This is a genomic window from Acinetobacter sp. Res13-Abat-PEC15-P4-01, assembly GCF_015676285.1.
GTDB lineage: Bacteria > Pseudomonadota > Gammaproteobacteria > Pseudomonadales > Moraxellaceae > Acinetobacter > Acinetobacter nematophilus.
The window spans coordinates 1-56,451 of sequence record NZ_JADAIN010000043.1; the positions used below are offsets into that span (position 1 = coordinate 1).

The window sequence follows — 56,451 nt, forward strand, 5'->3', positions numbered from 1 at the left end:
TAAATTATTAAACCATATTGCAAAATAGTTATTTAATTCGCTCATTTATTGTCTATTCTTTTGGCAAAAAAATGACAAATATAACTCTATGAGCAAATGCTGAAAAAATTATGATCATGAATAATATTTTTACTTTATATAATGCCAAGTCTTTTGTTAGGAACTCCATGCATGTTCGATCTGCCCCTTAAGAAAATTCTTCGTTTTTTGAATAACATGTTATTAGGTTTGACAGCTGTCGGGACCTTTGCTTTGGCAAGCCCGACTCATGCAGCTTCGAATACTGCAGAATATGTTGACTATTTAAAAATCGTACAAGAAGAACGTGCTTGGGCAGGACTAAGTTCTAAAACATTGCGTGTGGGTGATGTGGTCTGGTCGTACAGCGAAGGTGGAGCCAAAGATAAACCGACTGTTTTATTGATTCATGGTCTTGCCAGTAGCCGAGACACTTGGAACGACATTGCACGTTCATTAACTCCTTTCTATCATGTGGTTATCCCTGATTTACCATCTGCCGGCAGTACACAGGTTCCAGCAAATTTTGATTTATCCGTTCCCAATGTTACGGAACAGCTTCGACGCTTTATTGAAGCAGCACACATTCAAGATAACCTGAATATTGCAGGTCATTCATTGGGCGGAACTATCGCCATGTTCTACGCATCTCAATATCCTTTTGACACCAAAAGCTTATTCCTGATGAGTACTGGAGGTATTTTTAAATCAACCAATACCAATTACTTAAAAAATCCAATCTACCTGAAACAGTTGCTGATCACTCAGAAAGGTGATCTGGATTTTGTCATGAAAAAAGTTATGTTCAATCCACCATTTACCGCCAGTGTCATTAAGGAAGAACAAGAAAAACTATTTATTGCAAAATCACAGGATACAGCAAAAATCATCAATCAAATTGATGCCCTCAATCGATTGTATACCCCTGCAACATTCACCACCATGCTAAAAAATATTGAAGCACCTACATTAATTTTATGGGGTCAGCAAGATCAGATCGTCAACGCTGATGTTGCCAATGAATTAAAATCCGTATTAAAACGACCTGAAACACCAGTAATTTTAGCTCGTGTTGGTCATATGCCATTATTGGAAGCGCCAGAACGGGTTGCAGACCACTATTTAAGTTTTTTAAATAAAGTACAACCCCTGCAAAATCCATTGTCTGAGCCTAAACATACACAAATCGAGTTCAAAAAATGAAACATCCGCTCATTGAACAATTGATCGACGCTCAGTTGGTATTTTTAGATCAGACTTTTTCTCAACCTGAGACCATAAAATCTGAATTTACAGCGTTTTATCATTGGTTTAGAAAACAGCCTTTAAAAGAAATCTGGTCATTCCCGCAGATCAACGACTTATTATATAAGCAGGTTTTAGCGACAACGGCGAGTGATTTCCTGATTGAACAGATTACTGAACATATCCGTTTTGCTTTGATTCATCCAAGCAATGACGAAACCTTGATTGAAGATATTATCCCTGTGACTACAATTGATAAAATCGCCCAATATGTTGCGAGCAAATCAGGTCATCGCCAAGCGTTGATTAAACGTATTGTCAACAACCCTGCGTTTTCGAGTATGCTGACTCAGTTGATTCATCATTCTATTCAAGACTATATTGATAATTCAGTCATGAATAAAAAAGTTCCCGGTGTCGGGCGTTTTATGAAGATGGGTAAATCCGTCTTAGAGTCTGTCACGGATACGAATTTAGATGATACTGTTAAGCATTATTTGCAAAAAAATATCATCAAAATCAGCCAACTCAGTGAACAAGTAATTAATCAACAGTTTGATGACAACAAGCTTTATCATTTTCAAGCCAATCTCTGGCATAAGATTAAAAAAGTACCGATTGGTGTACTTCGTCAGTATGTAGAGGTTAATGACTTAACTAAAACAGTCGGTATGGGACATGAGATTTGGGAACATATTCGCCAAACTGACTATTTAAAGAAACAAGTTCATGATGGCATATTGACTTGGTATGTCCGAAACCAAGAGCGTTCGTTTGATTTAATTTTGTCAGACATCAATATCAATGAAGCATTGATTCAACATGAATTACAGGCTTTACTCGAACCGGTGATCCAAAAGATGATTTCATCGACGCATTTAAAAAATCGTGCACGGATCTATTTAGAGCAGTTCTACTATTCCGATGAGACTTTAAATATTTTAAAACTAGAAAAAGGCGCTTAAAGCGCCTTCTTTTCGCTCAATCTCATGAGATATTAGAATTTATAAATTAAACCTAGATTGTAACGGCGACCATCCAATACATAATTATAAGTTGCAGTATCGATCGTTTTATCAAATAAATTATAAATTCCTGCATTGAACTGCAATACATTCGAAGGTTTATAGTTTAATCCGACATCCACCATTGCATAAGCAGGTTTACCATTATTCATCGATGTACGGCTTAAATAGTCAGACGTTTTACTTCTGACGTTTAAGCGACTCCACATCCCCACTTGATCATTGGTTTGCCAATCTATAGTGGTATTGAACATATGTTTAGGCATTTCATTTAATGGTTTACCTTTAAATGCCCCACTCTTCTGTTCAGTATCGGTAAAAGTATAGTTCGTTGCCCATCGAACATCTGGGGTCATTGTCCAGGCAAAAGTTGCTTCAATACCTCGCATATTTGCTTTATCGACATTTATCCGTTGACTGACAAAGTCAAAATTTTGCCCCAGCCAAGGACAATTCATACTTCCAGAGTCGCCTTGGCAAGTACGGATTTCGGTAATTTTATCTTTGAATTCACTACTGAATACCGTGAAGCCTGCATCTAAATTATCATTATTGTCCCAATTGATTGATGCTTCATAGTTTACACTGGTTTCTGGTTTTAAGTCTGGGTTACCCACAATCATGCCATTCGACTGACCACCACCTGTTGCTTGCCCCCATCCTGCGACAGTGGCACGTAATGCTGGTGTTTTATAGCCGGTAGACACACCACCTTTGATAATCCAGTTATCATTCAGTGTCCATACACCATATACTTTCGGACTGAAATGATCACCGAATTTTTCATCTTTATCGTAGCGTAATGATGCAGTGACAGTGAATGGATCTATAATATTCCATGCATCCTCAGCGAACAGCGCCCAACTATAACGGTCTAAATTTGTTAATTTTGTTCCACCCACACTCAATTGGTTTCCAAAATCTTCAAGCTCTTCTTTTAAATAACTTCCTCCAAAACTCAAAGCATGAGAACCCAAATTGATTTGGTTTAAGGTATTAAAGGTTGTATTGATGGCTTCCATGCGACGTGAAGGATTGTCGTTTTCTTCACGCTGAATATAAGAATGGGTTTTTAAATCACCAATTTCACCACGATGAGTCAAACTATATTCGGTGCGGTAATAATCCGTATATGAATCAGTCGGAAGCTTGCCATTTCGTCCTGGCACATTGGCAATGGTTTTACCGACAGTCTGATCACGATTCTGGATAGATCGTTGATACTCTAAATCAATGGTATGTTCAGCGTTTGGTGTCAAACTCAGTGTTGCACCACCTGCACGTATACGTTGTTTATTATATCCACCGATAATTTCATCTTCATTGCGTTGCGAGAATGTTCCATTGGCTTTCAATCCCAATAAATTACGGATCAAAGGTCCAGAAACATATAGGTTTGCCTGATGAATATCCCCGGAATCCCTATTTTCTTGAAGCGTTGTATCTAATTTAACTGAACTGGTCCATGTATCTGCAACCTTTTTGGTAATAATGTTGATGACACCTCCCATCGCATCGGAACCGTATAGACCCGACATTGGACCACGAATGACCTCAATGCGTTCAATACTTTCAATACTCGGCATCCACCCTTGCTCAATACCTGAGTTATCACTATTCGGTCGAACTGAACGCGTATTTACTTTTTTACCATCAATCAGGATAACCGTATAAGCACTTCCCATCCCACGAATACTAATATCACTTGAACTTCCTCCACCTGTGACCACAACGCCCGGCACATCTTTTAATGCATCTGTGATATCTCGATATGCTTTTTTATTAATATCTTCCTGGCTTAAGACTGAGATAGATGCAGCAGCTTGTTTTACTTCTTGTTCAAAACCACTTGCGGTGACCACTATCGTTTCAAGTTTTGCCGCTTCCGTTGACTGATTTTGTGCCTTATTTGAAGTTTGTTGTGAGTTAGCTGCATATGCAGTGCCCATCATAAAGGTAACAATGGAGAGAGATAACGCAGATTGGATGATACGGTGAGTCGACATAAGGTATTCCAAAGAGGCTAAGAATGAATAGAAAATGGAGATTGAGATACAATGTGTAATATATGCACCACAGTATTATAAACAATATTAAGAATTATTCTCATTTTTATTATCCGTTTGATTATTTTTTGTTCTTTTCATCTATTTTTTAAGCTTTATTTAAGATTATCCATCAACAAAAAAAATATAAAAATAGTTAAGCAATAAAGTTTTCCCATAAAAAAAACCTCCGACAAAATCGGAGGTTTTGAAATCATTTCGAATCACATCAATCTGTAAATGGAGCTGATTATTTGAAATAAGCACCTTCGGTTTGACTGTGATCAGTTTGGTCCACCACCCGACCTAATTCAGGAATATGCTGTTTCAATGTGGTTTCAACGCCTTGTTTCAGTGTGACATCAATTGCTGAACAACCTTGGCAGCCCCCCCCAAATTTTAACACTGCTGTCAAACCATGTTCTTCATCTTCGACAACTTCAACCAAAGCACAGTTACCGCCATGACCTGCAAGCCCAGGATTAATCTCGGCCTGAAGAATGTAGGTGATTCTTTCTTCAATAGATGCATCTGGACCAACACGTGGCACTTTAGAGTTTGGTGCACGGAAGGTCAATTGACCACCAAAGCGATCTTTATTGTAATCAATCACAGCATCTTTAAGATAAGGAATAGAAGGCGTATCAATAAATGCCGGAAAATCTGCGTAATCCTGTTTGTAGTCTGTTGGAGTAACTTCATCAGGCGCACTATATGCCATACAACATTCAGCACGTGGAGTACCTGGATTTTCAACAAATACACGAACGCCAATTCCTGGAGTATTCTGCTTATCCAAAAGCTCTTTTAAATACTCCTGCGCATTTGGAGTAATCAATAAATTTGGAATTTCTTCTGCAACTGCAGTATTGGTGTTCTCAGTCGACATAACTCTATCCTCAAGCTGAAGTCGGTATTTTAACTGAAGATGAGGCTGAATAACTAAAAATCAACTAAAATTGTCGGAATTAAATTAAAAAGATGTAAAAACATAAGATATTCAAAATTCGAAATAAAAATTTATCTCTTTGCATATAAATTGCCTGAAAATTTATATAAAACCATGAATTTCATTGGATATGAATGATTCAAACCAAAGCACTTATATGAAGAATCAGGCTGTTTAACTATAGCATCCGTCACAATCCATTGATTTCAGACTAAAGATGAGCATTCTTTAACTCAATGCCTTATAGATAATCTGTTTGTTGATCACATTCGATCAACCTATAGGCTCAGATTTGACATTACAATCGGACAACCAATTGAGCTACATTTTGTCAGATTATGCCATCCGATTCCTGAATTTGGCATGGATAATGTATACATCTGTATATTAATGATGAAGTAAAACGAGATATTTTGCATGTCCAGTTCAAATGATGGTTTACAATTCACGGTTCATCCCGAAACCCAAAAAAGCAGTAGCTCACAAGCAGGCAAAGAAATTATTGCTGAGGCTTTGTCATTGGTTGACAATATCAATGCACAAAAGGTGTTGGATGAAAAAAACTGGCGCAAAAATTATCCCATTTATTTTAAAGCATTGGTAGAAAACGGCATTCAATCCGCACACAACGCCATCACTATCGCTCGACAAGGCTTGCATAAAGCACAACATAGTTTTGACTTTTTTAGAGATGGACAACGCTATGCTTTAAAAGATGTGATGTCCGTTCCCCTCTTGGACAAGATCCAAACCATCACGATTAAGGGACAGTCAAAAGCACAACCTGAATGGTTTGTTCCTTATCATGGGCAAAAACTTGCTGGTGAAGCCTTAGTCAAGCAAATCCAGACATGGCAAGAAACAGGCATTATTGAAGCCAGTCATGCAGATGCATTAAGAGAAGTCATTGCGCATCCGGAATGGTTTGATTTGTCAGACCGTACTCTGGTTTTATTTGGCGCCGCCTCTGAGGCAGGTCCTTTAACATGGTTAGCTCAATGGAAAGCCAATATTGTGGCAGTCGATTTACCCAATGAGCGTGTTTGGGGGAAAATTCTTGATATTATTCAAAATGGTAACGCCACCCTATATGCACCCAGCTTACAACAAATCAATGACAGTAACGATCTGAACGAACTCAAAACAAAGCTTGGCGCAAATTTACTGACTCAAATTCCAGAAATTACACAGTGGTTATGTGAAAATCCGCATAAGTTGGACTTGGCTTCTATTGCATATCTTGATGGTGAAAAGCATGTGCGTGTCTCAATCGCAATGGACAGTATCATGAGTCATGTCAGTGAACAAAAGACGGACTCATCATTGATGTATATGTGTACACCAACTGACGTCTATGCTGTACCCAAGGTAGTCATTGAAGGTTCAACTGAAAAGTTCAAGCAACGATCAAAATTTGAAACAATACTCAGCCAAAGTATCTCAATGCTTTCTCTAAAACAGTTTTTTAAAAATAATGATCAACATTTGATACATTCTGAAAACGGAAAAGCTTATGGCATTGCAGACTGTCTAGTGGTTGAACAAGGTCCGAACTATGCCTTGGCAAAACGTATTCAGCAGTGGCGCGCTACACTTGCACGGCATCAAGGACAACATGTCAGTATCAACATTGCCCCTTCTACCACGACTCACTCTGTCACTAAAAATCCATTACTTAAAGCCGCGTTCAATGGTGCAAGTTTATTCGATGTTGAAGCATTTAGCCCAGAAACCACCAATTCAATCATGGCGGCATTATGGGTTCATGATCTAAAAAATCCAAATTCGATAGCCAATCCGGAAACACACATGGAACACCCATTAGAGTTGATGATGGAAGGTGCGAATCATGGTGGTTTATGGCGTGTTGCCTACCTTGCCCGTACCGCGCTTCCTTTTGCAGCAATTTATGGCTTTGCTACAGATAAACTTCCAATCCAAAAGCTTTTAGGGAAAACCAAAAAGTAGCCTATCACCTTTTAAAAGTTTTCAGGCAATGCCCATTTATTTATCATAAATGGGCATTTCTTTAAAATATAAAAATCTTTCACTGTTCAAAGCGTTGATCACACGACTATGGTGTTTACAAGCTGAGCTGACGTGGTTTGAATAAATTTGATCAATTCAATGCTTAAAAAATATGTTATACAAAGTTAGACGATAGCGTCATTTTTAAACAATTGACAGTTTTCTAACGATCGTTTAAAAACAAATAAGACAACCCATGCGAGAACAATAACATGTCAAATTCACAAGGAAAAGTTAGCCGGGAAATCCGTAATCATATTTTCTTGATCGGTCTAGATCGTGTTGATAAGCGTAATGCTTTTGATAGCCATATGATTCATGATCTATCACTTGCACTCACAGAATATGAAAACAATCCTGAACTTCGCTGCGCAGTGATTTTTGCGCATGGGGATCATTTTACAGCAGGTTTAGATTTGGTTGAGTTACAACCCAAATTAGAAGACGGTGTTTTTAGTTTTACTGATGATATCGTTAATCCTTGGGGAACTGTCGGTCGTCAAAGAACCAAACCCTTGATTATTGCGGTACAAGGTTATTGCTATACCGCAGGGATTGAATTGATGTTGAACGCCGATCTTGTCATTGCCAATGAAAACACCCAGTTTACGCAGATCGAGGTGCAACGTGGTATCTTGCCATTCGGTGGTGCAACTGTACGTTTCATACAAGCTGCAGGTTGGGTAAAAGCCATGAAATATGTACTCACAGGTGATTTGTTCTATGCACAGACCGCCTATGAAATGAATTTGGTCACCGAAGTCGTTGAAGGCAACAATCAACTGATTCGTGCATTGGAACTGGCTGAACGTATTGCCAGTGCGGCACCACTCGCTGTTCAAGCAGCACTGCATTCAGCCCATCAGGCCTTTTTACACAGTCCTGAGGTTGCATTTGGCAATTTACAAAATCTGCTTAGTCCCCTACTCCGATCTGAAGATGCACAAGAAGGCGTAAGGGCGATGATTGAACGTCGTGCTCCACAGTTCAAGGGAAAATAAATCACTATTTTAAAATTTAGAAATGCAAAAACTGTAGCCAGTCTTTTGAAAAAACGACAGTAAACATAGTTTCCTGGTCAAGAAAATCAATATGATAAATATATTATTTGTTGAGATGAAGCTTTCAATGCCACGCTTCACATCTAAAGCTTAAATCGTTTTGTGTAGGCGATGCCTCACTTTTCAGAGATGAGAAGTGACAAAAATCCTTGCTTAAGTAAAGCTTTTAAAAATTCATTAAAAAAGAATAGTTTGAATCAATATTTAAGCTATTTTTACTCTAGAGATGAGATGATGCCAAATTTAAACCACCTTGCAAAAATGCAGACCTCGAATAAAAATGGTTTTCAATGCCAGTCCGTTACATTTCAAGCTTTGGATGGTTATACACTTGTTGGCACTCTATACACGCCAACCATCCATCCGATTAAAGCCAATTTATTGATTTCCAGTGCAACAGGTGTTCCACAGGCATTTTACCGTCGATTCTCTGAATATGCCTCGCAATTAGGCTATCAAGTACTTTGCTTTGATTACCGTGGTGTAGACAGGTCGGCGCCCCGACAGCTAAAAGGGTTTAAAATGTCTTATCTGGACTGGGGAAAATTGGATCTCGCAGGTGCAATTGAGTACTTTTTTAAAGCCGATACAGCTTTATTTTTAGTTGGACATTCCTACGGGGGGCAAGCGCTTGGGCTGACGCCCAATCATGACAAAGTCACCGCAATGTTTTGTTTTGGTACAGGTGCAGGATGGCATGGCTATATGCCGTTGAAAGAAAAAATTAAAGTCCAAGTAATTTGGAATATCGTGTTTCCGCCAATGGTCGCCATCGCAGGGTATTTACCTTGGAGTAAGCTGAAGATGGGAACCGATCTTCCGAAAGGTGTCTATCAACAATGGCGTAAATGGTGTAAAAATCCAACTTATTTTTTTGCTGATCCTGAACAACAGGTATTACATGACCTATATGCACAAGTCAAAACACCCATTTATGCTGTCGCAGCTTTGGACGATGATTGGGCTTTACCGAATTCTCGCTATGCTTTTATGCAGCATTACAAAAATGCACCCATGCATTTTATCAATATTTCAGCAGACGAGTTTGGACTTCAACACATAGGACATATGGGATATTTTCGTAAAGGTTCAGAACAGATTTGGGATAAAATGTTAGATACTTTCGAAAGTTTAATACCACGTTCGCCATAAATGCTGAGCCATATATATCTAAGTATCTTCAAGGTAAGTTATGCGTCCTCAAAAACTCTCTCCTGAACAAATACTCAACATCTGTGCTTTACAATTTAAGGCACATGGTTATGCAGGAACAAGTATGGACATGTTGGCTCAGGCATGCGGACTGAGTAAAGCCGCTTTTTATTATTATTACCCAAACAAAGAAGCTTTATTGATGCATGTTTTAGAACAGACACATCAATTTCTAAACCACTCTTTATTTAAGCTTGAGGATTTTAATGTCATTGATGCCTCCACCCAGTTTCAGACCATACATGAAAAAGCTGTGCTTTTTTTTAGTTATGAAATAAAAGGCTGTCTCATAGGCATACTTTCATTAGAAGCCAATGATATATCCAAAGCTGTGCTACAAAAGATTCGCACGATTTTTCAGGATTGGCAGCATGTTTTATATCAATTATTTAAGCAGAAACTCAATGAACCAGATGCTCTAAATGCAGCCAAAATAAGTGTGGCAGATTATGAAGGCGCAATTTTAATGTACCGTCTCAATCAGGATATATTCTATTTAGATCAAGTCAAAAAACGTATTCTGCAACAACTATGAAATATTTTGCCTTGTCTTTAGCCCAATATAATTTTAGTGATTCAAACGATGAAATATTTAACCCGCTTAATTTTTTATATCTTTCTTTCAACCAGTATCTGTAGCATCGCTTATGCAAAATGCAGCCAGAGCGATCAACAGTAGAGCTATCGCTGCATGGAACAGCAGCTTAAAACAGATAAGGCAGAAATGAATAAAATCTACCAACGAGTTTACCAACAGTACGATGCTCAAAATAAAGTATTGTTGGAAAAATCACAAAAAGCTTGGCTCAACTATCGAAATACACAATGCACTGAACTTACTGGAAGCTTATATTATGGTGCAATGGGCTTAGCCTCAGGTTTTGCACATTTAGACTGTGAAATCAATACAACACAATACCGACTTAAAGAATTGACCAGTTTATTGGAAGATCAATAACGATCTTTGAACTCGGCTTTATGTTCTATGCCCTGATGATCGACATGGGCATAGAATACACCGTAACGTCCGACATAATATTCAAGTGACTGGTCATGATAATTCCAAAAAATAGACCATTCACCAAAGTCAAATGAACCCACTTGACTTTGTGTATTCATTGGCATCTTACTCAATACCTCATGCTGGATATGCCCCGCTTGAGAAAAATCTTTGGTCTGCAAAGCTTGCTCAAAAAATAATTGTGCTGCGGCATCAAATAGACGTTGGTCTTCATCGGTAATTTGCGATTCTTCTACACGCTCAAGTTCGGTTATAGAGGGGGGGTGCGCTTCTTGGACGTCTAACGGAGTCGCTAAAACGGTACTGGTCTTTTGACGCTCTTCATCAATCATTTGCTTAATTAACTTGGTTTTTTCAGGCAAATCATTCTCTTCAGATGGATTTTTGATTAATCTAGATAATTCCTGTCGTTGTTGTTCAAAAGCCGCATTGATTTTATGTTTGGCAACCAAACGCCATAACACATAGAGTGTAATTAAAATGAGTAAAACAATGATTAATTTCAACATAGACTCATCTCAAACATAAAATACAGCTTCGTTCAGACTTATTTGCCAAGTTTAAAGCCAGATATTTTGATTATTTTTAGTGATAAACTTTTTAAATTGTATAACGATCAAAATCATCAGGTCAGCTTTAAACGTAACAATTTCTTTCTTTAAAATGTTTAATCGGCTGTTGTTTGAAATAACTTTAAGTTTCCGCCTGAAAACTCAAGCCCTTTGTTTGGAATCTTCTTTAAAGTAATGGGTTTTCCTACATTTTTATAAATCGGCTTATCACCATCAAGTTCTTTTAAATCAATTTTTTGAATGTATATTTGATTGTTTCGATTATAGAGTTTTACTCCCCCTTCATCTGATGCCATATAATGAACTTTTAGATGATGAATATGTTGTAAGTCTTCTACCCAGACTATTATTAAATCCCCACCACGCTCATACATACCATCAAAATAAACCGTATCTGCATCGATTTTTTCTGCTTTCAATCCAACATAACCAATTGCATCAACATGATCATCGACAAAATAGACGGATTTTTTGCCGTTAAACTGTAATCCATACGCTGAATAATATTGTTCTTTATTTTGCTTTTTAGTTTGGCATGAATAGCTCTTTAATCCGACTTTTTCTGAATGTAACTGATAAGTTTGTGTTGTAAATATTTCGCTCTCATCTTGGGTGCATTCCTTAGAGAGCTTGGTTTGCACAGTTAATTGTTCAAAAGGTTTGGCGTGGATTTGTGCCGTTGTCACTAAACCACACATCAGTAAAAAGGATGGGAATGATGGTATTTTCATGTCGACTTTCTGTATTTTTTAGAATAAAGGATGATTACTTCCGTATCTTAGCAAAGAAATGATGGATTCAGCCATTATTGTATCAATATTTAAATCATACAACATCCTATCGAAATAGGATGCTTTAAATTAACCTGAATCCTATATAGAAATCTTGATAAAACATGATATTCGGAAGCGTCATCCGCAACTCTTTGAGGCAGGACTGCTTTTTAAAATGTATTGTTTCTGAGACCAATTAAATGTGCTGCTGGTGGTTGACGAGTTTTGCGATGACAGCGATGCCGCTGCGCAAGAGGGTTGCCTGTATGGAGCTTTGCTCTCCTCCTGAAATTGGGTGAAAACTCAGTAAGAATCAGCACAGTTTTATTGTCTTTCAACATGTTAAAGATGTGGTTGCATCGAACTCAGGTTAAATTAACTATTGTAAGGTCTTTAACTGTGCTAAGCGTTGCTGTTCCTGCAATTGTTGCTCAAATTCTATTTGACCTTTTGCAACATAGTTCTGTAGCCCATTCGGGTCAATAAATGCATTTTGATCGCCTGCTTTCAGTCTGACCAATTTCTGTTTCATATTGAATCGATCGGCTTTATTTGCCAAAAAAATATCCGCATGAATCGCATTTAAAGTTTGAAATGTTTGGCGCATGTCTGGAACGATCTGAGGATAATTTTTGTTATTCAATAAATGATATCCTCCCGTAAATAAACTATCGGCATAAACAACTTTATAATTTTTAAAATGATAATGAATCTCGGTTGTCCAAGAGGTTGCACCAGGTAAATGACCTGGGGTGGCATGTGCAGTAAATACTTGACTACCCAGTTTCAACTGTTCGCCATCTTTGAAAATCAGGTCTGCTTTTACAGAAGGAAATGGCAATTGATTTCCCAAAGCAAAGTCAGTTCTGGCGCCATTTGCGAGCATTTCAGCATTGTCTGCACTCGCAATCAGTTTTGCCCCGCTCCATTGTTTTAATTTGGCAAAACCACCTGCTTGATCCAAACGCGCATGACTATTCAATAAATACTTAACATCTGTAATTTTAAAACCCAGTTTTTCAATACTATTTTTGATCTGTACTGCAGATTGATCAATTCCACTATCAATCAAAACCAAGCCTGCCCCTGTATCAAATAAAATTGAAGATAGATTGTCCGTACCAACATAATAAATGTGATGAAAAATTTCAAAGGGCTCAATCGGAGCATTCCACAGCTCAAACAGACTCATCGGTGGGGCTTCAGTCAGTGCTTGTTGCGAATTTAACGTTGCAGCTTGGGTAAATTGCATACTCATTGCCATTAACGAAACAACGATTGATTTGATCAGGCGCATATAAGCGATCCATGCGGATAAAGAGTCGCTATACTTTCTCAAATCCTGATATTATTCAAACTTTAACTGGTTAAAAAACAGCTAAATACATTATCAATTGTAAAAAACCTTTACAGCTTTATCTCAATGTTTTGCTGGTGAATTCAAGATTTTACCGGCAATCCGATTGCTGGTATCAATCGCAAATTGATCCACGTAGCGACTATAAAAATTGGCCGCGATTAAAGTCATACCAATTGCACTTAGACCGGAAACCAGCACAGATGCCGAATAATTCCAATGCCAAGTTAGAAATAAGTTAAACAGAGGAATACAGACTAAATACAACATCAACAAATGCAGTAAATAGATAGAAAAAGATAATTTTCCGAGCCAAACCAAAATAGGATGATCTAAATGCCGCGATAAGAGAGGGCTCATCAATACACTGTAAACAATCAAGATTCCCGCCATAAAATTGCAATAATCATACGTTTTTTCCCCTAAAATATGCTGTAGTCCAACATAGGCCGTACTGGTATTATGCGCCCCGGCAAAGTATAGACCGATCAGCAGCATGATGATTGCTACCGGGTTGGGTAATGTTTTTGCATATAGATAGATATATATTCCGATAATAAAGCTTGATATTCCAAAACTAAATCCCTGTCCACGCCACATAAATGCAAGACAGGGAATCAGGAGTGAAGCCAACCAGAATGCGATTTTTTTATAGTGATAGAGATAGAGTAAAAAGAATAAGACAAAAGATCCCATCAACTCGATGGTCATGGTCCATAATACCCAATTGATATCACTTTCTGAAAACAAAAACGCGCCAATCGTTCCTTCATAGAGTGCATGGGTAAAACTAAAGTTTTGTACTGTAAAAGCGTGTAGCCATGCACCTACATGACTGCCGTCGATATGAATGATTTTAAAGACAGACCAGATCAATAGACATGATGTCAGGGCAGGAATCATTAAACGTGGATAACGCTTAATCATCATATTTTTTATTTTTGAATGAAACTGTTGAGGACTCTTTAAAATCGCGTAACTCAAAACATATCCACTCAGCACAAAAAATACAAAAACAGCAGCATCGCCCGAATATAAAAATCCAAATGGCAAATGATGGACATGATATACCCACTTGAGATCAGTTGTTTCCTGAGGATCAAAATGGTGTAGATATGGAAAAAAACTCATGGCAAGATGAGAAAACACCACAGCTAAACAGGCTAAGCCTCGGATGCTTTCTGCCGAATTTATTTTTGCGGACATCTATTTTTCCCTATGAAAACAAAAGCCCCAACATGTGGGACTTTTATTGACTCAACCCTTAGTCAATGTATGTAATACGACCATCTGCATCATGGTGAACTGTTGCTACTTTTTGCTGACGTGCATGAATCAGTGCATCAGCATGCAAGTTAAAATAATCCGCATATTCTTGGGTAGACTTTGCTTCTGCTTCTTTCTTTGTCTTAGCAGGCACAAAGTTACTCCACAACCACAATGAAATCGCACAAGCAATTAAAGCAAACAACCCACTTTCTAAGGCTTTCGCAAAAGCATTAAAAAAGTAATGTACCAATTGTGGCTTTTCTAGAGACAGATAGCCAATCAAAATAACAATAGGTCTCCAAAGCAACAACCAAAATGCCCATAACATGGCGGTGATTGTTGTTGAAAAATAACGGCGATGCCACGGTAATTGTTTACGTACATCGATAATCAAAGATTCTGTTTTCATTTTCATATCTCAAAAGCACTGTATTGGCTTAAGTCATTCAACCTCTTAGTCATCTTGTCGCATTCCACGGTCTGGACTCACCCAACGTGCTCGTTTACTCTCACCACGTAAAAGAACTTTGGGAAATGCCACAATACTTGCCGTTACGGTAATCAACCAAAATACAAAAGGATACCAAATCATCCAATAATAGTTTTTTGCCAAACTTGACTCATAACGACTGTCCATCCATTTGCTGATTGCAAACTGTAATAAACAGGTCGTACCGAGCAGAATGCCTGTCCCCATCGGTAATAAGGGTGAACTCATTGCCGGGAAACCTGCGTATGGGAGAACCAAATGCAATATCCAGAAAATCACCATAATCAACATTAAATATGACCAAACCAGCGTTAGAATCAACTCAATAATCAAAGGCCATAAAAAATTCAGTTTCGGTTTGAATAATACATCTATATTCTTAATTAAAACTTGCGCACCACCCATCGCCCAACGTAAACGTTGTTTCCATAAACCATTAAAGGTTTCAGGCATCAAAATCCACACCAATGCATTGGGTTCAAATTTGACATCCCAACCTGCCCGATGCAATTTCCAGGTCACATCAATATCTTCGGTCAACATATTCGGTGACCAGTATCCGACTTCATGCACTGCACTTTTACGAAAAGCAGTAATTACCCCCGACACAGTAAACAGGCGCCCAAAAGTTCGTTGCGCACGTTTAATCATCCCGACAATCGAAGAAAACTCACCCACTTGGATTCGCCCAAGCAAGGTTGAACGGGTACGGATACGCGGATTACCTGTAACAGCGGCAACAGTTGGATTGTTCAAGAAATGACGAATCATCCATTGTGCAGCATGAGGATCAAGCAAAGCATCGCCATCGATCCCGATCAAAAACTCAGCCTCTGTCAGCAAACTTCCTGCTTGTAAAGCCATCGCTTTACCTTGGTTCTCTGCCAAATGAACAACACGCAGTTTGTCATACTTCAAAGCCAATTCATTGAGAATCTCGGCAGTATTGTCAGAGCTTCCGTCATTGATTGCAATGACTTCGAAATTGGGATAATTCAATTTCAATGCATGACTGATCGTTTCATCCGCATTATCCTGTTCGTTAAAACAAGGAACAAGCACTGCAACTAAAGGATATTCTTCTAAAGCTGCCGGTTGAGTATATGGAGGCTCTTTACGCTCTTTCCAATAGAAAATTAAAGCACCAATCATCCATAGATATGACATAAACAATGGATAATAGAAGATAAAATTTAATAAAGACTGCCACAGGTGCTGGATTGCGCTCATATCAAACCTTAAGGAACCAATCGTTGTGGTTTAGAATCAAATACTTTACGCATCTCAGCTGTATTTGGATGATCTTCAATCGGATCATCTGGATAATAGCCCACATGCATCACACCTTGTTGATACAAGGACTGAATCGTTTGGGTAATTTCCGACGTCGGAATTTTCTGATTATTGCGCCAGTTGACTGCCTGCAACTCAAAAATGGTCTTTTTGATTCCGTTTGGTTGCTTCTTCACGCGCTGCACTAAATCCTTATAGAATTTTGTTGCATCAGGAGCCTGCTCCATATAAGGCATCGCCATGATTGCAGTGAAGTCATAGTTTTTAAGTGACTGCTCTAGAGACTGTGCATACCAGTTTTCAGAATATGCAGACAGCGCAACCTGCGCATACAGGTTACGTGCTGTCAGTAAAAATGGCTGGTAATAACGAGCTTTCTGTGCCAAATCCATTGCAAAACTGTCAATTGTTTTGGTTTTAAAATCGGTCCATTTTTGCAATTTTGCATCATCATTACGAATTTCTTCCAAATCCGCAGGCAAGCCAATTTTTTGATAGGCCTGAATGGCTTGAGGACTGGCATCTTCATAATCGGATAATGTTGCATCATCATGGAATAAAATCCCATCAAAAGTCGTCGACTTTGCCAGATCCTGATATAAACCTTCGATCACTTTACGTGCTTCAGGAGAATATGGACTTAAACGATGGTATCCCATATTTAAATGATCACTGTCTTTGGCTTGTTGCGTCACCACCACATCTTTCGATGCAGGGTTGGATGCCGGTAAATCCCAAGCCAACAACGGCATCCAAGCATATAAACGACTCACATGAGTACGCGTTTGAATTTGCCAGGCAACACGGTTAAATAAATCTGCACGCATCGGAAGATAGCGATTCGGGAAATAAACCATATCAGCAGAACCATTTGCATCAGGGTCCGCAAATGCTTGCAAGAAAACAGTGGTCACATTCATTTCACGAATACGATCTAGCAAATGTCCTAGATTTTTTTCCTGCTGTGCTTCATCTGGATCATAAATATAATCCAGATCAACATGCATGACTTTTTGCGGGCGATTATTGTCCGTAAAATTCATTTGGCGGCTTTGGATTTCTTGAGCCAAAGCATCTGTGGTCATGTTGCCTTCAACCAGAATACGGTTTAAATGACCTAAAGATTTTTCAATATGATCAGGACCGTCATCCAAACTGATGGTAATTGGCATACCGACTTTTTTTGCCAATGCCACTGTTTCCATATTATAACGGCCGTATGGCCATACCATCACCCGTGGTGCTTTTAAACCATGTGATTGCAACACTTTATTGTTCTTTTTTAAATCATTGAAAATACGATCTGCATAGACTTTGTCAGATTCATAGGTTTTAGTTTTTGGATAATATTCACGAGTTACCGCAGCTGGCTCAGAATTTCCTTGAGGATTGCCTAAAATACCACGATGTAAATTATAGCTGTGACTGCCTATTTCAACATAGCCACTCTTTTGCATGGTTTTAAGCTCATCCCATGACAAAAGTTTTTTGCGCGGTAATTTTTCATCGCCAAACTGAACCATTTCATTGGCTTTAGGCTCTAGCCAAGAACCAACAACCGCCAATACAACTGGAATCTTACGTTGTTTAATTACTGGAAAGCCATATTGATAAAAAGACTGATAGCCATCATCCACAGTCAATAAGACAGGTTTGGTCGGTAATTTAAACTTACCTTCATTGGCTTTAATAATTTGATCAACATTGACAAAGTGATAACCATTTTTCTGTAACCAGTCCAAATGTAATTCAAATTGTTTGGTGGTCACAGCATAGTCAGGAATGACTGCATCATGATTGGGTGTAATTTCATGATAGCCAATAATTGTCAGCGTATTTAAATCAATTTTAGGTAATTCATGCTCAATAGGCGTTTCAGTAGCAACTTGGTCTACTTCTGCCATAGCACTATTATAAAAGGATGAAAACAATAGTGTTACGCATATCATTGCTGAAGAAGAAAAGTAACGGCTTAGCATATATTTAAATACTCGATCATCATTGTTTTTAATCTGAACCCGTCTATAGCACTTCATTTTAGAAACACTAAAATCCTTTTTTAAGACGAATTAGAACAGACGTTTTACAATGATGATTTAAAAGAATAAAACTGAAACGAATCTTAAAAAATAACTCTGAACAGAATTATTTATTTGCATCATTTAAACACTTTTAGAACAAAAGTATTGTAGAGGATTGTTAAACCCTGATCAAATTATAAACAATAAATAAATTAAATTGTGTTTTAAATCACACTATTACATAGTGTGCACCCAACTTAAACACCTTGACCATTATATTTTATAACATTGGAATATGAAGAAAAAATGGAGTGCTATTTACCAATCTCCTGAACAAGCGGTCGCCGGTATCACTTTTCAATTCAATATAAAAATAGAGGTACTGTGACCTCTATTTCCTTTTGGCCATCGAATATGGCTTTATCAAAAATATGCCATCCGTTTAGTCACGTGTTTTAACATCAAAAAGCTCAATTTCAAAAATTAGATTTGAGTTTGCTGGAATAATTTTACCCATTTTACGCTCGCCATAGGCCAAGTGTGAAGGTACGATCAACTTGCGCTTCCCGCCCACTTTCATGCCCATGATTCCTTGATCCCATCCCTTAATCACGCGGCCTGTTCCAATCACGGTTTCAAAATAGCTGCCACGATCAATCGATGAATCAAACTTGGTACCATCTTCCAACCAACCGGTATAGTGTGTGGTAATCAAAGCCCCTTTTACCGCCTCTTTACCTTCACCAACTTTTAGATCAATGATCTCTAATTCATTTGACATATATTGTTCCTATTCACGATTAGATGATTATTTGGAAGCTTTGCTTGAGTCCGCCATTACAGCAGCATAACTTTTACAGAAGCTTTGATAATCTTGCTCGACTTGTTGTGCATAATTATACGTGTATTTCAACAACTGCGTTTTCCAAAGTGTCGCATCTTGTGCAAAATTGATTAATTCGTCTGCATTTGATGAACCTTTACGCCCTGCTGAACGAAGTTGTGCATAGGCAATCAAACGTGCCATGTTATAGCAAGCATCTGTAAACTTTTTAGGCTTGTCCATACACTGTTTAAAATCAATTTTATCCTGTTCTGGCTGTAAGGCTTTGACAATATAGGCTTGACCATTGAAATCAAGCCTTGATAATTCGGCAGGTGTTTCATACTGCATGAGTGTTTGAATAAACTGAATGCGTTGTGCTTGATCTGTCCATTCTGGTTGTTCTATTTTTAAAAAGGGAGACAGACTCAAAGAAGAGGTCTGGGCTTGCTTTACATCAAATAAAATATAGTTTTTATTATCAGAATCATAGACTAAAAACACATAGCGATCTAAACCGATACTTCCTGTTCCTGCAACACGTACTGCAACATCTAAAACTTGCCAACGAATGATGGGCTGTTGGGCAGGAGGATTTAAATAGGTCGTAAACATGCTGATCAATTCTGCATAACGTTTTTTTGAATCAATCTTAAAATACTTCTTTTGGTCTATCTTTAAATAACGTTGCTGTGTCTTTTTATCTAAAACTGAGTGCGTTTCAATAAACTCGATGAAATCACGTTCGGACACCATTTGGATATATTTCTTTAGCATCCCATCTACAGTTTCTTTTTCTACAGCGTAGGCTTTTCCAAAAGCAAGCGCTTTTATATACTCATCCAACAATTGCTCTGCAATTATTTTTAAGTTCTCATCTGTGATATTGAGTGCCTTACCTGCCAAAAAGATACTGCAGATGAAACGGGAAACATCCCAAGTTGGATGGGCCAAAATGGCTTCATCAAAATCATTCAAATCAAAATAAACCACTTGATGACGACTTCGGTAACTACCAAAATTTTCGACATGTAGATCACCGCAGATCCATGTTGTTGTCAGATCAGACCAAGTCTGTTGAGCAGCTAAATCCTCATAATATAAATGACATGAGCCCCGAAAAAAGCGGAATGCACTGCTGGTCATCAATGTGTATTTCATCGCAGTAAATTGAGCATCTCGTGACTGATTAAAACTGCAAATACGTTCAAAAGGATCTCGCATCAGTCAACTCCCGTGTTTTAATAAAAATCAAACTACTCTGTTAAGCTGAATTTTGGATGAATAAATCCACAATATACAGTATTGATAGAGAGTAATTTTGTTAAAAGCTAAGCTCTTTAATATCGGGATCCAACAATAAATAATGGGTTAATTTCTTATGGTTTTGGGCAGATCCGATTAAAACCCAACGCCCAATGATCTGCTTTTCTGTTTTATTCTGCATCCCACGTAAAATCTTCATATTATATTTTTGAAATAGCGTTTCATATTTATCTAAGGTTTCTTGCTGATAATCACACAAAATTCGATAATTACGGGATTGGTGAATGGCTTCAATTTTATCCTGAAAATATACCAGAAATACCAAAACAATCAGCACCAAGATTGTTCCGATACATGCTAAATATTCATAGCCAGCACCAGCCGCCATACCTAAAGCAGCGACCATCCATATGGTGGTCGCTGTGGTAATTCCAGAAATCCGATTGTCATCTTTAAAAATAACCCCTGCACCTAAGAAACCTAATCCTGTCAAAATATTGGCAGCTAAGCGATCTGGATTCTCTACACCAATTTTAATCGAAAGAATGGTGAATAAACACGATGCAAGACTGACCATGATCATGGTTCTTAAACCAGCTGACTTACTGCGATACTCACGTTCCGCACCAATGATTGCGCCAATCGCCAAAGCCATAAGTAAATGATAAATGTCGTTGTTCATGCGTCAGTCAACTTGCTGAGGTTTGATCAATCTAGATATACGAAATTTAGGCAAAAAAAAGCAAGCGATTCGCCTGCTTTTTCTCATTAAATTTATTTTATGCCAGAGATCATTGAAGTTGCGTCCATTCGATCACAGCTTGAGCATCATCACCAATTAGTGTCCACTCACCATCCATTACGTTTAACTGTAATTGCATGGTCCGTTGGCATAAGGCTTGAACCGCTGTTGTACTTGCTTCAGACAATTGCCAAACTTGAACGTTGGACAAGGTTTTTAGCTTGGAACTTCTCTTATACCACTCTGCAACAGCTGAACCATACGCCACTACGGCTACCTCTTTACATCGTGCAGCTGCCTTTTTGACTTTATCTTCATCAGGTAACCCCACTTCAATCCATTTGACCAATTGCCCCGTCAGGTCTTTTTCCCATAGTGCAGGCTCATCTGTCTCAAACAAATCTTTGGTAAACTCTAGTTGCTCATCTGCAAAACGGGCAAAAGCCAGTACACGAACCATCAAACGTTCAATTGTTTCAGATGGATGTAAAGCCATCGTCAACTGATAATCGCCATATTGATGTACATCCATATTGGCAATATTAAGATCAGCCTTATAAATTGTTGCTTTTAATGCCATGAAAGTTCCAAAAAGTTCTTCAATATGGCGCACAGTCTATAAGATTTCTGAACGGATTACTGCGTTTTTTCTAATGGGTCAATCCGACAGTTTAATAAAGCCATTTCAAGCGTTTCCCAATCGCGGTCATGCAGGGTAATAAGCTCAATACGATTGTCCAGACTTTGTTCCCCTGATTTATAATTCAAATGGTCAGGATTGAAATTAAAAACCATCCAACCTTGATCGGTATTGAAAATAGCTTTAATTCTTAACCAATCTGTTTGTTCACACAAGACATCTAAAAGTTCATAAAAATCGAATTGCCACCGTTTTGAAAATTTCCAACCGACCACAGTATAACCATTCGAAGTTTCAACATAGTGATAAGGCAACTGTTTTACAGCAGGAAGCTGTTCTGTGGAATTTAATTTTTTTTGGACTTGGATTAAGGGTACAACTTTTCGCTGAGTTGCTTGATGTGGTATATCCAATTGTTGAATATTCAAATGCCCCTGTTTCGCCAATAGCCATGTTTGGATAGAAGCAAAATAGTCACTTTTAAATTGGGTCAATACCAAATCATCCATTTCCGACATGGTATCGGCATGTGATACCACAACCAATTGGGCAGCTTTTAATTGATCTTGATAGAGTTCTTGATTCACCCATGCAGCATCGTGTAAACGGCTACCATCGATCACCGTTACTAATGCACGCATGTCTATTTGCGCCTGCCACTGCGGCTCCATCAATTGTTCCAGAAGTTGCGCGGGATGTCCTAAACCTGTAGGCTCAATAAATAGCCGGTCTGGACGCTTATCAAAAATTAAGCGAGATAATGCAATTTGCATGGGAAGTTGACCAGCACAACATAAGCAACCGCCCAATAACTCTTTCACTTCATAGCCGGAGTCTTGGGGTAAAAGCTGTTGATCAATACCAATATGTCCAAACTCATTCATTAAAACTGCCCAAATTTCCCCTTCAGGCTTTTGTTGCAGTAAATGCTGTAATAGGGTTGTTTTTCCTGCCCCTAAAAATCCAGAAATAATGTGAGTTTTAACCGCTTTCTCAGTAAAAATCTTCAAAATATCACCCGACCTAATAAAATAAACATATGAACAGTTATACTCGACTCTTCCCATTATCACGTAAAATTTGCCAAGAGTTTCAAATTTAAAATCTATTATTTAAATTAATTTTACAAAAACAATCTAAAAGTCCAATAAATCATTCATTCAGATCACATAATCAATGTTAATTACGGTAAACAATCGGTATGTTTTTTGATCACTTTTTCATATTTACATACATTTTAGCATTGCAAAAAAAGTAGAATAATCACAAAAAAACAACACAATACAATGATTTGTTTTAAATATGTAATCGACCTTGTTATGCTTTGTTGCTGAGGTTGCCCAATTTTTCATCTGCACTTAGCATGACTTTACTCCCTGTGAACTGCAACGCATTTAACAACTGACTGCTTTCACAGGTCGCTTTACGATCAATTCTATGAATTAAGGATGCCAAAATGAAACTCGTTAAAACACTTTTAGCAACTACACTTGCCTTGACTGCTTTCTCAACTTTTGCCGCTACAGATACAGCTGCTACTGAAGCAGAGAAAGTTGTCGTATCAACTCAAGAGCAACCAGCTGCTACTGAAGATGCTCAAGCTGCTGGACAACCAACGGCTCAACCAGCAACTGAAAGTGCTGCTGAAGCGCCTGCAACTTCAGCACCTCAAGCTGGTCAATAAGATTTAACTCCTCCCGAGTGAACAATTGAATTGCCATTCATGGCAATTTAAAATAAAAAGACTGGATCATGCTGCGATTCAGTCTTTTTTATTTACTTTTTAAGTTCATCTGCCAGTCATTGATGAATATCTTCAGTCTTGTTTAAATCTATTTGCTGAGATCGATTCAAAAAAAAGATTTTCGTCGTCCCAAATCGTGCCAAGCGTATTTAGAATAATTTTAAATCTCAGAATATTGAGCTGAATAATAGTAAAAAACAATCATTGAGTTCTATTTTCATATACCTCAATTTATCAGATCAACTTAAAAAACAATGTATTACAATATGCTTTAAGCAAGCAGTCCATTACAGGATCTCAACCAACCCACTATGGCATAGCTTGGAAGAAGCCATGATTTCAGTCATTAATGACTTATTATTGTGACTGGAATGGAATAATTGCTGTGAGTTCAAAGATTGATTACACCACACAAGTGGCTATTTTGGGTGCGGGACCAGTGGGTTTGACCATTGCCAATTATCTCAGTAAGCAAGGTGTGCAAGTCACTGTGATTGAACAGTTAGAGCATTTAATTGATTATCCCCGTGCAATCGGTATCGATGATGAATCTTTACGTACGATCCAATCGTTGGGCTTAGTGGACAAAGTTCTACCGCATACCACACCTAATCATGCCATGCGTTTTTTAACGCCCAAAGGACGATGCTTTGCTGATATTCAGCCATTAACACGTGAATTTGGCTTTTCACGACGTAATGCATTTATTCAACCCCAAGTAGATCAGGTACTCTTACAAGGTTTAAATCAATATCCAAAAACACAAGTCCTGTTCGCACGTGAGTTGAGCACATTTAGCCAAGATGATCAGGGTGTCACCCTAACCTTGCAAAATAAAGATCAAAAACAAGAAACAGTTTATGCCCAATATTTAATTGCCTGCGATGGAGGAAATTCAATTGTACGGCGCAGCCTAAATATCGGCTTTGCTGGCAAAACAGCACCCAATCAGTGGATTGTGATTGACATTGAAAATGATCCTCTTGCCAAACCACATATTTATTTGTGTTGCGATCCCGTACGCCCTTATGTATCGGCAGCCCTACCTCATGGAATTCGTCGATTTGAGTTTATGGTGATGCCTGGAGAAACACAGGAAGAGTTAAGTAAACCCGAAAATATTACAAAATTACTTTCTAAGGTTTTGCCCAACACAGACGGCATCGAAGTCATTCGTCAACGAGTCTATACCCACAATGCACGTATTGCAGATAAATTTCGAGTAGATCGTATCTTACTTGCAGGTGATGCAGCCCATATTATGCCCGTTTGGCAAGGTCAAGGTTATAATAGTGGTATGCGCGACGCATTTAACTTGGCATGGAAAATGGCACTCGTTGTTCAAAACAAGGCAAGCCCAGAATTACTGGATTCATACCAGATCGAACGTAAAGATCATGCCAAAGCAATGATTGATTTATCGGTGATGGCTGGCCATGTTCTCGCGCCACCCAAAAAATGGCAAGGCTTCGTGCGTGATGGTATCGCATACATGCTGAACTATATTAAGCCAGTCCAACAATATTTGTTAGAAATGCGTTTTAAGCCAATGCCTAAATATCATGCAGGTGCTTTGGTCAAAGACCATCATAAAAACTCTCCTGTAGGTAAAATGTTTATTCAACCCATGGTACAACTTGAGAACGGACAAACATGTCTACTGGACGAAGTCATTGGAAATGACTTTGCCATAATTGCATGGGGTGTTGACCCGCAATGGGGACTAGATGAAACCAATATCAAAAAATGGCATGCTTTAGGGGTAAAATTTATTCAGGTACTTCCCGTTGTTCAGCTCAATAATGAAAAACGTAAATTGTATGAAAATGTGATTACGATTGGAGACCCGGCTACAGAAATTCGATCGTGGTTTAGTCAAACTGATCAAGCAATTGCAATCTTGCGTCCAGATCGATTTGTTGCTGCGTTGGCTATTCCGCAAACCGTGAATTCAATAAGCCAGCAATTATTTACCCAACTCCATGCAAAATAAATAATCTCAGCACACCACGCTCAAGCGTGGTGTGCTGTATAAGTACCCAACTTTATTGACTGCTGAACATTGTTATTGGAGATTCAGCAGATTGAAACAACCCAAATAAGCTTCGCAGTTTCCATTAAATCATCTGAATCCAGGCGATATCTTTAACTGTTTCACGCTTTTGAACCATCTGAATAAACGGTTTGAATTCATCTAAATAGGGTACAATTTTAAAGGATATCGCATAGATCAACCAATATGCCAAAAAAAGATCTGCAGCAAAAATCCTATCTCCGAGTAAATAAGGATTGGCTTGACCCAGACCAGATTGAATAAACCGATAGACACTTTGTTCTGTTCCAAAAGCTAGACTTCTCCGTTTTTCCTGGATTTGTTCTGCTGAAACACCCAAGCTTTTTATGTCCATAAATTCAGTTAAAGGTCCATGACAAAAAAATAGCCACTTCAAATATTCCCCGCGTTTTGGGTCATTTAAAGTCGGAGCAAAGCCCTTCTCAATATATTTATCTGCCAAATAAGCAAATATAGCGGGCGTTTCTGAAATTACTGAACCTTGATCCACTAAAAATGGTAGCTTTGCCATTGGGTTTAAAGCCAAATATTCTGGTTGATTTAAATTTGCATAATCAACTTGAATAATATCAACTTGATCTTCTATTTCTAACTCTTTTAATAAGGGTAAAACAGTATTTCCACGAGAATGTGCATTGGTATAAAGTTGCATTATGTTCAATCCCATTTTTTTATGTTTTAAATATAGCCAAATTGAATTTGCTAAGCAAAGCAATCTAGAGCATTTCAGTTTATTTTTGATATAGGAAAGTTCTCGATATTCCTGATCAGAACATCTCTGTATAAAACTGTTCTTTTAAAATTTTTAAAATCATACTGATGACCTCATTTTTCTGTTGCTTACGATAACTCGCATACAATCCAATCACTGGCAAAGGTTCAAGTGTATTTTTGACAACAATCTTATCTCCCAGTAATGGAATAACATAAGCAGGTACTAAACTCCAGCCTACCCCCATTCCCACTAAATTTACATTAAGTAAAATATTGGTCGACTTCTGGACCACATTGACCGCTAGTTTAGACTGCCTAAAAAATGCCTGAATAATTTTGTATAGTTGTGGAGATGCTGCTTCATCGCTAATCACGAAATCTTGCTGATCAAATGCTTTGATACTGATGTGTCGTTGATCTGCCAAAGGCGAACTTTTAGGAATAATCAATGCTAAAGGTTCTTGAAAAATTTGAACATGCTCAAATTCCTCACAATCTTCGGTATAACGCGTAAAAGCAATATCAATCTCACCTTTTTTTAGTGCGATAAACTGCTCATGATCTGTCAGACTTTGAAAATCGATTTTGAGTTTGGGAAAGTGAGCTCGAATATTGGGCATGATATATGGAAAAACCTTCATTTCAGCAACAGGTACAAAACCAATTTTTAATTGATCTTTGTGCATATTCGCAATTTGACGCGCCTCATAAATTGCCCTTTCTGCATGTTCCAAACTTAACAATGCTTGTTTTAAAAAAGCACGACCTTCTTCTGTCAGTTCAACCTTACGATTTGATCGAATCAACAACTGCACGCCCACTTCGTGTTCAAGATCTTTAATTTGCTGACTTAACGAGGGTTGTACCGTAAACATTCTTTGCGCAGCTTTGGTAAAGTTTAATTCTTCAGCCACTGCAACAAAATACCTTAAATGACGTAATTCCATACTATTTCCTTCTAGCGTGAGGCAAGTTGTGGTGCAACTTTGATGGTATAAAACAGCATCGCGATCAACATCACGAAGGCACAAAATAAATAAGTCAATGAATAGCCACAATAAGCAATCAATACCCCCATCACAATTGAACCTGCCGCCATCCCCACATCAAATAAAGTAAAAAAGGTCGCAACTGAATGTCCCATCCGCTCCTCGGAAACAGACTGGATTGCAACAGTTTGAAAACATGGAAATAGCGACCCATAACCGACTCCGATAAAAACCGCAGCCAACCACAAAGTCCATTGATTGGAGAGTAAACTCACAGTTACAAGCCCGATAATGAAGAAAATAAAGCAAGGATAAACAACAAAATTTGCGCCTTTGCGATCAAAAAATTTGCCAACCCAAGGGCGAACGAGCAACATCGATATGGCAAAGATAATAAAGAATAAACCGACGGCACTCAGTAAATGCTTAGACTCGGCATAGGTACTGATAAAACTCATGACACTGGAGTATGCAAAAGCGGTAAGTAAAGCCACCAATCCGATTGGAATCACTTTAAATTCCACAATATCGTGAATGGAAAGAGTTGATTTCTTATTGGGTGTTATATTTTTTTCCAGTCTATCCTCATCTACAGGCAAGATTAAGCAAAAAATCAAGCCAATCACCATCATCAATGTTAAAACTTTAAATAAGGTCATAAAGTCAAAGTATTGCAAAATGGTCAGTGCAATAAAGGGTCCAAAAACAACTCCCAGATTGGTCGACATTACAAAGTATCCCATCCCTTCGCCCTTACGGCGATGAGGAATAAATGCATGTACGATCGGAACAGTCACGGTGGTTAAAATACTAAACCAAACCCCATGAATGAAACGTACCACTAACAGAATCCACAATTGATCTGCCATTAAATAAGTAAAAGCGATCAACACAAAGAGCAATGCAGCCCCCCGGAACAGCCGCTTTTTACCAATCTTTTGCATGAGCAAACCAGAGAAAGGGCGAACTGCAATTGAAGACATCAGAAATAAGGTTAAAGCCAACCCGGCTTCTCTTACCGAGCCACCCAACGATTTCATGATATAAATAGGCAGTACAGTTAAAAGTGCAAAATAATAGGTAAATAAAAATAGATTATTGACCATACAAAGAATAAAAAATCTATTCCACGGAACATCTATTCCATGATTTGAATCATCAGCACTAGACATATGATTCTCCCCTTCCAGCATAGCGAACAGGAGCTAAAACCCGTGTAATGAGCCCATCAATATAGCTCGAAGTTGAAATAGGATTAAATGAGATGCTCTGATAGTGAATTGAAGCGTGTAAGGTATCAAGCAACAATTCAATAGCATCCTTAACGCTACTTTCCTTGGCTTGGATCACGAGCTGGATTAATTTCCATCTTTGTTCACGGCAGGGCAAAAGATGTCGCTTAATAAAATCACCCGCAGCCTCACGACATTCAGCCTGTACCAGCAATAAAGCACGACTGATATGATGCGCTAAGGCTTTAGACATTTCGATCAATTGTTGTCTTGAATTATCTTCAAGATTTTGCTCAAAATCCATGTCAAGCACGTCATCTGCATGTACCTTAAAAGCATCCAATAGCAAATCAGATGTATGCGCCCGCCATCTATAAATGGTTGATTTTGCGCTCCCTGTACGCATGACAACCGCATCCATTGTGAGTTGGGAATCATCCTGATATACCAATATACCTATGTCTCTGTCTAAGATAGATTGTTTAGGACAGGCTTCCGTTGCAATATCCATCATCCCTGCTTTCTCAACAAAACGATATGTCGCGTTTTATTGTAGAGCGCAGTTGATTTTTCCCTAAATCGTTATTTTCTTGTGTATGAGACTTTAAAACGATCAATCTTTTGTTGCGTAATAGCCCTTTACCAAGTTCTTTTTCTGTAAAGTGCTACACTTTGTTATTCTGACTGAGCTCACTTCATAATTCGGCTATAATGTTTTAGCCTCAAATGACACGCTTCAATTTGGGAAATTTATAAATAAAATCTGTGATATAAAGATTAATGAGGAAAATACAATGTTAAAAAAATTGATGGGTCTTGGTTTATTGACCATCCTACTGACTGCATGTGGAAAACCTTTACCTGTGGATAAACAGGATTATTCAGGTACATGGCAAAGCGAGGACGGTCGTGTAAATTTGAGAATTACTCCTGAAGGACGCGTTGAGTATAGCAACAAACAACCTAATTCAAGCTCATCAGTATCCGCCCCGATTTCTAAATTTGAAGGCACTAACTTTAGTGCTGGTGTTGGTCCATTTTCCACTGAATTTAAAGTTGCTCAAGCACCAAAACAGACTGAACAAGGAACATGGACAATGACTGTAGATGGTCATGTCCTCAATAAAGTGAATTAATCTATGCTTGAATATCAGGGTGATCTGCTCACATTCTCGTTTTAAAACATTTTAAACCTTGAAAAAAACCCTCTTTCAACAAGAGGATTTTTTTAACTATAAAACAATTAATTATGCGAAGACTTTTTATAAATACTGCATGAAGGATGGTGATTCTCTTGTAAACGTGCCACCTTACGATGCTCAGCAGCTTCAAAACGGCAACGTTTCCAATCATTGTCCAAATTCAATGCAGGAATCTGTTTTGGCTTTCCATTTTCATCAACAGCAACCATGGTGAAATAACAGCTGTTGGTATGGCGGACAGTTCGCTTTTGAATATTTTGTGCTTCAACACGAATACCGATTTCCATTGAGGTACGACCTACATGGTTGACACTGGCAAGAAATGTCACCATTTCTCCGACATGAATCGGTTCTTTAAAATTCACTTTATCGACAGAAAGCGTAACAACGTAGCTACCAGAATAACGACTCGCGCAGGCATAGGCAACCTGGTCAAGAAGCTTGAGGATGGTTCCACCGTGTACATTACCTGAAAAGTTTGCCATATCTGGGGTCATTAAAACAGACATGGTTAATTCTGATTGGTCATCTGTAGCTGGGATCAATTGATCTAATGGAGACATCGTATACTAGACTCTATTTTAGGCAGGACATTTATATGGCTATTATTATATATCTTTTCTAATAAAAAACATGCTTAATTCGGCAATTGACCATTCTCTCAATTTATGATTACAAATATAATCATTTATTTGGAATATAGCTTATTGTTTTATCCACCATTTTCAATCTTTTTGAGCATCTCCGCTGCAATATTGCCATATTTAAAAATTTGCCGATCTGACACATAATGCTGAATTTCATATGAACGATCTGGGTTGATTTCAACAATTTCAAAAATTGTATTCGGCTGTGTTGCGATTTTTACTTTTTCGCCAATCTCAAATTTATTCATCATCTCACCCGATACTCAGATTTGAGTATAATTAATTAAAATTATCATTAAACGATAAAAGTATAGTATTTAAAAACCTACAGGTAAACGCTGTTGTAAGTAGCAGATGGATCCAGAAACAAAATAAGCTGCTTTAAAAATACTTTTAATTCTGTACTTGATATTGCTGCTGGATATTTTCAGAACCATGCTTACTTGCAATCACCACTTCCAGATCATGAATGCGCTGGTTTGCGGCATCAATACCTGCTTGCATCGTATCTTGACGACCTTTTACATCAAAGATATGTGCTTTTTCCCGTAAATCGGGTTGAATCACAATATCTGCATTTTTTAATTCTTCTGCAGCCAGTTTATTTTGCATGATATTGATGTTTTGATTAAACAAGCCCCAAACATTGCTTGTTTCTGTATTTACAGGCTGCGCCAGAATATCGACAGCAATGACCACATCCGCACCTAATTCCTTGGCAATATTGACAGGTACAGGGCTGACTAAACCACCATCTACGTATTCTTTGCCTTTGATCATGGTCGGAATAAACATACTGGGAATCGAGACAGAAGCTCGTACTGCTTGCCCTGTATTACCATAATTAAAAATAGTTTTTTCTCCATGTTGTAATTCAGTTGCCACAACATACATTGGAATTTTCATCTTTTCTAAAGGTATTTGATTGATTTGCTTGTTGACATAGTCCTCAACTTTTTGCCCATCAAAAAAACCTTTCATACCAATCTTGAAGTCACGCACATCCCCTACTTTCATATCCAAGGCGATTTGACGTAATTGTTCAGCTGATTTACCACTGGCGTAAATTGAACCAACAATACTGCCCGCACTGGTCCCCACAATAAAGTCAGGTTTAATACCATGTTGTTCCAATACTTCAATCACACCGATATGGGCATAACCACGAGCGCCGCCACTCCCTAAAACAAGTGCAATCACTGGTTTTTTCTTTGGGGACTGTTGATACTGATAAAAGCTTTTATCCAATCTAGACGATGCTTCAGAAACCGGATGAACGGATGCGCCCTTGGTCTGTAAATTTTTTATGGGTGAATGACTACATGCAGCTAAAAAAAGACTACAAAGCAAAGAAATTAAAGCTTTATTTAACAATGACATATATTCTCAGATCAGGGCATAATCCAAAGGTGCATGTATCTAAGCATATTTTTTATGATTTTGCTGTTGTATTTATTTAAACTGTCATCATTCCTGGCTATATGATCAAAATTTTTAAGTTCAAAATACATGTTGAAATCAGCACATTTCTATTCTTCCATGCAGTGAGTTCAACATTTTTGATTTTTCAGCATTGCCCTACTGGACAAAATCAGTCAGCACGCCTTCGACTCAAAACTCAATCAGCTGAATCAATGTGATTGTAGTTGGCTTTGTTCTTCCCGATCATTATGCCAATCCCAGAGAAAAACCTGGATAAGCGATCAAAGATGTTCATCACAGTGTTGAGGGTATCTCGTTCAAAATAAATATTTCAGTGCTTGTCTGTGCTGCTGTCATTTTTTACTGTGTGATGTGGGAAATACACTGGCATAAAAAAGCCAGTGATTCACTGGCTCAATACAGCACAACAATACAATCAGATTAGGCAATAAATTTAAGAATCAATTGAATCACTGTCGCATTAATTAAATCGACAAAAAAAGCACCGCATAACGGGACAATCAAAAATGCTTTATGAGAAGGACCATACATATTGGTAATTGCTTGCATATTGGCAACTGCTGTTGGCGTTGCACCCATACCAAAACCACAATGACCTGCTGCTAACACTGCTGCATCGTAGTTTTTCCCCATGACTCTGAATGTCACAAATGCAGCATACAGGGCCATTGTTAGTGTCTGGGCAGAAAGAATCACCACTAAAGGACCCGCTAGATCTGCCAATTGCCAAAGTTTTAACGATAGCAGAGCCATTGCCAAATAAAGTGATAATGCTGCGTTGCCAAATACATCAATCGCACGGTCGAACATTTTAATGCGAAGAACACCTTCCAGTACATTACGAAGGATAACTCCTCCTGCAAGTGCCCATACGAATGTCGGTAACTCAAACCATTGTCCTTTACTGTACCCTGTCATAAATTCTGCAAAAGCCAAACACGCAGCAAAAAGACCAAGCGTGGTAATTGCATTGTCAGCAGTGATTAAGCGGACTTGATGCGGGTACTCAAATGGAACATATTCACCCAGTTCAGTTACTGCCTGCTGATTGGTTTCATCCACTTCTTTTTGTGTCTTAGGACTGGATAACTGGTAACGGTTGATCAACAATTTTGCCAATGGACCGCCGATAATTCCCCCAATAATCAAACCAAAAGTCGCACTTGCCATACCCAATGCCAATGCACCTTGTATGCCATGCTGGGTTTCAAGGATTTCACCCCAAGCACCCGCAGTACCATGACCACCTGTAAGCGTGATTGATCCTGCAATCAAACCAACAAGCGGGTCTAAGCCCAGTGCAGTGGCCAAGCCCATTCCGACAAAGTCTTGTACCACGATAAATGAAGCAACGCAGACCAGAAAAATGACTAAGCCCAAACCACCTTCTTTTAATTTAGCAAAATTGGCACTTAAACCAATTGAAGCAAAAAATACCAACATAAAACTGGTTTGTAGTTCACTACTGGTGGTAATGCTATACCCCCAGAAATTGTGTACCAACAACGACAGTATTGCAGCAACCAGACCACCTGCGACAGGCTCAGGAATATTGTACTTACGCAAAAACTCAATTTTATTAACAAGGAAGCGCCCCAATAACAATACAATGACTGCAGCAATCAAGGTATAAAAGGCATTGAAAGAAAATTCCATAATAATTATCCATGCTTTGGCTATATTTTTTGCTGTAAAGTGATGCAAATTTATGCTACTAAACTTTGTAATCAGATACGCTTAGCAGTTACTGAATCACTTGGTAGACACAACAAAAAATAAATAAAAGGCAGATTTTCAATCTTGAAAATCCAAAGTTTTCTCGAAAAAATAAGCTTAGAGATAAACTGAATTACAATGTTGTAGAAATTTTGGAAAGAAAATGGTCATGATGTTACTCCTATTATTGATAAAAGATCATTTCATCAAACAATGAGAAATACAGTCCTGATAAGTCATTTGCTTCACAGAACAGGCCAAAACATGTGATTCATCTATCTGACAGCATCAACATGCAAAAAAAAGAGCGTCAATTATGCATTTTTTTTGATAAATGTCTAACTAAACATTTAAAAAATTTTGTTATAAAAATCTATCTTCGGCAAACTTTAGGGATGCAATAAAAATAGAAAAGCCGAGGAAAAATTCTCGGCTTTTCTGTCATGAATGTCTAAATTAGAAATTATATTTAGCCATTAAACCTACACGGTTATCTTTATATGATTGACCCGCAAAAGTTTCACGTTTACCGTTGATATACTCAATACCCAAATCAATTGGTTTCGCAGGTGAGTAAATCACGTTTAACCATGCTTGTTGAACTTTTTCATTTGCAGATTTGTTCGCTTTTGCGAAGTCTGTGCCATTGTCAGCAAACAATGCACCATATGCTAAAGTTGAACGCAGGTTCGGTAAAATTTTATAAGTACCGCCCACTTGGAGTGCTGTGAATTCATTCTGTTCAATATCACCATTTACGACAGAGTAAGCATTGTTACTGCCATATAGGTAGTTGCTGTTACCCACAACATAAGAAGCATCAGCAAAAAGTTTTAAAGGATCAGCAACTTTAAAGTCTGTACCAACTGCAACACCCCAACCTGTCTTGTCTTTGCCAATATTATTGTCTTTGTAGTTTTCTACTAAAACACGTGCAGATGCATTGCCGTTACCATCAGCATATGATTGTACAATTTTACCAGTTAACACAGGAAGGCTGTATTTAATCGCAGTACCTGTTATGCCCGTACTATTGCCTTCCTCAGCAGCAACCAATAATTTGGTAGCGGGTGCTAAGTTATATGCATAACGGACTTGAGGAATACGTGTAGTACCACCACCTGCGTTCGTTGCAAAGTCAATCATTTCTGGCGCATGGCTAGATAAGAAGTTAGATGTTGTTTGACCGAATAACCAGTTGTTATAGGTTAAGTAAGCATGACGGATACGAAGGTTTTCATTTACGCCATTACCCGCAAAGTCAACTTCAACCTTACCGCCAACTTTAGCATCACCTACTGGTGTATTAAAATCTAAGCCGATACGTGTTGTTTTTGCTGTAGCACGAAGTTTGTCCTTCGCTTCACCATTGGTTGAACTAATTTTGTTGAAATCGTCGTCACCGCCTTCAATGATATAGTTCGCATCACCGCGTACAAAACCATAAATGTTAATGTCAGCGCCAGATTTTGATTTTAAACCTGAAGAACCCGATGCAGGTGCCGATTCAACTTTAGACTCGACTAAACGAACTTGCTGCTGCTGTTGTTGAAGCAATGCTTTTAATTCTTGAACTTCATTGCGTAATTGTTGAATCTCTTGGCTGTCAGAAGCAGCTTGAGCTGTATTTACCATCAAAGCAGTGACTGTTAATGCTAAGCTTTTGATAATAAATGACTTGCGATTTGTGAATAGACTCATGAAATACTCCTAGCCTTATTTATGATGTGCATCCGTACAATTTGACCTTTTAACCCCAGAACTTTGCTAAAAAATCAATTTTTCTTGTTTTCTTCAGTAGTCTCTCAAACACCACATTAAAAAAACATTGCACATATATGCTTGCTATTAAATTATGAAAGCGTTGAAACTAAGTTAAAACCCAAAAGTAACAATTTGTGTATAATTCTTACACTGTTGTAATCTAGCCTAACTCAACCCCTTATTTAAAATCAGTTTTACCGAATAAGACTTTGATTTCAATTCTTTTTTCAGATTAACATTTCTATAATTATTATATAATCGGGGGCTTAGCGAAATCTTGACCAACACCCGTCGCTCAATATACGACTATCGTATATAGTCTAATTGATGGAAAACCAAGCTTTTTAGAGAAATTGAAAGGACAATGAACCGCTTTTAAATTATATTTTTCTTATTTTATGTCTTTAATCATCTTACTGTCCCTCTAAGATGACAGACTTTTTATCTAAATTTTAGAAGATCCTAAATGGCATTCACCAATATCTTACGATGCAGGAATTACTCAAAATTAAAATTGTTGAATTAGATTCATCATATTTATCTTAATTTAAATCATACTTTTCCACCCCAGTCTTATTTTAAAATTAAACAAAAGTTCAGTAAACCGATTTTCTGCTTGAGCTGATCCTGTATTCAGCAGTTCAGGATTATAGATACATTTTGAGCATATTCAGAAAATAATCATAAAAATAACTATATAACAATCACTTAAAAAACAAAGTTAACACAAATCATCTCAACCCATCCCATTGTAATCTTTTGTAAATGGTACTTGTTAAGTAAATAGGCTTTATGACACTATATATGTATTGGCAATAAGCCACCTTATAAGAGTCTATGTTATGTCTATTCAAATCCAAGATTCAAAACAAAACCTGATACCTGTACAGACGATCCAATTTGCAGGTGGTGAAAGACATATTCAAATTTCAGCTGATATCTTGAACTCATTGAAAGGGAAAATTCAAATTCAAGCAAAAATTGCCAATAGCCAAGATCTCATGGATTACTTATTGCTTGAAAATGTATTGCTCAATCAAGGTTTAGAAATTGATTTAGAAATCCCTTATTTTCCCTATGCACGTCAAGACCGTATTTGCGCCACTGGACAAGCTTTTTCATTAGAAGTTATGACCAGGCTGTTAAATATCAACCATGAAAAGTTTCCGCAGCAACGTAAATCCATCAAGATCTGGGATGCTCATAGTGTTGTGACAGAAAAACTTTTACAGGAAAACACACACTTTTTTGAGATTGAAAATGTCCAACCCAGTGAAATCATTTTAAAAAATGCATCATTGCAAGCTTATTTAACTACACAAGAAAGCATTTTGGTTTGCCCAGATGCAGGTGCAAAACTGCGAACAAAAGCGATCGCCCATGCTGTGAATCGGTTACGTGATGATGAAATTGGCATGGTTTACTGTGAAAAAAGACGTGATCCGGTCACTGGCAAAATCCAGAATGCTCAAGTCAACGCACAAGATTTAACAGGTAAAACAGCGGTCATTACGGACGATATCTGTGACGGTGGTGCAACGTTTATTGGTATTGCACAAGAGTTAAAAAAATTAAATTGTCAGCAGGTGATCTTATATGTCACACACGGCATTTTTAGTAAAGGTTTAGAGGTTTTTGATGGTTTGATCGATCAGATTTTTACTACAGACAGCTTCCCTCAAACCGAAAACCCAAAACTCAACATCATCGAATTCAGTTGTTTCAGTGCATTTTGATTGTCTAATTTTAATCATCCAGGAGAACAATAATGAGCTTAAAAATTAATCCACTCAATGCCATCGATTTTTATAAAGCAGACCACAGACGTCAATACCCTGCTGGTACTGAGTATGTATATGCTAATTTTACTCCGCGTTCTTCACGTTTAGCTCAAATGCTACCGGACTTTGACGATAAGATCGTGTTTTTTGGTTTGCAGGGTTTTATCAAACATTTTTTAATCGAGACATGGAACGAAGGCTTTTTCCAACAAGATAAAAACAAAGTGATCACTGCCTATAAACGTCGAATGGACAATGCATTAGGTGAAGGTTCTATCCCAGTCGATCATATTGAAGCCTTATATGACTTAGGCTATTTACCGATCCGGATCAAGGCTCTAGCCGAAGGGAGTCGAGTGAACATGAGAGTTCCTGTACTGACGATTGTAAATACCTTACCTGAATTCTTTTGGTTAACCAATTACTTGGAAACTGTATTAAGTGCAGAATTATGGAAGAGTTGTACGACTGCAACAATCGCTTTTGAATATAAACGTTTACTCACAGCGTATGCGATCAAAACTGGTGCAGCTTTGGATTTCGTTCCTGTGCAAGGTCATGACTTTAGCAGTCGAGGAATGAGTGGAATTTATGATGCTACACAGAATGGCATGGGTCACTTAACCAGCTTTATCGGTACAGATGCCGTTTCAGCAATAGATTATGCTGAAGAGTATTACAATGCAGACGGTGTTGTCGGTGTTTCTGTTCCGGCAACAGAACACAGTGTGATGTGTATGGGCAGTGAAGATGATGAAATTGGAACATTCAAACGTCTAATCACTGAACTTTATCCATCTGGCGTGGTCAGTATTGTGTCTGATACTTGGGACTTTTGGCGAGTCATTACAGAGTTTACTGTTGAATTAAAAGATGAAATTCTTGCTCGTCAGCCAAATGCTTTAGGACTTGCCAAACTGGTTTTCCGACCTGACTCTGGAGATCCTGTAAAAATCATTTGTGGTGATCCTGATGCAGAAGTTGGCAGCCCTGCCTATAAAGGTGCGGTGGAATGTTTATGGGAAATCTTCGGAGGGACTGAAACAGATCGAGGCTACAAAGTGCTCAATGAACGTGTTGGTCTGATTTATGGGGATTCGATCACGTTAGAACGAGCTTTAAAAATCTTACAGGGATTAGAATCCAAAGGCTTTGCTTCCAATAATCTTGTATTTGGGATTGGTAGTTATACTTATAACTATTTAACTCGTGACACTTTTGGCTTTGCGGTTAAAGCAACTTGGGGACAGGTGAATGGTGTTGCACGTGAATTGTTTAAAGATCCTATCACTGATTCTGGAACAAAAAAATCAGCCAAGGGGCTACTTCGTGTTGAAAAAACTGAAACAGGATTTGTACTGTTTGATCAACAAACAGCAGAGCAAGAGCAACAAGGAGAGCTAAACACGGTGTTTGAGAATGGTCAATTGATTCAAGAATGCTCATTGAATGAAATTCGTGAACGATTACAGAATGAACTGTAGCTATTTGATATAAGCCCTGCTTTTCTGTAGGGCTTATATGCGTTCACACCTAGAAGACTTCTCTCTTTTTAATCAAGAAATTTTCTACTTGGAGAAATGCTTTCACCCTGCAATAATCAAAGACAATCCATGATTTTCATAAAATTAAGTGAGCCTTATTGTGACCTTGAATGCTGAACAGGAATTTCTGTCGAGTTATAATAAAAAAGACTTTGATGCTCCCCTTTTTACAGTCGACATGGCTATTTTTTCTGTGGATGCAGGACAACTACAGGTTTTATTGATTAAACGTTCCAATTTTCCACAGAAAAATCAATGGGCACTCCCAGGTGGCTTTGTTGATTTAAGCCAAGATGCTGATTTAATGGCTTCTGCGCAACGTAAACTGGTTGAAAAAACGGGGCTTCAATCTCCCCATTTAGAGCAAGTTGCAACAGTGGGGAATGCAAGGCGTGATCCTCGCGGTTGGGCTGTCACAGCCTTGTACTTTGCACTGATTGATTTCAAAGAATTTCAGCAAGTCACTACCGAACAAACGGAATATAGTGAATGGGTTTCCGTTACGGAAGCAAAAAAACGAGATTTGGCCTTTGATCATTTACAGCTTTTAGATATGGCAATTGAACGTTTGAGCAGTAAAGCGCGTTACACCGCTCTACCGGTCAGTTTGATGCCAAAACTATTTACGTTGACTGAATTACAGCAGATTTATGAAATTATATTGGGTCAAAACCTAGAAAAGAAATCCTTTAGACGGCGTATGATTGAAGCGGGTGCAGTTGAGGCAACAGATCAATCTAAAATTGCGGGTAAACGCCCTGCTCAACTCTACAAGTATGCTTTGGAGAGCTATGATTTCCATTTTCCAAGAATTTTGGAATATCCACGGGAATTAAATCCGTCATGACTGAGATAAGATTAGTTCAAGCTTTTCCTAAAGAACTATTCAATGATGTTAGGGTGGTGGCTCAATATCTTGAAAATCAGAAAATCCAACTTCATGACAATACCCAATGTGAAGTGATCATTCATCATGCTTTGATCAGGATACCTGCCAGAATCTATATCAACGCTGTGCAATCTGTTGAGTTTCAAAACTTTCCATTGATACAACGTCAAATTCTATGGTGTATTTTCACGCGCCATCATGATGGTTTTGTTCGGCAAAAAGCGCTTGAAAAACTACTTCAGCAAAATCTTGAATATTTTATGACGCCATTTATCTTTCAGTTGCTAGGTGAATATGTGGCTGAAATTTTGAAAATCATTGAGCCACATCTTAATGAAGATAATCAAAACAAATGGAGTGATTTTATAGTGGAAAATTGTCAGTATTTTCAAACTACACAAAGCAGAATAGTCAGTTATTGGAATGAATACTATCGGTCAAGCTATCCTGATTTTAAAAACTATATTGGTCATCAAATTTTAACCAAGCTCAAAAAATATGAGGAATCACGATTTAAATGAAATGCATAATTTAAGTTTGATTTATTGGTTACCAAAACAATCACATAAGTTCCAATCTGTATTTTTTCTTCTAAGCAGCATGCCAGATGCTCTAAAAAATTCATTATTTTTATATCTTCAAAAGACAAATCCCTAAGATCCGAAACAATTTTCTGTACTGCATTGTGATCAAAATAATTATCGGAACAAGGATCAGAACCACCTTCGAATTCATTTCTCTGCGGGCTCCACAATTGAAATATAGGTTTAAATATTTCAATCAGATAAGCAAAATCATCCTCTGGAATAAAATAGGTTCTATTCTTTTCATGTTGGACCTTGACTAAGTTTTCATCTTCTGCCCAAATAAAGAAACCCACTTTAGTAACATATTTGGGGTTTTCCGCTATGGTCAATTTAATTGGACGTTGATTCAATTCATCAATCTTTTCAATATTTTTTCAACATTCTGCTGATATACAGGATGTGTGTAATCTGCTTTCGCGAGCGTTTCATCACACCCTGTTGTTAAACAGATTTCGTTGAGTTTATTTTGATGAAACATCGCAAACGATTGTTCAATATCGTCATTATTTTGTTTAATTAACGACAAAGCGTCTCTCAGAGGAACATTTATTTTTACCCGTAACGCCTTGAGCTTTTCATTCTTCATAACATACTCGTTTATTCATTCTATTTTTCATTTTCAATATTTATACATCGTCACTGCTCAAATCATCTTATGTTAATGACACGATCAAATGTCGATGGAGAATAATAATGAACAACCTATGCTATTTTGAAATTCAGTCTTCAAACCCTGAACGTGAAGTTAAGTTTTATCATGAAGTCTTCGGCTGGAAGTTTAGCAAAGTCGAAGGTTTACCGATTCAATACTTTCAAATTGAAACAGCAACGCTCCATGGTGGTTTACTGGAACGTCCCGCCCAAACCCCACCTACTCACTCTGGAACCAATGCCTTTACCTGTTCTTTTGAAGTTGAAGATTTTGATCAAACAGCTGAAAAAATTTTAGCCTTGGGTGGTCGTGTCGCCATGGAAAAATTCGCCATTCCCCACAAATGCTGGCAAGGCTACTTTTTAGATGCAGATCATAATACATTTGGCTTGGTTCAAGTTGATCCAAATGCACAATGATTTTCAAAACGTGAAAGATATTTTTAAAATAAACTCAGGTAATGAATAAATACATTTTATATTGTCGTATGTCTGTTTTTCACAGCTTGACGAAACTGATGATTGAGTTGAACACAAGGGACGAGTGGCTGTTTACTCAATCAATTTCAGTCGAGTTGAGCAATAAAAAATAGGCTTATTCAATCAACACAAAAAAACTTCTTATCTCATTCATCCCTGAATTTATGCTACCTTATTTTACACCGCATTAAGATCAAACACGCACATGACTGTACGCTTTCTTCATACTTCAGACTGGCATCTGGGACAATTCTTTTATAACCACTCGCGCCAGTATGAACATGAACATTTTTTAGCGTGGTTATTGCTGCAGATTCAAGAAAGACAACCCAATGCCTTGTTGATTGCAGGTGACATTTTTGATGTGATTAATCCAGCCTCATCGGCTCAAAAACAGTTATATCAATTTCTTGCAGATGCACATGATCTTGCACCGCATATGCAAACCCTCATGATTGCAGGAAATCATGATTCAGGTTACCGCATTGAGCAAGTGGAACCTTTACTTGAGAAATATCACGCCAAAACAGTTGGGGTTATCCATAAAAATAGTCAAGGTCAAATTGACTTAGATCGTTTACTCATTCCTATTTATGATCCACAACGCAATATTGTTGCATGGTGTCTCAGTCTGCCCTTTTTACGCCCAGCTGAAATTACAGGATTTAATGAGCAAACTCATAACAGTCAAAATGCGATTGCCTATTTGCATCAACAGTTGATCTCAGAAGCCAGAAAAAGAAAAACTGATGACCAAGCGCTGATTTTAATGTCACATGCGCACATGCAGGGTGGTGAAACTTCCGACTCTGAGCGCCCAATTATTGTGGGCAATGAAGAAGCCCTTTCAACAGCCTTATTTGAAGATATTCTCGATTATGTGGCACTTGGACATTTACATAAACCACAAAAAGTAGGGCAAGCGCATATTCGTTACAGTGGTTCGCCAATTCCACTGTCATTTAGTGAAATCCACTATAAACATCAAATCATAGACGTACGGATTGACCCATCAAAAACAGATGAATCCCGTTTTGATTTTGAAAGTGTTTATATTCCTCGGAGTGTACAACTCCATAAAATCAAAGGTGAATTGAACACTGTCTTCGCTCAGTTAAATGCTTTGCCAAGCGGAGAAATTGACAATATTGACCATCGTGAATATGTCGATATTGAATATCATACCGATGTTCCTCCACCACCAAATTTGCGTCAACAATTTGAACAAGCTTTGCCCAAAGACCGTTACCGCTTGGTCCGTATTTCACGACAATACTTAACTAATGAAAATGATGGGAATGCACCGCGTACAATCCATCTAGAGCCACCTACCCCAGAGAAACTGTTCCAACAACTTTGGGAAAAAAATGGTTATGCAAATGATAATGCTGTTTTCAAAGACTTTTTAAATTTGCTGCAAGAAGCGGAGAAGTCACTCGAAAATGAACCTGAAGCATAGGAGTTTGTTGTGAAAATTTTATCCATACGACTTAAAAATTTAGCCTCGCTTTCTGGTGAACATTTTATCGATTTTGAATCCGAACCATTGGCTTCAGCTGGCTTAGTCGCAATTGTTGGGAAAACTGGGGCTGGAAAGTCAACGATTCTGGATGCGATGTGTCTTGCCCTGTTTAATAAAATTCCACGCTTGAAAGACAGTGATGGCAAGTTACAAGATGTAGATGGCTCAGAGCTTTTAACAAACTCCCCGCTGACAGTACTTCGTCGGGGTACGGCGCATGGTTTTGCAGAACTTTGTTTTGTTGCACAGGATCAAAAACATTATTTGGCCCGTTGGGAACTAAAACGTTCACGAGAAAAAGCAGATGGGAAACTGCAAAGCGTACAACGCTATTTAAAATGTCTGACTGATGCAACGGTGATTGCGGATAAAGCCAAAGCCGTAGACAGCAGTATCTATAAAATTACGCAATTAAGTTTTGAACAATTTACCCGAGCTGTACTTTTGGCTCAATCTGAGGTTACAGCCTTTTTAAAAGCACGTGATAATGAACGTGGAGAGCTACTTGAATATTTAACCAATTCAGCAATTTTTGGAAAAATTGGTCAATTGGCGTATGAGAAAACCAAATTGGTGGCATCAAAACGCAAAGAACTGGAAAATCTACTCGGTCACATTGAACTGTTGTCTGATGAAGATCTGGCCGAACTATCAGATCAATTTCAACACATCGAATCAACCTATCAAAAATTAGAAGCGGAAAAAACGCGACTTGAAAAACAATGGCTCTGGTTTGAACGCAAACAGAAATTAGAATATGAAATTATTCAAAAACAGCAATTTGTCGATGTACAGCTTAAAGTACAACATGACTTAATGCCTGAACGTAAACAATTAAATCGTTTAGAAGAATTTTCTGAAATTCGCCCAATTGTTGTTCAACAGCAACAATTCTTTAAAAACCAACAGCAGCTTACGCCACAACTGCAGAAGCAACAGCAATTGTTTGATGGGCTGAATGTTCAATTTGAACAGCAAAAGCAAAATTTTACTCAAGCGGAAGCAACTTTAAATGATATACAGAATTTTGAAAGTACACATTTTGAAGCATTAAAAGAGGTACGCAAATGTATTCAAGAACGTGACTTTATTGGAACAGAATTTAAAAAAATTCAATCTAAACTCAATCAATTAGAACAATCAAAACATCCTTTGCTGAATCAGCAACAGGACATTGGGCAGCATATTCAACAGCTTACTCAACAACAGATGCATTTAAGTCAACAACTTGTTGAGACACAGCAATTTTCAAGTCTGGACAAAGGCTTGACAGCACATTTGCAACAACTCAGCCAATTTATCCAGCATTATCCAGACATCGAAAATCAACTTGGAAATTTGAACCAAGCCGAAGCTAAACTCACTGAGCAAAGTGCGCAATTACAGGCTTTAATTGATCAGTCTGGTACAAAAGACCAGCTAGAAACGTTGCTTGAACAAACTCGCCAACAACGTGAAATAACACTCTACCAACTGAATCAATTTGATGTCCTGCAACAGAAATTACAGCAATTTTTTGAGTTGCAGTCAGAATCTCAACAACTTACAGCTCAAATTCATCAGCGTAATACACAGTTTCAGCAACTTGAAAAAGCGACCGTTCGATCAGAACAGGAGTATCACAAAGCAAAACAAGCGCGAATCAAGCTACAGGATGTCCTTCAACAACAGCGTTTATTGCATGCAGAAAATGTTGAAAGTTTAAGAGCAGCCTTAAAAGAAGATCAACCCTGTATGGTCTGCGGTAGTACCAAACATCCTTATAAAGTGGATGATGCAGTAGTATCTAAAGCGCTGTTTAATTTACAGCAGCAACAAGAACAGCAAGCCACACTTCAAGAACAAGACAGCCTGAAAATTTGGCAACTCAGTCAGCAGAACTTAACTCAACTCAATACCGAACAACATCAGCAGCAGACTTTATTAAAACGTCTTGTTGAACGAATCACAGCGACTCAGCAGGCGTGTACCGAACAAATCGATGCGCTTAAAATTAAGCTTGATCTTACTCAAACGCAGTCTGAAATCATGTTGCAGTTACGGCAGTTGACTGAACAATTCCAACAGCAGATTGAGCAAATGGATTTACAGTCCAAACAATGGATTCAAACCATTAAAATGCAGCAGCAATTGATGCAAAGTACTCAACATACAGTCAATTTATTACAGCAAGCCAAAAGCCTTCAGCAGCAAATTCAGCATATCGTTTTATGCTTGTCTGAGAAAGAACAAGACATGTGGCAACAGCAGACGATCACCACCGCAGAAAATGTCTGTAGCCGTTTAAAACAACGTGCGCAACAACTTGATCAACAGGAACAGTACGGCAAACAATTAGATCTCTACACCCAACAACAGCATAACATTCAACTCAACTTAGACAATATCTCCAAACATATTATCGAAGCCTCTCAAAGCTTGGCTGAGATTAAGCTCCAAGGACTACAAAATACCCAAACTGCGAATCAATTGATTTACCGCATGACCGGATTAAGTGAGGTCAAACCAAATGAATGGTTATTACAGCATGATCAGCAACGCCAGCAATGCCATCAGCATTATCAACAACTCAAACAAAGCTTTGAGCAATTGCGCAACCAATTCGAACAAGAAAAGAGTCAACTTGGACAGCTCAAGGCGCAGGCGGAGCAAAATTTAAATCACCTCAATCAAGTAAAGTCAGAAATCCAACAATGGTTGATACAGCACCCAGATTTTCAATTTGAAGATTTAAGCAACTTGGCACAAATCACACCGGTACAAGCGCAGCAAATTCGACAGCAACTACAACAAGCTGAACGTGCATTGAATGAGGCCAATTCAGCACTTAAAACCATTCAGGAACAACTCACAGAGCATCTAAGCCTTCAACCTGAAATAGAGAGCAATGAATTACAACAATTGAGCACAAGAAATAGCGAAGCGCTGAAAACTCAAATTGAAATTCGTGATCATCTTAAGCTGAAACTTGAACTTCATCAGCAAAACCTCATAAAACAAAAACAATTCGCCGATCAAATTCATAACGTACAGCAAGAGGAACATCGCTGGGGAAAAATTTCAGCTTTGATGGGGGATGCGACAGGTAAAAAATTTAGAGATTATGCACAACAGTATAATTTGGATATTTTACTTGAACACGCCAATCAACAATTGGCAATGCTGTCTCAACGCTATACGCTAAAGCGTCTCGAAAACTCACTCAGCCTAGCCATAATTGACCATGATATGGATGGAGAAACCAGATCTGTTGCATCTTTGTCTGGTGGCGAGTCTTTCTTGACCGCACTTGCACTTTCTCTTGCAATTGCCAACATGGCTTCTGGCTCAATGAAAATTGAATCCTTATTCATTGATGAAGGTTTTGGAACACTCGATGCTTCATCATTACATATGGTGATGAATGCTTTGGATCAACTACAGAACCAAGGGCGAAAAGTTGTACTGATTTCACATATACAGGACATGCATGAACGTATTCCCGTACAGATTCAGGTCAGACCTTTAGGTGCAGGTGCCAGTACCATAGAAGTGGTCAGTTAAAAAAGAGGAAAACGTGACCTCCTCTAAACTCGATTTAACGTATTCAGTACTGCGCTAAATATTCTTTTTTGGCTTGATCACAAATTGCTTTTTTATCGCTCAAACCTTGTGTTGCCGATGCAAGGGTTTCATCAAAGGTCGTATCAAACTGTTTATAGTCACGATCGTACTGCGCTTTGTATTTTTGGTTGTTTTTCAATACCGTGATTGAACTCTGAATTGCAACACACATCGGATAAAGTTCCGCTCGATCTTGAGTCTGAGTTGCACGTTCAGTGATTTCCTCGATTTTTCCCAAAATCGTATCAAAGTTCTTTTGAAATTTAGCATAACTCGGCTGAGGAGCAACAAGAGCTTTATATTGATCTTCAATTGGATTGGCAAATGCTTGTATGGAAGCCATGCCCAGTAAAGTGATCACACAAACTTTGAGTAATTTCATTGTATATTGACTCTTTTCTGTTTTGTTTATTGATAGATTTAAGTTTTTTTAAAAGCATAGATGGTTTCCATAAACACGCTATGCTTGCTCAAAAGATGATTTATCGGTCCGCTGGAAATGCATTCGGTGGTGGCGCATATTTATTTACCGGTTTAGCTTTTTCTTCTGGGGCTTCCAACTCATAGACCACTGTACCGATTACACCTGTATTCTGGATAGAGCCTTGATCAGAATTTGCAGCATAGGCATCTTTCGGTTTACTAAAGGTAAAAGAAGCAACAGCCGAATCACTCTTACGGAAACCCTCGATTTTCAAGGTGTCATGTGCATGCAATACATAACCGGCATTGTTCCGGGAAGCTTCACTGCCATTGATTACATCAATACCATCAACACTGGCCACAATTTCAAAGGTCTTGTCCGTATTATTTTCATACTGTAATTGATAACTTTGCCCCTCTCGCCCTGACAAATAATAATTTTGCCCAACACGATGCATCGGAATGTATTGACCATGATCATCGACCACAGAGAAACTCACTTTCCCTGCCGCCATTGAAATAGAATTCACTGCTTTTCCTTGATAATTTTTATCAGCATATTGCACAATTGTTTCAGCCAAAGATTCGTCAGATTTACGTTTTAACTGCACTTCCGTCACTTTGGAATCAATTTCATCGCCCCACTTGGTTCCCAGTTTTTCATCAGCAGAGACTTGATTATTGGCAGCTTCAGCAGCAGCATCGGTATTGGTGGTTTCAACGGAAGAGTTGGATGAACTTTCATCTGTTTTTTTCGAACAAGCAGCAAGAAAAATACACAACAAAAGACAGAGAAATATATTTATATTTTTCATTATAAAAACCTATTTTAAAGTAATAAGTTGCAATCCAATCATTATAATGTCTTGTATGTATTCAATAACATTGAACAATTAGAAAGATGAGTCCTGAGATTATTATCGGGCTCATCATAACGGAGTGCAACTGAGTGTACTATTTTTTAATTATTGCAATTGTGTAACATTATAACATCCCAGAGCATTCTAGAATGCTATAAAACCATAGCGTTTCTGAACTCAATGTCTTAATCTGCTGGAAACGCATTTGGAGCAGGTGCATAACCCTTGTTTGAGTTTTGAGCTGGCTGATATTGAGGTGCTTGTAATTCATAAACCACTGTTCCTATCACACCTGTATTTTGAACAGATCCATTTGCAGAATTGGCAGCATATGCATCTTTGGGACGGCTAAAAGTAAATGAAGCCACTGAAGAATTACTCTTTCTAAATCCCTCAATTGCGAATGAACTGTATGGACGTAATACATAGCCACTATTCGATCGTGAAGCTCGACTGCCATCTAAAACGTCCAAACCGTCTACGCTTGCAACAATTTCAAATGTTTGGTTGCTGGTATTTGAATAGCGAAGTTGATAACTTTGCCCATCTATCGCTGAAAGATAATAGTTTTGCCCATCACGATAAAGCGGCAAGATTCGACCACGATCATCAACAATAGAAAAACTCACTTTTCCCGCTGCCAAAGAAATACTGTTGATACTACGCCCCGAGAATTGCTTATTGGCATAACGCACTTGAGTTTCATCAATTGGACGATTGCTTAAGCGTTTTAAATCCACTTGAGTGACATACGAGTTTAGATCATCCCCCCATTTTGTCCCCAAACGTTCGTCCGATCGAACCTGGTTTTGTTTGGATGTCATACTAGCAGGTCGAGGTGCGGGTTTGGCTGAAGGTGCAGGTTGCGTCTCTAAACTCGCAGTATCATTGGATGGGATATATTTTGTCGTGCTACAAGCAGTGATCAAAGCACAAAGACTTAACCACAATAATATTTTGGATTTATTCATATTTTATTCCCAGTTTATAAATTTTATTTTAATGAGTATAGTCAACTTGAGAACAACTGTGCATTGAAAATTGTAGAATATATTTTAAAAAACGGATTCTGTTGTCTGGGACAAATAACGCCATGCATTTGTCCTCAACAAACCGTCTATGATGATGCTGTAATGGTCGAATTCCATTTAACTCAAAGCTAAAACGACACCGGCAAAACCAATACAATAAAAACCAAACAAGTGCCAACGCCCATGTTCAAGCCAACTGGATAACCATTTTAAAGCAGCAAGACCTGCAATGAAGCTAAACACCATACCAAGTACACTTGGTAAAAGCAGTTGAGTTAAATGCATATTTTGAAAGTTTTCCGCATGCATGAGACGATAGAATTCTTTAACAATCACAGCAGGGGTAAGCACGACAGCCAACGCAAAACTGAACTCTTCAGCTTTTTGCCGAGCAACCCCCAAGAATAATCCTGTTGAAATGGTTGCACCTGAACGGGAAAATCCACGAAATGGCAAACATAATGCCTGTATCGCACCAATCCATGCCGCACTTTTCCCGCTGATTGCACCAGTTTGTCCACGATCTAAGCGCGCAGATAAAATAATCAATATCCCTGCTGAAACCAAGGCGGCTGCCATTAATTTTGAATTGCTAAATAGCTGTTCTATTTCAAAATGATTTGCTCCTGCAAAAAAGACATGTTTAATCACGGCTTGTAGAGTCAATCCAAGTACGCCGGTAATGCCTGTGGCAAGAATAATAAAACCGGCTTGTTTCTTAAAATCAGCCTTTGATGAAAAATATGTTTTACGCCAAGATGACCAAAAATAGACAATGACTGCAAACATTGTTCCTGTATGTAGCATGACCAACAGAAAAGTCATATCAGGTGCAGAGGGATCAAAGCCCATTAATTTTTCGGCCAAAATAACATGGGCAGAACTCGATACAGGAAGTAGCTCGGCCAAGCCTTGTATGATGGCAAGAATAAGCACATGAAAAATAGTCATCAATGCTCTCTAAGGTTTAAAATGATGTATGCCTTATACGTTTACAGCATTAAAACTAAATTAAAATAAACTTAAAGCCATCACAAAAGCAGTGTTCTACTTCAAGTATTTCACCGGCTACGGCTTTAATTTTTATTTGAATAATCTCGTGCACCAAACAATGCCGTACCAATCCGGACCATGGTTGCCCCCGCCGCAATGGCTTCAGCCATATCCCCTGACATTCCCATACTCAAGGTGTCCCAATCTTCAGGATGAGCATGGTGAACTTTAACTTGATTAAATAACTGCTTGGCATCTTGAAATGCCTGAGTATGATGCGGTGCAGGAATCACCATAAGCCCTCTTAACTTTAGATGAGGCAACAGACTGACTTGCTTTACCAACTCAACGACCTCTTCAGGCTGACAACCATCTTTGCTGTCTTGCGCATCAATATTCACTTGCAAACAGATATTTATAGGAGCTTGTGCTGCTTCTCTTTGTTTTGATAAACGTTCGGCAATAAGAAAACGATCTACCCCATGTACCCATGCAAATTTTTCAGCCAGATGTTTGGTCTTATTGCGTTGTACATGACCGATAAAATGCCACTCGATATCCAGATCTTTTAAATCTTCCATTTTATCCAAAGCTTCTTGTAAATAGTTTTCTCCAAACGACTGTTGCCCTGTGCTATACATTTCTCGTAATAATGAACTTGGATGTGTTTTAGAAACCGCCAGTAATTGCACCTCTCCCAGATCACGATTTGCAGCCAAACAGGCATCCTGAATTTGCGCTAATACATGATTTCGAGCTTGATTTAGATCATTCATTGACGGGGTTCTCATTTCATAAAAATTTCAGCTTCCAAGCAATTAAATTGTTGGTTATGCTGAGTGAAAAGCCTTATTATTCTACAAAATAATCAGGGTATGTTGACTGTACATCAATGGCTTGTATGTGGCAGGCAAAAAATTAATCAAACCATGAGTGAAATATAAAGAATAGCAAAACTATTTTAAAATTTCATAACACAGTTTGAAATAATTTTAGCCATAAGCAGTGTAAGAACAAAGCATTACTTAGTTCTTCATGCACGACAAAACCAGAAGCTTGGATATTTTTAGTGTTGCATTGTTACTTTGCGAAATGTAGTTTCTCATCATTTAGAATAACTAAATTTGCTCCTGCACGCAGAGTAACATTAAAGAATATGCTGAATCACAGACATAGATGAATCATCTTCATCCTAGGCAAATAGTTTTTTATTCGGGGACATTATGGATATTACAGAATTATTGGCGTTTTCCGTTAAAAATGGTGCGTCTGACTTACATCTTTCAGCAGGTATGCCACCGATGATTCGTGTTGATGGTGAAGTCCGCCGTATCAATTTACCAGCGTTGGAACATAAAGAAGTTCACCGACTGGTCTATGACATCATGAACGATAAACAACGCCGTGATTTTGAGGAACAATTAGAAACGGACTTCTCTTTCGAAGTTCCCGGCGTTGCCCGTTTCCGTGTCAACGCCTTTAACCAAAACCGCGGTGCGGGTGCAGTATTCCGTACCATTCCATCCAAAGTTCTGACGATGGAAGATTTAGGTCTAGGGCAAATTTTTAAAGACCTCTGCGACCTGCCTCGTGGTTTGATTTTGGTTACCGGCCCAACAGGTTCTGGTAAATCCACCACGTTGGCTTCAATGATTGACTTCATCAATGACAATCGTTATGACCATATTTTAACTGTTGAAGATCCAATCGAATTTGTACACCAGTCTAAAAAGTGCTTGATCAATCAGCGAGAAGTACATCGTGATACACATGGCTTTAACGAAGCACTACGTTCTGCACTCCGTGAAGATCCAGACATTATTCTGGTCGGTGAGATGCGTGACCTTGAAACCATTCGTCTTGCACTTACTGCAGCAGAAACAGGTCACTTGGTATTTGGTACCCTGCATACCACTTCTGCGGCAAAAACCATTGACCGTGTGATTGACGTATTCCCTGCTGAAGAAAAGGACATGGTACGTGCCATGCTTTCTGAGTCTTTACAGGCCGTTATTTCTCAAACCCTGTTGAAGAAAAATGGAGGGGGACGTGTTGCTGCGCATGAGATCATGATTGGTATTCCAGCAATCCGTAACTTAATCCGCGAAAATAAAGTTGCACAAATGTATTCAGCAATTCAAACAGGTGCAAATTATGGCATGACAACGCTGGATCAGAGCCTGAAAGCATTGGTTGCCAAAGGCGTGATTAGTCCTCAAGTGGCACGAAATGTCGCAAAACAACCAGAATCATTCCTATAAATAAGATGGATTATTGAGGCTTAGAAGATGGACTTTAATGACTTGCTCAACATGATGATTGAGCAGAAAGCATCCGACTTATTTATTACCGCAGATGTTGAACCATCCATGAAAATTAATGGTCAAATCGTCCCGGTAGTAAAAACCAAATTAAACGGTGAAATCATCATGCAGTTGCTCAACTCAATCATGAGTGAAAAGCAGCGTAAAGAATTTGCCGATACGCGTGAATGCAACTTTGCGATTACCAACCGGGATAAAACGGCTCGTTTCCGTGTCAGTGCTTTTCAACAGCGTGACATGCCAGGTATGGTTTTACGTCGTATCGAAACCAAAATTCCGACCATGGATGAGCTGAAGTTGCCGCCTATTCTCAAAGATCTTGCCATGACAAAACGTGGGATTATCATCTTTGTTGGAGCAACAGGTACAGGTAAATCGACATCGCTCGCCTCAATTATTGGTTATCGTAATCAGAACTCTAAAGGTCATATCATTACCATTGAAGATCCGATCGAGTTTGTCCACGAACATGCAGGCTGTATTATCACTCAACGTGAAGTCGGTATAGATACCGACTCTTTTGAAATTGCCTTGAAGAATACCTTACGTCAAGCCCCTGATGTTATTCTGATTGGTGAAATTCGTTCACGTGAAACTATGGATTATGCGATCGCTTTCGCTGAAACAGGACATCTGGTTTTTGCGACACTGCACGCCAACAATGCCAACCAAGCCATTGACCGTATTATTCACTTCTTTGAATCTGACCGTCATAGTCAATTGTTTATGGATTTATCGCTCAATCTTAAAGCCATGGTTGCACAGCAGTTAATTCCAACACCAGATGGCAACTCACGTCGTGCAGCGATTGAGATTCTGATCAACTCTCCTCTTGTTTCAGATCTGATTCGTAAAGGTGATGTACATGAAATTAAAGATTTGATGAAACGTTCTCGTGAATTGGGCATGCAAACTTTTGACCAAGCCTTGTTTGATCTTTATAAAGCAGGTCAGATTACCTATAAAGATGCGCTAAAACATGCCGATTCACCCAATGATTTACGTCTACAGATCAAACTGGATGAAGAAGGTGGTGCACAGTTATTGAATGCCAACAGCAAATTGACTTTTGATGGTCAATAAACATTACAAAATCTTTAAAATGAAAAGGGAGCTTCTAAAAGCTCCCTTTTCATTTGTTGTATTTATGTGATTTTAACGCTTACGATAAGCTTCCTGACATTCAGGCTCATCACAGTAACCATATAGATTTAGAGAATGACCAGTCAACTGGAAGCCATGCTTCTCAGCAACTGCATGCTGTTCATGCTCGATGGTATCATTAGTAAATTCAACGACTTTATTACAATTTTGGCAAACCAAATGATCATGATGATCTTCTTGCATAATTTCGAAAACAGAATGATTGTTCTCAAAATGATGACGCTGAATAATTCCAGCAGCCTCAAATTGTGTTAACACACGATATACGGTCGCTAGACCAACATCTTCACCTTGTTCAAGTAATGTTTTATAAATGTCTTCCGCGCTCAAGTGGTGTTGTCTTGAATTTTCTAATAATTCCAAAATCTTGATTCGTGGTAGGGTAACTTTAAGTCCAGCTTTGCGTAAATCTTGATTTGAAATAGGCATATAAAAAGGTCTCTCAACAAATTTTAAGTTGGAATATGCAACAGAGTTGAGATGCAGTATGATCTATCCTTGGATCAATTGCATCATAATTAATTTGGGATAGTGTAGCAAAATGCAAAAAATCATGCTGACGTTATTCGTCGCTTCTTTACTTGGTGGTTGTTCTGTATTTGGAGTATACAAAGTTGATATTCCTCAAGGAACACCATTAACCCAAGCTCAAGCCTCAAAAATTCAAGTCGGTATGACCTACCAGCAAGTGAGATTCTTACTCGGTAGCCCAACAATTTCAGATCCAATGAATCCTGGACGTTGGGATTACATTTACAACTATATCCCTGGAACCTATGCAAAAAAAGCAAAAATTCCAGCAGCACATGGTCAACACTTAAAGGTTTATTTTGATCAATCAGGCATTGTAAACAAAATCGAAGGTTTGGAAACCATTCCTGAGTCACAACCTGGTTTACCCGCTTCTAAAGAAGCGATATTGAATGCGCCCCCACTATAGACACTTTGTCATAAAAAGAAACCCCTCATTGAGGGGTTTTTCATATGCATTCAATTGTTTAAAGCGATAAGCTTAACCAGTTAAGATTTGAATAACAGCTGCTGATAACGATTACCACGACAATAACGTCCAACAGGATTGGCTTTGGCGCGATTCCGACGAATGTCTTTGGGGTTAATGGTTAGAGCTCTATAAATTTCAACGCGATCGCCTGCTTGAAGCAAATGAGATTGATCTTTAATCTTGACACCAAAGATGCCGAAATTAAAATTTTCAGGCAGTTCTACTTGCTCAGTCAGACCACTTTGGGTAATTGCATCAGCAATACTCATCCCCTGAGAAAATTGTAACTCAATGTGAAATTGTTGCTTTTCGGTCGCATAAGCCACCCAAATTTTATCCACTTGATTCACCATTGCCCTTAAATAAATTGTCCGATATAAGCAACCAATGCCAGTAAAATGGCTAAAGGTAAAATAATTCGCACAGCAATACGCCAAATATTGTAAAAGGCTTCTGAACTAAAATTAATGGCTTTTCGTAAGTGGCTAATTTTCATCATCCAACCCACAAAAATTGAATAAATCAAACAAATCACCAAGCCCCAGACCATTAGCAATGGATTAAATATCACTGCAATGTTTGGAATCGCCCAAATAAACAATGCCACCAAAAGCACTGCAAATTGAATCACCTCAGCCATTTGGCGCTGCACTAACTGCTCTCTGCCCAATTGCAATAATAGAGCAGCGGAAATAATCGCAGTCAACAATAAAGTGTAAGCAGGAATTTGTGATGAAACCGCAAAGAAACCAAATGCAATCACTGCAATCAATTGCGCAATCCAGATCGGTATTGCCGTTTTGGTCGCCTCATTGTTCTGTTGTACATTGAGCAAACTTGTTTGCCAATACAATCCTAACCCCAACCCTGTAGCAACCAAAGCTAAAATTGTGGCATTACCCCACTCTTTGAACTCAACAGCTGTCACATGCCAAGTCTGTAAACCTGTGCCAAAAACCTGAGCCAAAACCAAAGCAACCAGTACACCAAGACTGGTTAAACCGATTAAAAACTGCCGCGGAATAAAAGATAAGGCAAAAGCAACCACAGCACTGCCAATAAAAAGCAAATGCGGAGCAATTTGAATTTGCGCAATATTTACAGCACTGGCGCTAATATTTGAAAGTATGCCTCCTGCAAGGAATGGAATAAATACGACTGCCAGCCACCCAACAATACGCCAGGATTGTGATGCATCTGCGTCACGAGTTAAGCTAGACAAGGCATTTAATGCGGTTGTTTTAGAGCGTTTTGCTAAAGCTACTTCTAAATAGGTAATCGGCAATGCCAAAATCAGCATTGACACTAACCACAATATCCAAAAATCAATTTGTCGATCAATTTGAATACCCAGGCTTGGTGCTAAGCCTGCAATAATCATGAATGATAAACAAAATGCCATGAGCGGCGATAACCATCGTGACATAGAATAATCCTGCATGAGGTGTTTCGTAAAAAGTTCTGCTATTTTGCCTTTGTCGATGCTGAAAATCAAAGCTTAAAAGAAAAAAGCAAACCACCCCTCGATGATTTGCTGCGCTAGACTTTTTTATAATCTCTGTTATTTCTTTTTATCCCCTCTGAATTTTTTTAATTAGAGAGCTGGTCATTTTCATAACTTAGGCTGAAATCAGCATGAGGCTATGAAAAAAATCGTGCAAACCAATTTTTGCCTTTTTTCTTTTCATTTTCCTTAATGATTCCCATCATATTTAATTTCACAGCCCCAACATAATCAGCGTCATCGTGCTGAATATGATTAATTAACCATTTAGACAAGACTTCATGTAATTCTTTTTCGATTGAATGACCTTGTTCAAAACTTTCACGGTAACTCTCAATACGTTTAATAAATAAATCATGGACACGTTTATGAGGCACACGATATTTATACCCCGCTTCTTCTTGTAAACTTTCTTCAAATGTAAAATGTGATTGCGTATAATCGATAATATTATCGAGTATTTGTTTAATACGAACACGATCCGTTGCTATACCAATTTCATCAATCTCATTGATGTAATCCAAAATCCTTCTATGCTGATCGTCAATCACATCGATACCAGTATTATATTCTGGAATCCATTTCATCTTCATACGATCACCTTAAAAAATAATGTCTTGACCTTTAAAATTCATATTAACGAGAATTAATTCAAATAAAAATGAACTGTATTACTCGGGATTCATTAAAAAAAACGCATTATTATTTAAGCTATTG

Annotated in this window: 54 protein-coding genes and 1 pseudogene; 20 read left to right on the plus strand and 35 right to left on the minus strand. The window is 38.3% G+C overall.

Annotated features, from left to right (window positions below; genetic code table 11):
• Positions 1-171 precede the first annotated feature (171 nt).
• Complete coding sequence (locus IMO47_RS15685; RefSeq protein WP_196077673.1) at positions 172-1,221, plus strand: alpha/beta hydrolase; 1,050 nt, start codon at positions 172-174, stop codon at positions 1,219-1,221.
• Positions 1,218-2,228, plus strand: a complete 1,011-nt coding sequence (locus IMO47_RS15690; RefSeq protein ID WP_196077674.1) for a hypothetical protein — start codon at positions 1,218-1,220, stop codon at positions 2,226-2,228. The genes IMO47_RS15685 and IMO47_RS15690 overlap by 4 nt, the downstream gene beginning before the upstream one ends.
• 32 nt (positions 2,229-2,260) lie before the next feature.
• Here the strand turns inward: IMO47_RS15690 and IMO47_RS15695 are convergent, their stop codons facing one another.
• Together IMO47_RS15695 and nfuA are read right to left on the minus strand one after the other, a co-directional pair.
• Positions 2,261-4,294 carry a ligand-gated channel protein gene (locus IMO47_RS15695; RefSeq protein ID WP_196077675.1) on the minus strand — a complete coding sequence of 678 codons (2,034 nt, stop codon included), beginning with the start codon at positions 4,292-4,294 and terminating at the stop codon, positions 2,261-2,263.
• Positions 4,295-4,583: 289 nt separating this feature from the next.
• The gene (gene nfuA / locus IMO47_RS15700) at positions 4,584-5,222 is read right to left on the minus strand and encodes a Fe-S biogenesis protein NfuA (protein ID WP_196077676.1); all 639 of its coding nucleotides are present in this window, start codon (positions 5,220-5,222) and stop codon (positions 4,584-4,586) included.
• Positions 5,223-5,699: 477 nt separating this feature from the next.
• Here nfuA and IMO47_RS15705 point away from each other — a divergent pair, with 477 nt between their 5' ends.
• From IMO47_RS15705 to IMO47_RS15725, 5 genes are all read left to right on the plus strand, one after another.
• The gene (locus IMO47_RS15705) at positions 5,700-7,250 is read left to right on the plus strand and encodes a hypothetical protein (protein WP_196077677.1); all 1,551 of its coding nucleotides are present in this window, start codon (positions 5,700-5,702) and stop codon (positions 7,248-7,250) included.
• A gap of 272 nt (positions 7,251-7,522) precedes the next feature.
• A complete protein-coding gene (locus IMO47_RS15710) occupies positions 7,523-8,311 on the plus strand; it encodes a crotonase/enoyl-CoA hydratase family protein (RefSeq protein WP_196077678.1) in 789 nt (262 codons plus the stop codon).
• Positions 8,312-8,605: 294 nt separating this feature from the next.
• Positions 8,606-9,523: an alpha/beta fold hydrolase gene (locus tag IMO47_RS15715; RefSeq protein WP_196077686.1), complete on the plus strand. Its 918-nt coding sequence runs from the start codon at positions 8,606-8,608 to the stop codon at positions 9,521-9,523.
• Positions 9,524-9,563: 40 nt separating this feature from the next.
• Complete coding sequence (locus IMO47_RS15720; RefSeq protein ID WP_196077679.1) at positions 9,564-10,118, plus strand: TetR/AcrR family transcriptional regulator; 555 nt, start codon at positions 9,564-9,566, stop codon at positions 10,116-10,118.
• Between the two features lie 156 nt (positions 10,119-10,274).
• A complete protein-coding gene (locus IMO47_RS15725; protein ID WP_227552287.1) occupies positions 10,275-10,541 on the plus strand; it encodes a lysozyme inhibitor LprI family protein in 267 nt (88 codons plus the stop codon).
• Here IMO47_RS15725 and IMO47_RS15730 read toward each other — a convergent pair.
• The 13 genes from IMO47_RS15730 to IMO47_RS15790 all read right to left on the minus strand — a co-directional run bounded on the left by IMO47_RS15730 (position 10,535) and on the right by IMO47_RS15790 (position 23,305).
• Positions 10,535-11,113 carry a hypothetical protein gene (locus tag IMO47_RS15730; RefSeq protein ID WP_196077680.1) on the minus strand — a complete coding sequence of 193 codons (579 nt, stop codon included), beginning with the start codon at positions 11,111-11,113 and terminating at the stop codon, positions 10,535-10,537. The genes IMO47_RS15725 and IMO47_RS15730 overlap by 7 nt on opposite strands.
• 158 nt (positions 11,114-11,271) lie before the next feature.
• A complete protein-coding gene (locus tag IMO47_RS15735; RefSeq protein WP_196077681.1) occupies positions 11,272-11,907 on the minus strand; it encodes a hypothetical protein in 636 nt (211 codons plus the stop codon).
• 421 nt (positions 11,908-12,328) lie between these two features.
• Positions 12,329-13,246, minus strand: coding sequence for an HARLDQ motif MBL-fold protein (locus IMO47_RS15740; protein ID WP_196077682.1), 918 nt, complete (start codon positions 13,244-13,246; stop codon positions 12,329-12,331).
• Between the two features lie 123 nt (positions 13,247-13,369).
• Positions 13,370-14,512 carry an acyltransferase gene (locus IMO47_RS15745; protein ID WP_196077683.1) on the minus strand — a complete coding sequence of 381 codons (1,143 nt, stop codon included), beginning with the start codon at positions 14,510-14,512 and terminating at the stop codon, positions 13,370-13,372.
• Between the two features lie 58 nt (positions 14,513-14,570).
• The gene (gene pgaD, locus IMO47_RS15750; protein WP_196077684.1) at positions 14,571-14,984 is read right to left on the minus strand and encodes a poly-beta-1,6-N-acetyl-D-glucosamine biosynthesis protein PgaD; all 414 of its coding nucleotides are present in this window, start codon (positions 14,982-14,984) and stop codon (positions 14,571-14,573) included.
• 45 nt (positions 14,985-15,029) lie between these two features.
• A complete protein-coding gene (pgaC, locus tag IMO47_RS15755; protein WP_196077685.1) occupies positions 15,030-16,295 on the minus strand; it encodes a poly-beta-1,6-N-acetyl-D-glucosamine synthase in 1,266 nt (421 codons plus the stop codon).
• An 8-nt stretch (positions 16,296-16,303) separates the two neighbouring features.
• On the minus strand, positions 16,304-18,262 hold the full coding sequence (pgaB, locus tag IMO47_RS15760) for a poly-beta-1,6-N-acetyl-D-glucosamine N-deacetylase PgaB (protein ID WP_227552286.1): 1,959 nt from the start codon (positions 18,260-18,262) through the stop codon (positions 16,304-16,306).
• 559 nt (positions 18,263-18,821) lie between these two features.
• Positions 18,822-19,160, minus strand: a complete 339-nt coding sequence (locus IMO47_RS15765; protein WP_196074894.1) for an FKBP-type peptidyl-prolyl cis-trans isomerase — start codon at positions 19,158-19,160, stop codon at positions 18,822-18,824.
• Between the two features lie 27 nt (positions 19,161-19,187).
• Positions 19,188-20,426 (minus strand): DUF2252 family protein, encoded by a 1,239-nt coding sequence (locus IMO47_RS15770; RefSeq protein ID WP_196074893.1) that lies wholly within the window; start codon positions 20,424-20,426, stop codon positions 19,188-19,190.
• 100 nt (positions 20,427-20,526) lie between these two features.
• Complete coding sequence (locus IMO47_RS15775; RefSeq protein ID WP_196074892.1) at positions 20,527-21,150, minus strand: MgtC/SapB family protein; 624 nt, start codon at positions 21,148-21,150, stop codon at positions 20,527-20,529.
• A gap of 109 nt (positions 21,151-21,259) precedes the next feature.
• The gene (locus tag IMO47_RS15780) at positions 21,260-21,790 is read right to left on the minus strand and encodes a YaeQ family protein (protein ID WP_196074891.1); all 531 of its coding nucleotides are present in this window, start codon (positions 21,788-21,790) and stop codon (positions 21,260-21,262) included.
• 56 nt (positions 21,791-21,846) lie between these two features.
• Positions 21,847-22,860, minus strand: coding sequence for a GTP-binding protein (locus IMO47_RS15785; protein ID WP_196074890.1), 1,014 nt, complete (start codon positions 22,858-22,860; stop codon positions 21,847-21,849).
• A 307-nt stretch (positions 22,861-23,167) separates the two neighbouring features.
• A complete protein-coding gene (locus tag IMO47_RS15790; protein ID WP_196074889.1) occupies positions 23,168-23,305 on the minus strand; it encodes a hypothetical protein in 138 nt (45 codons plus the stop codon).
• Position 23,306: 1 nt separating this feature from the next.
• On the opposite strand from IMO47_RS15790, the gene IMO47_RS15795 reads away from it, so the two are divergent.
• Both IMO47_RS15795 and IMO47_RS15800 read left to right on the plus strand, forming a co-directional pair.
• On the plus strand, positions 23,307-23,534 hold the full coding sequence (locus IMO47_RS15795; protein ID WP_196074888.1) for a hypothetical protein: 228 nt from the start codon (positions 23,307-23,309) through the stop codon (positions 23,532-23,534).
• 409 nt (positions 23,535-23,943) lie between these two features.
• Positions 23,944-25,587 carry a bifunctional 3-(3-hydroxy-phenyl)propionate/3-hydroxycinnamic acid hydroxylase gene (locus IMO47_RS15800; protein WP_196074887.1) on the plus strand — a complete coding sequence of 548 codons (1,644 nt, stop codon included), beginning with the start codon at positions 23,944-23,946 and terminating at the stop codon, positions 25,585-25,587.
• A 124-nt stretch (positions 25,588-25,711) separates the two neighbouring features.
• On the opposite strand, the gene IMO47_RS15805 is transcribed toward IMO47_RS15800, so the two are convergent.
• The 4 genes from IMO47_RS15805 to IMO47_RS15820 all read right to left on the minus strand — a co-directional run bounded on the left by IMO47_RS15805 (position 25,712) and on the right by IMO47_RS15820 (position 29,114).
• Positions 25,712-26,320 carry a glutathione S-transferase family protein gene (locus tag IMO47_RS15805; protein WP_196074886.1) on the minus strand — a complete coding sequence of 203 codons (609 nt, stop codon included), beginning with the start codon at positions 26,318-26,320 and terminating at the stop codon, positions 25,712-25,714.
• A gap of 115 nt (positions 26,321-26,435) precedes the next feature.
• Positions 26,436-27,329, minus strand: coding sequence for a LysR substrate-binding domain-containing protein (locus IMO47_RS15810; protein WP_196074885.1), 894 nt, complete (start codon positions 27,327-27,329; stop codon positions 26,436-26,438).
• An 11-nt stretch (positions 27,330-27,340) separates the two neighbouring features.
• A complete protein-coding gene (locus IMO47_RS15815; protein WP_196074884.1) occupies positions 27,341-28,543 on the minus strand; it encodes an MFS transporter in 1,203 nt (400 codons plus the stop codon).
• Positions 28,536-29,114 carry a TetR family transcriptional regulator gene (locus IMO47_RS15820; RefSeq protein ID WP_196074883.1) on the minus strand — a complete coding sequence of 193 codons (579 nt, stop codon included), beginning with the start codon at positions 29,112-29,114 and terminating at the stop codon, positions 28,536-28,538. The genes IMO47_RS15815 and IMO47_RS15820 overlap by 8 nt, the downstream gene beginning before the upstream one ends.
• A gap of 283 nt (positions 29,115-29,397) precedes the next feature.
• On the opposite strand from IMO47_RS15820, the gene IMO47_RS15825 reads away from it, so the two are divergent.
• Positions 29,398-29,739 (plus strand): hypothetical protein, encoded by a 342-nt coding sequence (locus IMO47_RS15825; RefSeq protein ID WP_196074882.1) that lies wholly within the window; start codon positions 29,398-29,400, stop codon positions 29,737-29,739.
• Positions 29,740-29,846: 107 nt separating this feature from the next.
• Here IMO47_RS15825 and IMO47_RS15830 read toward each other — a convergent pair whose 3' ends face one another.
• From IMO47_RS15830 to IMO47_RS15850, 5 genes and pseudogenes are all read right to left on the minus strand, one after another.
• The gene (locus IMO47_RS15830; protein ID WP_004828090.1) at positions 29,847-30,368 is read right to left on the minus strand and encodes an acyl-CoA thioesterase; all 522 of its coding nucleotides are present in this window, start codon (positions 30,366-30,368) and stop codon (positions 29,847-29,849) included.
• A 149-nt stretch (positions 30,369-30,517) separates the two neighbouring features.
• Positions 30,518-30,700, minus strand: a complete 183-nt coding sequence (locus IMO47_RS15835) for a hypothetical protein (RefSeq protein ID WP_196074881.1) — start codon at positions 30,698-30,700, stop codon at positions 30,518-30,520.
• Between the two features lie 145 nt (positions 30,701-30,845).
• Positions 30,846-31,718, minus strand: a pseudogene (locus IMO47_RS15840) (patatin-like phospholipase family protein); the annotation flags it as partial.
• Between the two features lie 597 nt (positions 31,719-32,315).
• Positions 32,316-33,551: a sodium/glutamate symporter gene (gltS, locus tag IMO47_RS15845; protein ID WP_196074879.1), complete on the minus strand. Its 1,236-nt coding sequence runs from the start codon at positions 33,549-33,551 to the stop codon at positions 32,316-32,318.
• A gap of 516 nt (positions 33,552-34,067) precedes the next feature.
• Positions 34,068-35,312 (minus strand): DcaP family trimeric outer membrane transporter, encoded by a 1,245-nt coding sequence (locus IMO47_RS15850; protein ID WP_196074878.1) that lies wholly within the window; start codon positions 35,310-35,312, stop codon positions 34,068-34,070.
• A gap of 905 nt (positions 35,313-36,217) precedes the next feature.
• On the opposite strand from IMO47_RS15850, the gene IMO47_RS15855 reads away from it, so the two are divergent.
• The 4 genes from IMO47_RS15855 (at position 36,218) to IMO47_RS15870 (ending at position 40,110) form a co-directional block, all read left to right on the plus strand.
• Positions 36,218-37,111 carry a phosphoribosyltransferase family protein gene (locus tag IMO47_RS15855; RefSeq protein ID WP_196074722.1) on the plus strand — a complete coding sequence of 298 codons (894 nt, stop codon included), beginning with the start codon at positions 36,218-36,220 and terminating at the stop codon, positions 37,109-37,111.
• Positions 37,112-37,143: 32 nt separating this feature from the next.
• Positions 37,144-38,640, plus strand: coding sequence for a nicotinate phosphoribosyltransferase (locus IMO47_RS15860; RefSeq protein ID WP_196074721.1), 1,497 nt, complete (start codon positions 37,144-37,146; stop codon positions 38,638-38,640).
• 160 nt (positions 38,641-38,800) lie between these two features.
• Positions 38,801-39,547: an NUDIX domain-containing protein gene (locus IMO47_RS15865; RefSeq protein WP_196074724.1), complete on the plus strand. Its 747-nt coding sequence runs from the start codon at positions 38,801-38,803 to the stop codon at positions 39,545-39,547.
• Positions 39,544-40,110 (plus strand): hypothetical protein, encoded by a 567-nt coding sequence (locus tag IMO47_RS15870; protein ID WP_196074720.1) that lies wholly within the window; start codon positions 39,544-39,546, stop codon positions 40,108-40,110. Before IMO47_RS15865 ends, IMO47_RS15870 begins: the two co-directional genes overlap by 4 nt.
• On the opposite strand, the gene IMO47_RS19730 is transcribed toward IMO47_RS15870, so the two are convergent.
• Together IMO47_RS19730 and IMO47_RS19735 are read right to left on the minus strand one after the other, a co-directional pair.
• Positions 40,062-40,526 (minus strand): hypothetical protein, encoded by a 465-nt coding sequence (locus IMO47_RS19730; RefSeq protein ID WP_227552285.1) that lies wholly within the window; start codon positions 40,524-40,526, stop codon positions 40,062-40,064. The genes IMO47_RS15870 and IMO47_RS19730 overlap by 49 nt on opposite strands.
• Positions 40,523-40,762, minus strand: a complete 240-nt coding sequence (locus IMO47_RS19735) for a hypothetical protein (RefSeq protein WP_227552284.1) — start codon at positions 40,760-40,762, stop codon at positions 40,523-40,525. The genes IMO47_RS19730 and IMO47_RS19735 overlap by 4 nt, the downstream gene beginning before the upstream one ends.
• A 107-nt stretch (positions 40,763-40,869) precedes the next feature.
• Here IMO47_RS19735 and IMO47_RS15880 point away from each other — a divergent pair, with 107 nt between their 5' ends.
• From IMO47_RS15880 to IMO47_RS15890, 3 genes are all read left to right on the plus strand, one after another.
• A complete protein-coding gene (locus tag IMO47_RS15880) occupies positions 40,870-41,247 on the plus strand; it encodes a VOC family protein (RefSeq protein WP_196074719.1) in 378 nt (125 codons plus the stop codon).
• Between the two features lie 265 nt (positions 41,248-41,512).
• On the plus strand, positions 41,513-42,766 hold the full coding sequence (locus IMO47_RS15885; protein ID WP_196074718.1) for an exonuclease SbcCD subunit D: 1,254 nt from the start codon (positions 41,513-41,515) through the stop codon (positions 42,764-42,766).
• A 9-nt stretch (positions 42,767-42,775) separates the two neighbouring features.
• A complete protein-coding gene (locus IMO47_RS15890) occupies positions 42,776-46,372 on the plus strand; it encodes an AAA family ATPase (protein WP_196074717.1) in 3,597 nt (1,198 codons plus the stop codon).
• Between the two features lie 43 nt (positions 46,373-46,415).
• On the opposite strand, the gene IMO47_RS15895 is transcribed toward IMO47_RS15890, so the two are convergent.
• The 5 genes from IMO47_RS15895 to IMO47_RS15915 form a co-directional block, all read right to left on the minus strand.
• Positions 46,416-46,814, minus strand: a complete 399-nt coding sequence (locus tag IMO47_RS15895; protein ID WP_196074716.1) for a hypothetical protein — start codon at positions 46,812-46,814, stop codon at positions 46,416-46,418.
• Between the two features lie 100 nt (positions 46,815-46,914).
• A complete protein-coding gene (locus tag IMO47_RS15900; protein WP_196074715.1) occupies positions 46,915-47,670 on the minus strand; it encodes a hypothetical protein in 756 nt (251 codons plus the stop codon).
• Between the two features lie 230 nt (positions 47,671-47,900).
• A complete protein-coding gene (locus tag IMO47_RS15905) occupies positions 47,901-48,686 on the minus strand; it encodes a hypothetical protein (protein WP_196074714.1) in 786 nt (261 codons plus the stop codon).
• Between the two features lie 177 nt (positions 48,687-48,863).
• Entirely contained in the window at positions 48,864-49,697 is an 834-nt protein-coding gene (locus IMO47_RS15910) for an undecaprenyl-diphosphate phosphatase (RefSeq protein WP_196074713.1), read from the minus strand.
• Between the two features lie 125 nt (positions 49,698-49,822).
• A complete protein-coding gene (locus IMO47_RS15915) occupies positions 49,823-50,515 on the minus strand; it encodes a YggS family pyridoxal phosphate-dependent enzyme (RefSeq protein WP_196074712.1) in 693 nt (230 codons plus the stop codon).
• A gap of 447 nt (positions 50,516-50,962) precedes the next feature.
• Here IMO47_RS15915 and IMO47_RS15920 point away from each other — a divergent pair, with 447 nt between their 5' ends.
• Positions 50,963-52,000, plus strand: coding sequence for a type IV pilus twitching motility protein PilT (locus IMO47_RS15920; RefSeq protein WP_005030845.1), 1,038 nt, complete (start codon positions 50,963-50,965; stop codon positions 51,998-52,000).
• A gap of 27 nt (positions 52,001-52,027) precedes the next feature.
• The gene (locus tag IMO47_RS15925; RefSeq protein WP_196074711.1) at positions 52,028-53,146 is read left to right on the plus strand and encodes a PilT/PilU family type 4a pilus ATPase; all 1,119 of its coding nucleotides are present in this window, start codon (positions 52,028-52,030) and stop codon (positions 53,144-53,146) included.
• 72 nt (positions 53,147-53,218) lie between these two features.
• Here the strand turns inward: IMO47_RS15925 and fur are convergent, their stop codons facing one another.
• The gene (gene fur / locus IMO47_RS15930) at positions 53,219-53,656 is read right to left on the minus strand and encodes a ferric iron uptake transcriptional regulator (RefSeq protein WP_009585810.1); all 438 of its coding nucleotides are present in this window, start codon (positions 53,654-53,656) and stop codon (positions 53,219-53,221) included.
• A 112-nt stretch (positions 53,657-53,768) separates the two neighbouring features.
• On the opposite strand from fur, the gene bamE reads away from it, so the two are divergent.
• Complete coding sequence (gene bamE / locus IMO47_RS15935) at positions 53,769-54,167, plus strand: outer membrane protein assembly factor BamE (protein ID WP_004828048.1); 399 nt, start codon at positions 53,769-53,771, stop codon at positions 54,165-54,167.
• 80 nt (positions 54,168-54,247) lie between these two features.
• Here bamE and IMO47_RS15940 read toward each other — a convergent pair whose 3' ends face one another.
• From IMO47_RS15940 to IMO47_RS15950, 3 genes are all read right to left on the minus strand, one after another.
• Complete coding sequence (locus tag IMO47_RS15940; protein ID WP_196074710.1) at positions 54,248-54,583, minus strand: RnfH family protein; 336 nt, start codon at positions 54,581-54,583, stop codon at positions 54,248-54,250.
• A 5-nt stretch (positions 54,584-54,588) separates the two neighbouring features.
• Positions 54,589-55,671: a hypothetical protein gene (locus IMO47_RS15945; RefSeq protein WP_198426927.1), complete on the minus strand. Its 1,083-nt coding sequence runs from the start codon at positions 55,669-55,671 to the stop codon at positions 54,589-54,591.
• A 200-nt stretch (positions 55,672-55,871) separates the two neighbouring features.
• Positions 55,872-56,327, minus strand: coding sequence for a bacteriohemerythrin (locus tag IMO47_RS15950; RefSeq protein ID WP_004828043.1), 456 nt, complete (start codon positions 56,325-56,327; stop codon positions 55,872-55,874).
• Positions 56,328-56,451: the final 124 nt, after the last annotated feature.

What these genes read in the sequence shown, in the direction of transcription:
- IMO47_RS15685 (WP_196077673.1), top strand. Translation starts at nt 172, where the DNA reads ATGTTCGATCTGCCCCTTAAGAAAATTCTTCGTTTTTTGAATAACATG.
- IMO47_RS15775 (WP_196074892.1), bottom strand. Translation starts at nt 21,150, where the DNA reads ATGAACAACGACATTTATCATTTACTTATGGCTTTGGCGATTGGCGCA.
- IMO47_RS15780 (WP_196074891.1), bottom strand. Translation starts at nt 21,790, where the DNA reads ATGGCATTAAAAGCAACAATTTATAAGGCTGATCTTAATATTGCCAAT.
- IMO47_RS15810 (WP_196074885.1), bottom strand. Translation starts at nt 27,329, where the DNA reads ATGGAATTACGTCATTTAAGGTATTTTGTTGCAGTGGCTGAAGAATTA.
- IMO47_RS15950 (WP_004828043.1), bottom strand. Translation starts at nt 56,327, where the DNA reads ATGAAGATGAAATGGATTCCAGAATATAATACTGGTATCGATGTGATT.
- IMO47_RS15690 (WP_196077674.1), top strand. Translation starts at nt 1,218, where the DNA reads ATGAAACATCCGCTCATTGAACAATTGATCGACGCTCAGTTGGTATTT.
- IMO47_RS15910 (WP_196074713.1), bottom strand. Translation starts at nt 49,697, where the DNA reads ATGACTATTTTTCATGTGCTTATTCTTGCCATCATACAAGGCTTGGCC.
- IMO47_RS15820 (WP_196074883.1), bottom strand. Translation starts at nt 29,114, where the DNA reads ATGGATATTGCAACGGAAGCCTGTCCTAAACAATCTATCTTAGACAGA.
- IMO47_RS15705 (WP_196077677.1), top strand. Translation starts at nt 5,700, where the DNA reads ATGTCCAGTTCAAATGATGGTTTACAATTCACGGTTCATCCCGAAACC.
- IMO47_RS15870 (WP_196074720.1), top strand. Translation starts at nt 39,544, where the DNA reads ATGACTGAGATAAGATTAGTTCAAGCTTTTCCTAAAGAACTATTCAAT.
- IMO47_RS15905 (WP_196074714.1), bottom strand. Translation starts at nt 48,686, where the DNA reads ATGAATAAATCCAAAATATTATTGTGGTTAAGTCTTTGTGCTTTGATC.
- pgaB (WP_227552286.1), bottom strand. Translation starts at nt 18,262, where the DNA reads ATGGCAGAAGTAGACCAAGTTGCTACTGAAACGCCTATTGAGCATGAA.
- IMO47_RS19735 (WP_227552284.1), bottom strand. Translation starts at nt 40,762, where the DNA reads ATGAAGAATGAAAAGCTCAAGGCGTTACGGGTAAAAATAAATGTTCCT.
- IMO47_RS15900 (WP_196074715.1), bottom strand. Translation starts at nt 47,670, where the DNA reads ATGAAAAATATAAATATATTTCTCTGTCTTTTGTTGTGTATTTTTCTT.
- pgaC (WP_196077685.1), bottom strand. Translation starts at nt 16,295, where the DNA reads ATGAGCGCAATCCAGCACCTGTGGCAGTCTTTATTAAATTTTATCTTC.
- IMO47_RS15880 (WP_196074719.1), top strand. Translation starts at nt 40,870, where the DNA reads ATGAACAACCTATGCTATTTTGAAATTCAGTCTTCAAACCCTGAACGT.
- IMO47_RS15895 (WP_196074716.1), bottom strand. Translation starts at nt 46,814, where the DNA reads ATGAAATTACTCAAAGTTTGTGTGATCACTTTACTGGGCATGGCTTCC.
- IMO47_RS15745 (WP_196077683.1), bottom strand. Translation starts at nt 14,512, where the DNA reads ATGTCCGCAAAAATAAATTCGGCAGAAAGCATCCGAGGCTTAGCCTGT.
- IMO47_RS15860 (WP_196074721.1), top strand. Translation starts at nt 37,144, where the DNA reads ATGAGCTTAAAAATTAATCCACTCAATGCCATCGATTTTTATAAAGCA.
- IMO47_RS15830 (WP_004828090.1), bottom strand. Translation starts at nt 30,368, where the DNA reads ATGTCTCCATTAGATCAATTGATCCCAGCTACAGATGACCAATCAGAA.
- IMO47_RS15720 (WP_196077679.1), top strand. Translation starts at nt 9,564, where the DNA reads ATGCGTCCTCAAAAACTCTCTCCTGAACAAATACTCAACATCTGTGCT.
- IMO47_RS15735 (WP_196077681.1), bottom strand. Translation starts at nt 11,907, where the DNA reads ATGAAAATACCATCATTCCCATCCTTTTTACTGATGTGTGGTTTAGTG.
- IMO47_RS15850 (WP_196074878.1), bottom strand. Translation starts at nt 35,312, where the DNA reads ATGAGTCTATTCACAAATCGCAAGTCATTTATTATCAAAAGCTTAGCA.
- IMO47_RS15915 (WP_196074712.1), bottom strand. Translation starts at nt 50,515, where the DNA reads ATGAATGATCTAAATCAAGCTCGAAATCATGTATTAGCGCAAATTCAG.
- IMO47_RS15800 (WP_196074887.1), top strand. Translation starts at nt 23,944, where the DNA reads ATGACTTATTATTGTGACTGGAATGGAATAATTGCTGTGAGTTCAAAG.
- pgaD (WP_196077684.1), bottom strand. Translation starts at nt 14,984, where the DNA reads ATGAAAACAGAATCTTTGATTATCGATGTACGTAAACAATTACCGTGG.
- IMO47_RS15805 (WP_196074886.1), bottom strand. Translation starts at nt 26,320, where the DNA reads ATGCAACTTTATACCAATGCACATTCTCGTGGAAATACTGTTTTACCC.
- gltS (WP_196074879.1), bottom strand. Translation starts at nt 33,551, where the DNA reads ATGGAATTTTCTTTCAATGCCTTTTATACCTTGATTGCTGCAGTCATT.
- IMO47_RS15695 (WP_196077675.1), bottom strand. Translation starts at nt 4,294, where the DNA reads ATGTCGACTCACCGTATCATCCAATCTGCGTTATCTCTCTCCATTGTT.
- IMO47_RS15945 (WP_198426927.1), bottom strand. Translation starts at nt 55,671, where the DNA reads ATGCAGGATTATTCTATGTCACGATGGTTATCGCCGCTCATGGCATTT.
- IMO47_RS15925 (WP_196074711.1), top strand. Translation starts at nt 52,028, where the DNA reads ATGGACTTTAATGACTTGCTCAACATGATGATTGAGCAGAAAGCATCC.
- IMO47_RS15855 (WP_196074722.1), top strand. Translation starts at nt 36,218, where the DNA reads ATGTCTATTCAAATCCAAGATTCAAAACAAAACCTGATACCTGTACAG.
- IMO47_RS15835 (WP_196074881.1), bottom strand. Translation starts at nt 30,700, where the DNA reads ATGAATAAATTTGAGATTGGCGAAAAAGTAAAAATCGCAACACAGCCG.
- IMO47_RS15885 (WP_196074718.1), top strand. Translation starts at nt 41,513, where the DNA reads ATGACTGTACGCTTTCTTCATACTTCAGACTGGCATCTGGGACAATTC.
- IMO47_RS15920 (WP_005030845.1), top strand. Translation starts at nt 50,963, where the DNA reads ATGGATATTACAGAATTATTGGCGTTTTCCGTTAAAAATGGTGCGTCT.
- IMO47_RS15815 (WP_196074884.1), bottom strand. Translation starts at nt 28,543, where the DNA reads ATGTCTAGTGCTGATGATTCAAATCATGGAATAGATGTTCCGTGGAAT.
- IMO47_RS15940 (WP_196074710.1), bottom strand. Translation starts at nt 54,583, where the DNA reads ATGGTGAATCAAGTGGATAAAATTTGGGTGGCTTATGCGACCGAAAAG.
- IMO47_RS15715 (WP_196077686.1), top strand. Translation starts at nt 8,606, where the DNA reads ATGCCAAATTTAAACCACCTTGCAAAAATGCAGACCTCGAATAAAAAT.
- IMO47_RS15765 (WP_196074894.1), bottom strand. Translation starts at nt 19,160, where the DNA reads ATGTCAAATGAATTAGAGATCATTGATCTAAAAGTTGGTGAAGGTAAA.
- nfuA (WP_196077676.1), bottom strand. Translation starts at nt 5,222, where the DNA reads ATGTCGACTGAGAACACCAATACTGCAGTTGCAGAAGAAATTCCAAAT.
- IMO47_RS15740 (WP_196077682.1), bottom strand. Translation starts at nt 13,246, where the DNA reads ATGCGCCTGATCAAATCAATCGTTGTTTCGTTAATGGCAATGAGTATG.
- IMO47_RS15730 (WP_196077680.1), bottom strand. Translation starts at nt 11,113, where the DNA reads ATGTTGAAATTAATCATTGTTTTACTCATTTTAATTACACTCTATGTG.
- IMO47_RS15795 (WP_196074888.1), top strand. Translation starts at nt 23,307, where the DNA reads ATGAAACTCGTTAAAACACTTTTAGCAACTACACTTGCCTTGACTGCT.
- IMO47_RS15725 (WP_227552287.1), top strand. Translation starts at nt 10,275, where the DNA reads ATGGAACAGCAGCTTAAAACAGATAAGGCAGAAATGAATAAAATCTAC.
- IMO47_RS15710 (WP_196077678.1), top strand. Translation starts at nt 7,523, where the DNA reads ATGTCAAATTCACAAGGAAAAGTTAGCCGGGAAATCCGTAATCATATT.
- bamE (WP_004828048.1), top strand. Translation starts at nt 53,769, where the DNA reads ATGCAAAAAATCATGCTGACGTTATTCGTCGCTTCTTTACTTGGTGGT.
- IMO47_RS15825 (WP_196074882.1), top strand. Translation starts at nt 29,398, where the DNA reads ATGTTAAAAAAATTGATGGGTCTTGGTTTATTGACCATCCTACTGACT.
- IMO47_RS15770 (WP_196074893.1), bottom strand. Translation starts at nt 20,426, where the DNA reads ATGCGAGATCCTTTTGAACGTATTTGCAGTTTTAATCAGTCACGAGAT.
- fur (WP_009585810.1), bottom strand. Translation starts at nt 53,656, where the DNA reads ATGCCTATTTCAAATCAAGATTTACGCAAAGCTGGACTTAAAGTTACC.